General features: G+C 72.9%; 52 protein-coding genes (2 of these 52 only partly in view). 35 read left to right on the top strand and 17 right to left on the bottom strand.

From position 1 onward, the window contains the following. Positions 1-1,959 carry the 3' portion of a penicillin-binding protein 2 gene (mrdA, locus tag SPOPO_RS31590; protein ID WP_019877987.1) on the top strand. It extends 159 nt beyond the left edge of the window, so the window shows 1,959 of its 2,118 coding nt (coding positions 160-2,118); its start codon lies beyond the left edge, outside the window; it ends in the stop codon at positions 1,957-1,959. Further along, complete coding sequence (gene rodA, locus SPOPO_RS0125235) at positions 1,959-3,152, top strand: rod shape-determining protein RodA (protein ID WP_019877986.1); 1,194 nt, start codon at positions 1,959-1,961, stop codon at positions 3,150-3,152. The genes mrdA and rodA overlap by 1 nt, the downstream gene beginning before the upstream one ends. On the opposite strand, the gene SPOPO_RS0125230 is transcribed toward rodA, so the two are convergent. From SPOPO_RS0125230 to SPOPO_RS0125220, 3 genes are all read right to left on the bottom strand, one after another. Continuing rightward, positions 3,137-4,000, bottom strand: coding sequence for a DNA-methyltransferase (locus tag SPOPO_RS0125230; RefSeq protein WP_019877985.1), 864 nt, complete (start codon positions 3,998-4,000; stop codon positions 3,137-3,139). The two genes, rodA and SPOPO_RS0125230, sit on opposite strands and share 16 nt — an antisense overlap. 77 nt (positions 4,001-4,077) lie before the next feature. Then, complete coding sequence (locus SPOPO_RS0125225; RefSeq protein WP_019877984.1) at positions 4,078-5,298, bottom strand: RNA polymerase sigma factor; 1,221 nt, start codon at positions 5,296-5,298, stop codon at positions 4,078-4,080. Beyond that, positions 5,295-5,606: a YciI family protein gene (locus SPOPO_RS0125220; protein WP_425424164.1), complete on the bottom strand. Its 312-nt coding sequence runs from the start codon at positions 5,604-5,606 to the stop codon at positions 5,295-5,297. The genes SPOPO_RS0125225 and SPOPO_RS0125220 overlap by 4 nt, the downstream gene beginning before the upstream one ends. Before the next feature lie 184 nt (positions 5,607-5,790). Between SPOPO_RS0125220 and SPOPO_RS0125215 the strand changes: the two genes are divergently transcribed. From SPOPO_RS0125215 to SPOPO_RS0125175, 9 genes are all read left to right on the top strand, one after another. Beyond that, entirely contained in the window at positions 5,791-7,761 is a 1,971-nt protein-coding gene (locus tag SPOPO_RS0125215; protein ID WP_019877981.1) for a TIGR03960 family B12-binding radical SAM protein, read from the top strand. After that, positions 7,762-8,517: a TIGR03936 family radical SAM-associated protein gene (locus tag SPOPO_RS0125210; protein WP_019877980.1), complete on the top strand. Its 756-nt coding sequence runs from the start codon at positions 7,762-7,764 to the stop codon at positions 8,515-8,517. It begins immediately after the preceding gene. Positions 8,518-8,675: 158 nt separating this feature from the next. Continuing rightward, positions 8,676-11,519, top strand: a complete 2,844-nt coding sequence (locus SPOPO_RS0125205) for an Rne/Rng family ribonuclease (RefSeq protein ID WP_019877979.1) — start codon at positions 8,676-8,678, stop codon at positions 11,517-11,519. 163 nt (positions 11,520-11,682) lie between these two features. After that, a complete protein-coding gene (gene rplU, locus SPOPO_RS0125200; RefSeq protein ID WP_019877978.1) occupies positions 11,683-11,997 on the top strand; it encodes a 50S ribosomal protein L21 in 315 nt (104 codons plus the stop codon). Between the two features lie 11 nt (positions 11,998-12,008). Next, positions 12,009-12,263, top strand: coding sequence for a 50S ribosomal protein L27 (rpmA, locus tag SPOPO_RS0125195; RefSeq protein WP_019877977.1), 255 nt, complete (start codon positions 12,009-12,011; stop codon positions 12,261-12,263). A 75-nt stretch (positions 12,264-12,338) separates the two neighbouring features. Beyond that, complete coding sequence (obgE, locus tag SPOPO_RS0125190) at positions 12,339-13,736, top strand: GTPase ObgE (RefSeq protein WP_019877975.1); 1,398 nt, start codon at positions 12,339-12,341, stop codon at positions 13,734-13,736. Then, positions 13,733-14,878 carry a glutamate 5-kinase gene (gene proB / locus SPOPO_RS0125185; RefSeq protein ID WP_019877973.1) on the top strand — a complete coding sequence of 382 codons (1,146 nt, stop codon included), beginning with the start codon at positions 13,733-13,735 and terminating at the stop codon, positions 14,876-14,878. Before obgE ends, proB begins: the two co-directional genes overlap by 4 nt. Before the next feature lie 23 nt (positions 14,879-14,901). Beyond that, on the top strand, positions 14,902-15,294 hold the full coding sequence (locus tag SPOPO_RS0125180) for a hypothetical protein (protein ID WP_211210961.1): 393 nt from the start codon (positions 14,902-14,904) through the stop codon (positions 15,292-15,294). Positions 15,295-15,408: 114 nt separating this feature from the next. Then, positions 15,409-16,668 carry a glutamate-5-semialdehyde dehydrogenase gene (locus SPOPO_RS0125175; protein WP_019877970.1) on the top strand — a complete coding sequence of 420 codons (1,260 nt, stop codon included), beginning with the start codon at positions 15,409-15,411 and terminating at the stop codon, positions 16,666-16,668. A 79-nt stretch (positions 16,669-16,747) separates the two neighbouring features. Here the strand turns inward: SPOPO_RS0125175 and SPOPO_RS0125170 are convergent, their stop codons facing one another. After that, positions 16,748-17,725, bottom strand: a complete 978-nt coding sequence (locus tag SPOPO_RS0125170; protein ID WP_033387364.1) for an NAD-dependent epimerase/dehydratase family protein — start codon at positions 17,723-17,725, stop codon at positions 16,748-16,750. Between the two features lie 91 nt (positions 17,726-17,816). Between SPOPO_RS0125170 and SPOPO_RS34600 the strand changes: the two genes are divergently transcribed. The 3 genes from SPOPO_RS34600 (at position 17,817) to SPOPO_RS0125155 (ending at position 19,861) form a co-directional block, all read left to right on the top strand. After that, complete coding sequence (locus SPOPO_RS34600) at positions 17,817-17,969, top strand: hypothetical protein (RefSeq protein ID WP_019877968.1); 153 nt, start codon at positions 17,817-17,819, stop codon at positions 17,967-17,969. A 67-nt stretch (positions 17,970-18,036) separates the two neighbouring features. Next, positions 18,037-18,603, top strand: a complete 567-nt coding sequence (gene nadD / locus SPOPO_RS0125160) for a nicotinate-nucleotide adenylyltransferase (protein ID WP_019877967.1) — start codon at positions 18,037-18,039, stop codon at positions 18,601-18,603. 7 nt (positions 18,604-18,610) lie between these two features. Beyond that, entirely contained in the window at positions 18,611-19,861 is a 1,251-nt protein-coding gene (locus tag SPOPO_RS0125155) for an LCP family protein (RefSeq protein ID WP_019877966.1), read from the top strand. 9 nt (positions 19,862-19,870) lie between these two features. On the opposite strand, the gene SPOPO_RS35375 is transcribed toward SPOPO_RS0125155, so the two are convergent. Beyond that, complete coding sequence (locus SPOPO_RS35375) at positions 19,871-20,740, bottom strand: hypothetical protein (protein WP_019877965.1); 870 nt, start codon at positions 20,738-20,740, stop codon at positions 19,871-19,873. Between the two features lie 135 nt (positions 20,741-20,875). Between SPOPO_RS35375 and rsfS the strand changes: the two genes are divergently transcribed. Then, positions 20,876-21,274 carry a ribosome silencing factor gene (gene rsfS / locus SPOPO_RS0125145; protein WP_019877964.1) on the top strand — a complete coding sequence of 133 codons (399 nt, stop codon included), beginning with the start codon at positions 20,876-20,878 and terminating at the stop codon, positions 21,272-21,274. 32 nt (positions 21,275-21,306) lie between these two features. Next, positions 21,307-21,972, top strand: a complete 666-nt coding sequence (locus SPOPO_RS0125140; RefSeq protein WP_019877963.1) for a histidine phosphatase family protein — start codon at positions 21,307-21,309, stop codon at positions 21,970-21,972. A gap of 23 nt (positions 21,973-21,995) precedes the next feature. Here the strand turns inward: SPOPO_RS0125140 and SPOPO_RS0125135 are convergent, their stop codons facing one another. The 3 genes from SPOPO_RS0125135 to SPOPO_RS34590 form a co-directional block, all read right to left on the bottom strand. Beyond that, positions 21,996-23,036: a hemolysin family protein gene (locus SPOPO_RS0125135; RefSeq protein WP_019877962.1), complete on the bottom strand. Its 1,041-nt coding sequence runs from the start codon at positions 23,034-23,036 to the stop codon at positions 21,996-21,998. Beyond that, positions 23,033-24,379, bottom strand: coding sequence for a hemolysin family protein (locus SPOPO_RS0125130; RefSeq protein WP_019877961.1), 1,347 nt, complete (start codon positions 24,377-24,379; stop codon positions 23,033-23,035). The genes SPOPO_RS0125135 and SPOPO_RS0125130 overlap by 4 nt, the downstream gene beginning before the upstream one ends. A gap of 133 nt (positions 24,380-24,512) precedes the next feature. After that, complete coding sequence (locus tag SPOPO_RS34590; protein WP_169577129.1) at positions 24,513-27,458, bottom strand: hypothetical protein; 2,946 nt, start codon at positions 27,456-27,458, stop codon at positions 24,513-24,515. A 234-nt stretch (positions 27,459-27,692) separates the two neighbouring features. Between SPOPO_RS34590 and leuS the strand changes: the two genes are divergently transcribed. The 4 genes from leuS (at position 27,693) to SPOPO_RS0125105 (ending at position 32,069) form a co-directional block, all read left to right on the top strand. Next, a complete protein-coding gene (gene leuS, locus SPOPO_RS0125120) occupies positions 27,693-30,566 on the top strand; it encodes a leucine--tRNA ligase (RefSeq protein WP_019877958.1) in 2,874 nt (957 codons plus the stop codon). 146 nt (positions 30,567-30,712) lie between these two features. Further along, positions 30,713-31,468 carry a ComEA family DNA-binding protein gene (locus tag SPOPO_RS0125115; protein ID WP_019877956.1) on the top strand — a complete coding sequence of 252 codons (756 nt, stop codon included), beginning with the start codon at positions 30,713-30,715 and terminating at the stop codon, positions 31,466-31,468. 42 nt (positions 31,469-31,510) lie between these two features. Next, a complete protein-coding gene (locus SPOPO_RS0125110) occupies positions 31,511-31,783 on the top strand; it encodes a hypothetical protein (RefSeq protein ID WP_156870233.1) in 273 nt (90 codons plus the stop codon). 157 nt (positions 31,784-31,940) lie between these two features. Next, complete coding sequence (locus SPOPO_RS0125105) at positions 31,941-32,069, top strand: ComEA family DNA-binding protein (RefSeq protein WP_019877954.1); 129 nt, start codon at positions 31,941-31,943, stop codon at positions 32,067-32,069. Between the two features lie 131 nt (positions 32,070-32,200). Here SPOPO_RS0125105 and SPOPO_RS0125100 read toward each other — a convergent pair whose 3' ends face one another. Then, positions 32,201-32,401 carry a hypothetical protein gene (locus SPOPO_RS0125100; RefSeq protein ID WP_019877953.1) on the bottom strand — a complete coding sequence of 67 codons (201 nt, stop codon included), beginning with the start codon at positions 32,399-32,401 and terminating at the stop codon, positions 32,201-32,203. Between the two features lie 261 nt (positions 32,402-32,662). Here SPOPO_RS0125100 and SPOPO_RS31585 point away from each other — a divergent pair, with 261 nt between their 5' ends. The 4 genes from SPOPO_RS31585 (at position 32,663) to holA (ending at position 37,925) form a co-directional block, all read left to right on the top strand. Then, a complete protein-coding gene (locus tag SPOPO_RS31585; protein WP_245541755.1) occupies positions 32,663-33,385 on the top strand; it encodes a polysaccharide deacetylase family protein in 723 nt (240 codons plus the stop codon). A gap of 115 nt (positions 33,386-33,500) precedes the next feature. Then, positions 33,501-34,427: a polysaccharide deacetylase family protein gene (locus SPOPO_RS31580; RefSeq protein WP_019877951.1), complete on the top strand. Its 927-nt coding sequence runs from the start codon at positions 33,501-33,503 to the stop codon at positions 34,425-34,427. 78 nt (positions 34,428-34,505) lie between these two features. Beyond that, a complete protein-coding gene (locus SPOPO_RS31575; RefSeq protein ID WP_019877950.1) occupies positions 34,506-36,818 on the top strand; it encodes a ComEC/Rec2 family competence protein in 2,313 nt (770 codons plus the stop codon). 132 nt (positions 36,819-36,950) lie between these two features. Beyond that, positions 36,951-37,925: a DNA polymerase III subunit delta gene (holA, locus tag SPOPO_RS0125080; RefSeq protein WP_019877949.1), complete on the top strand. Its 975-nt coding sequence runs from the start codon at positions 36,951-36,953 to the stop codon at positions 37,923-37,925. Between the two features lie 71 nt (positions 37,926-37,996). Here holA and rpsT read toward each other — a convergent pair whose 3' ends face one another. Beyond that, the gene (gene rpsT / locus SPOPO_RS0125075; RefSeq protein WP_019877948.1) at positions 37,997-38,263 is read right to left on the bottom strand and encodes a 30S ribosomal protein S20; all 267 of its coding nucleotides are present in this window, start codon (positions 38,261-38,263) and stop codon (positions 37,997-37,999) included. Positions 38,264-38,473: 210 nt separating this feature from the next. Between rpsT and SPOPO_RS0125070 the strand changes: the two genes are divergently transcribed. Genes SPOPO_RS0125070 through SPOPO_RS0125060 form a run of 3 tightly spaced genes read left to right on the top strand, consistent with a single transcriptional unit; the run spans position 38,474 to position 41,906 of the window. Then, positions 38,474-40,084: a circularly permuted type 2 ATP-grasp protein gene (locus SPOPO_RS0125070; RefSeq protein WP_019877946.1), complete on the top strand. Its 1,611-nt coding sequence runs from the start codon at positions 38,474-38,476 to the stop codon at positions 40,082-40,084. Next, positions 40,078-41,067, top strand: a complete 990-nt coding sequence (locus SPOPO_RS0125065) for an alpha-E domain-containing protein (RefSeq protein ID WP_019877944.1) — start codon at positions 40,078-40,080, stop codon at positions 41,065-41,067. Before SPOPO_RS0125070 ends, SPOPO_RS0125065 begins: the two co-directional genes overlap by 7 nt. Then, positions 41,064-41,906 carry a transglutaminase family protein gene (locus tag SPOPO_RS0125060; protein ID WP_019877943.1) on the top strand — a complete coding sequence of 281 codons (843 nt, stop codon included), beginning with the start codon at positions 41,064-41,066 and terminating at the stop codon, positions 41,904-41,906. Before SPOPO_RS0125065 ends, SPOPO_RS0125060 begins: the two co-directional genes overlap by 4 nt. On the opposite strand, the gene SPOPO_RS31570 is transcribed toward SPOPO_RS0125060, so the two are convergent. The 4 genes from SPOPO_RS31570 to SPOPO_RS0125040 form a co-directional block, all read right to left on the bottom strand. Further along, the gene (locus tag SPOPO_RS31570; RefSeq protein ID WP_019877942.1) at positions 41,846-42,163 is read right to left on the bottom strand and encodes a hypothetical protein; all 318 of its coding nucleotides are present in this window, start codon (positions 42,161-42,163) and stop codon (positions 41,846-41,848) included. The two genes, SPOPO_RS0125060 and SPOPO_RS31570, sit on opposite strands and share 61 nt — an antisense overlap. A gap of 161 nt (positions 42,164-42,324) precedes the next feature. Next, positions 42,325-42,531, bottom strand: a complete 207-nt coding sequence (locus SPOPO_RS0125050; protein WP_019877941.1) for a hypothetical protein — start codon at positions 42,529-42,531, stop codon at positions 42,325-42,327. Positions 42,532-42,777: 246 nt separating this feature from the next. Beyond that, positions 42,778-43,839, bottom strand: coding sequence for an S-adenosylmethionine:tRNA ribosyltransferase-isomerase (locus SPOPO_RS0125045; RefSeq protein ID WP_019877940.1), 1,062 nt, complete (start codon positions 43,837-43,839; stop codon positions 42,778-42,780). Next, positions 43,836-44,540, bottom strand: a complete 705-nt coding sequence (locus SPOPO_RS0125040; RefSeq protein WP_028985107.1) for an SDR family NAD(P)-dependent oxidoreductase — start codon at positions 44,538-44,540, stop codon at positions 43,836-43,838. The genes SPOPO_RS0125045 and SPOPO_RS0125040 overlap by 4 nt, the downstream gene beginning before the upstream one ends. A 75-nt stretch (positions 44,541-44,615) precedes the next feature. Between SPOPO_RS0125040 and soxR the strand changes: the two genes are divergently transcribed. After that, positions 44,616-45,083: a redox-sensitive transcriptional activator SoxR gene (gene soxR / locus SPOPO_RS0125035; protein ID WP_019877938.1), complete on the top strand. Its 468-nt coding sequence runs from the start codon at positions 44,616-44,618 to the stop codon at positions 45,081-45,083. 63 nt (positions 45,084-45,146) lie between these two features. Here soxR and SPOPO_RS0125030 read toward each other — a convergent pair whose 3' ends face one another. Continuing rightward, positions 45,147-45,860, bottom strand: a complete 714-nt coding sequence (locus tag SPOPO_RS0125030; protein WP_051098715.1) for a uracil-DNA glycosylase — start codon at positions 45,858-45,860, stop codon at positions 45,147-45,149. 92 nt (positions 45,861-45,952) lie between these two features. On the opposite strand from SPOPO_RS0125030, the gene lepA reads away from it, so the two are divergent. The 7 genes from lepA to SPOPO_RS0124995 all read left to right on the top strand — a co-directional run bounded on the left by lepA (position 45,953) and on the right by SPOPO_RS0124995 (position 56,921). Then, a complete protein-coding gene (gene lepA, locus SPOPO_RS0125025; protein WP_019877935.1) occupies positions 45,953-47,803 on the top strand; it encodes a translation elongation factor 4 in 1,851 nt (616 codons plus the stop codon). Positions 47,804-47,953: 150 nt separating this feature from the next. Then, positions 47,954-50,209, top strand: coding sequence for an MFS transporter (locus SPOPO_RS33295; RefSeq protein ID WP_019877934.1), 2,256 nt, complete (start codon positions 47,954-47,956; stop codon positions 50,207-50,209). A gap of 118 nt (positions 50,210-50,327) precedes the next feature. Beyond that, on the top strand, positions 50,328-50,948 hold the full coding sequence (locus tag SPOPO_RS31560; RefSeq protein ID WP_019877933.1) for a TetR/AcrR family transcriptional regulator: 621 nt from the start codon (positions 50,328-50,330) through the stop codon (positions 50,946-50,948). Between the two features lie 21 nt (positions 50,949-50,969). Further along, entirely contained in the window at positions 50,970-53,639 is a 2,670-nt protein-coding gene (locus tag SPOPO_RS33995) for an MFS transporter (RefSeq protein ID WP_019877931.1), read from the top strand. Between the two features lie 66 nt (positions 53,640-53,705). After that, on the top strand, positions 53,706-54,338 hold the full coding sequence (locus tag SPOPO_RS0125005; protein ID WP_033385188.1) for an MOSC domain-containing protein: 633 nt from the start codon (positions 53,706-53,708) through the stop codon (positions 54,336-54,338). Between the two features lie 52 nt (positions 54,339-54,390). Continuing rightward, positions 54,391-55,620 (top strand): radical SAM family heme chaperone HemW, encoded by a 1,230-nt coding sequence (gene hemW / locus SPOPO_RS0125000; RefSeq protein WP_019877929.1) that lies wholly within the window; start codon positions 54,391-54,393, stop codon positions 55,618-55,620. Between the two features lie 32 nt (positions 55,621-55,652). Beyond that, positions 55,653-56,921 carry a PucR family transcriptional regulator gene (locus SPOPO_RS0124995; protein WP_019877928.1) on the top strand — a complete coding sequence of 423 codons (1,269 nt, stop codon included), beginning with the start codon at positions 55,653-55,655 and terminating at the stop codon, positions 56,919-56,921. Positions 56,922-56,924: 3 nt separating this feature from the next. On the opposite strand, the gene SPOPO_RS31550 is transcribed toward SPOPO_RS0124995, so the two are convergent. Continuing rightward, positions 56,925-57,308, bottom strand: coding sequence for a DUF4870 domain-containing protein (locus SPOPO_RS31550; RefSeq protein WP_019877927.1), 384 nt, complete (start codon positions 57,306-57,308; stop codon positions 56,925-56,927). A gap of 3 nt (positions 57,309-57,311) precedes the next feature. Next, positions 57,312-57,671: the final stretch of a DUF3097 domain-containing protein gene (locus tag SPOPO_RS31545; protein ID WP_211210960.1), read on the bottom strand. 504 nt of this gene lie beyond the right edge of the window; 360 of the gene's 864 nt are visible here — the last part of the coding sequence; its start codon lies beyond the right edge, outside the window; its stop codon occupies positions 57,312-57,314.

The following is a 57,671-nucleotide window of genomic DNA, read 5'->3' as shown; positions in this document are numbered from 1 at the left end:
GTGACGCCGGCGCCGCGCGGCTTGATCCTCGACGTCGCCGGCCGTCCGTTGGTCCAGAACCGGACGCAGCTGCAGATCACCGTCGACCGCACGAACCTGTCACGGCAGCCGGACCGGGGGGCCGCCGTCCTCGACCGGCTCGGCCGCGTCCTCGGCGTGAGTGCCGACGACCTGCGCGCGCAGATCCGTCCCTGCGGGGCCGGTGTGACCGCGCCCTGCTGGAACGGCTCGCCGTACCAGCCCGTCCCCGTGGCCGTCGACGTCGACTCCCGGGTCGCGATGCAGGTCCTCGAGTTCCGCGAGCGGTTCCCCGGCGTCGACGCCGTCTCGGTGAGCGTGCGCAACTATCCGCAGGAGGGCAAGGCGAAGCTCGCCCACGTCCTCGGGTACCTGCAGCCGGCCGACGAGAAGGACGTCGCCGCGCAGAAGGAGGCCGGGCTGCGCGACCCGCGGCTCGGCGTCGCGAACCTCGTCGGGCGCGCGGGCCTGGAGAAGCAGTACGACGCCCTGCTGCGCGGCGCCCCGGGCGTGACGCGGGTGACGGTGGATCACCTGGGCCACGTGCTGCAGACCGTCGAGGCGGCCGCGCCCCGGCCCGGCAACAACCTGCTGACCGCGATCGACGCCAAGGTCCAGGCGATCGCCGAGCGTGCGCTGGCCGAGGGCATCGAACGGGCCCGCAACGTGCCGGACTACCGCGGGCGGAGGTACGCGGCGGACTCCGGCGCGATCGTCGTCCTCGACTCGACGAACGGCGCCGTCGTCGCGATGGCGGGCGCGCCGACGTTCAACCTGTCCGACTGGGTCGGCGGCATCGACGCCAAGACCTACGCGAAGCTGGTGTCGGACCAGGCCGGCACCCCGCTGCTCGCGCGGCCCTACGCCGCGGCCGACCCGCCCGGCTCGCTGTTCAAGGTGATCTCGACGGCCGCGGCGGCGAAGGCCGGCTACGACCTCGACGCGACCTATCCGTGCCCGAGCTCGTACACGGTCGGGAACCAGACGTTCAAGAACTACGAGTCGCACGCGTACGGGAACATCACCCTGGCCCGCGCGCTCGAGGTCTCCTGCGACACGGTCTTCTACAAGATCGCGCACGAGATGTGGCAGCGGGACGGCGCCGAGAACCCCGTCGCCGACCCCGCCGACCCGATGCAGCGCATGGCGGAGATCTTCGGCCTCGGCCGCCCGACGGGCATCGACCTGCCGGGCGAGATCGGCGGCCGGATCGCCTCGCGCGAGTTCAAGCAGTCGTACTGGGAGCAGACCCGCGAGGCGACCTGCGGGCGGGCCGAGGCCGCGAACGCCGACCGCGCCGCCGTCTACGGCGACGACGCCGCGCGCGCCACCTTCCTGCACCAGCTCGACCGGGAGAACTGCATCGACGGCGCCAAGTGGCGCGCCGGCGACGCGGTGAACTTCTCGATCGGCCAGGGCGACACGATGACCACGCCGCTGCAGATGGCGCGCGTGTACGCCGCCATCGCGAACGGCGGGACGCTGTGGCGGCCGCGCGTCGCCCAGGCCGAGCTCACGCCGGACGGGGACGTCGTCCGCCGGTTCGCCCCGGTCTCCGACGGCAAGGTCGACGTCTCGCCGAAGGTCCTCAAGTACCTGCTCGCGGCGTTGGAGGGCACGTCGCGCAGCGGCACCGCGGCCGGGGTCTTCGCCGGCTGGCCGCTGGTCGAGATGCCCGTCGGCGCGAAGACCGGCACGGCCGAGCGCTTCGGCGAGGACCCGACCTCCTGGTTCGTCGGGTTCGCCGGGCCCGAGGGCGACCGGTCCCGCTACGTCGCGGTCATGACGGTCTCTCAGGGCGGCACCGGGTCGGGGACCTCCGGGCCGGGCGTCCGGTCCGTCCTGTCCGCGATGCTCGGCGTCGATCGCGCGGCCGTCTGGCCGAACGGGCTCCCGCCCGCCCTTCCGGGCCGGGTCGAGGAGCAGGACGGGGGCGAGTGATGGCGCTGCTGATCCCGCACGCACGCGGAACCCGGCCGCCCGGGCGGCCGGCGCCCGAACGCCGGTCCGGGCACGACCTCGTCCTCGCCGCCGCGGTGCTCGCGCTCTGCGTCGCGGGTTCGGTGCTCGTGTACTCCGCGACCCGTCCGCGTCTGCAGGCCGCCGGTGACGACCCGACGTCCTCGGTCGTGCGGCACCTGGTCTCGATCGTGCTCGGGCTCGGCCTCGCGGCCGCGATCGCCCTCGGCGACTACCGCCGCCTGCGGATGTACGCCCCGCTGGTGTACCTGCTGGCGATCGCCGGCCTCGCGCTGCTGCTCACGCCCTTCGGGGCGACCGTCAACGGCTCGCACTCGTGGCTGAACATCGCCGGCATCTCGATCCAGCCGGTGGAGTTCGCGAAGGTCGCGCTCTGTCTCGGGCTCGCGCTGGTGCTCGCCGAACGCCGCGAGGGCGCCGGCACCGGCTTCACCCACCTCGAGGTCTTCCTCGCCTGCGGCCTTGCCGCGGTGCCGATCGCGCTCGTCGCGCTGCAGCCCGACCTCGGCTCGATCATGGTGCTGGTCGCGATCCTCGCCGGCGTGCTCGTCGTCGCGGCTGTCCCGGCGCGGTGGATCGTCGGTCTCGCGATCACCGCGGTGATCGGCGCCGTCGTCGTCGTGCAGGCGAACCTGCTCAGCGAGTACCAGGTCGCGCGCTTCGCCGCGTTCGCCAATCCGAACCTCGACCCGAGCGGCGTCGGCTACAACGCCAACCAGGCGCGGATCGCGATCGGCTCCGGCGGCCTGACGGGCACCGGGCTGTTCCAGGGCACGCAGACCGGTGGCAAGTTCGTGCCGGAGCAGCACACCGACTTCATCTTCACGGTCGCGGGCGAGGAGACCGGCCTGATCGGCGCCGGCGCCATCGTCCTGCTCTTCGCACTCGTCGTCTGGCGCGGCTGCCTGATCGCCCGCCGCGCCCCCGACCTGTTCGGGACCCTGGTCGCCGCTGCGGTCGTCTGCTGGTTCGGCTTCCAGGCGTTCGAGAACATCGGGATGACGCTCGGCCTGATGCCGATCACCGGCCTGCCGCTGCCGTTCCTGTCCTACGGCGGCACCGCCATGCTCGCGAACCTCGCCGCGGTCGGCCTGCTGCTCAACATCTCCGCCAACTCCTCCGCCACCGCTCGCCTCGCCTACCCCACGGGGTGAGGGAGGGAGACGTAGGTGGGGCCGTCGCCGAGGCGCTTGCGCATCACCTCGACGGCGTCGGCGCTCGCGTCGATGCAGACGAACCGGCGGCCGAGGGCCTGGGCCACGGCGCCGAGGGTGCCGGACCCGGCGAAGAAGTCCGCGACGCGGTCTCCGGGGCGCGAGGAGGCCGCGACGATCCGGCGCAGGATGCCCTCGGGCTTCTGCGTCGGGTAACCGGTCTTCTCCTTGCCGGTGGGGGAGACGATCGTGTGCCACCAGACGTCGGTCGGCAGCTTGCCCCGCGCGGCCTTCTCCGGCGTCACCAGGCCGGGGGCCATGTAGGGCTCGCGGTCCACCTCGGCGGAGTCGAAGTGGTAGCGGTCGGGATCCTTGACGTAGACGAGGATCGTGTCGTGCTTGGCCGGCCACTTCTTCGTGGTGCGGGCCCCGTAGTCGTAGGCCCAGATGATCTCGTTGAGGAAGCACTCCCGGCCGAAGAGCGCGTCGAGCGCGACCTTCGCGTAGTGGACCTCGCGGTAGTCCAGGTGCAGGTACAGCGTCCCGTCGTCGGTGAGCAGACGCCAGGCGTGCTCGAGCCGCGGGAACAGGAACGACCAGTAGTCGGCGAACGTGTCGTCGTAGGCCATCAGCCCGGTGACGATCTGCTCGTACGTGTGGCCGCCGAACCCGATGCGCTTCCCCTCGGCCGACCGCACCGTCCGCAGCCGCTCCCGCCGCTGCGACCGGCCGGTGTTGAACGGCGGGTCGAGGTAGATCGTCGTGAACGCCCCGTCGGGGATTCGCGGCAGCACGTCCAGGTTGTCCGCGTGCACCACGAGATCGCGGCTCGCGTCACCCCAGTCCACGAGCGCAGACGCTATCCCGCTCTCTCCGGACGTCCGAGGATGTGGCTGCTATCGCGACCACATCTTCGGACGCAAGGTCAGGGGAGGGCGGCGCGGCGCCGGGACAGGTGCGCGTGCTCGACGGCGTTGTCGGTGAGGGCGAGGGCGCGGTCGAAGGCGTCGGCGGCCTCGGCCGGCCGCTCGGCGCGGACGAGCAGTTCCGCGCGGGCGACCCAGTAGGGCTGGTAGGTCGTGAGGTCGAGGCGTTCGACCTCGGCGAGAGCGACGACGGGCCCGTCGAGTTCGGCGAGCGCGACCGCCCGGTTCAGGGCGACGACGGGCGTGGGGGCGATCGCCAGCAGCTGGTCGTAGAGCGCGAGGACCTGTCGCCAGTCGGTGGGGGAGCCGTCGACGGAGTCGGCGTGCACGGCGTTGATCGCGGCCTGGATCTGGTACGGCCCGGGGGCGTCGCGGCGCAGGCACGCGCGCACGAGTGACTGACCCTCAGCGATCAGGTCACGACGCCAGCGCGAGCGGTCCTGGTCGGCGAGCAGTACCAGTGATCCGTCGGGCGCGGTGCGGGCCGGACGCCGCGACTCCAGCAGCAGCAACAACGCGAGCAGTCCGACCGCCTCGGGCTCGTCGGGCATCAGCTCGACGACGAGCCGCGCGAGCCGCACGGCCTCGTCGCACAACTCGACGCGGTGCAGCGTCGGTCCGCTCGGGGCGGAGTGGCCGGCGTTGTAGATCAGGTAGATCACCGCGAGCACGCCGGCGAGGCGCTCGGGCAGGTCGGCGTCGCGCGGGACCCGGTACGGGATGTTCGCGTCCGAGATCTTCTTCTTGGCCCGGACGATCCGCTGCGCCAGCGTGGGTTCGGGGACGAGGAACGCACGCGCGACGTCGGGCGTCTCCAACCCGCCGAGCAGACGGAGCGTCAGGGCGACGCGAGCATCGGGCGCGAGCGCCGGGTGGCAGCAGGTGAACAGCATCCGCAGGCGGTCGTCGCGCACCGGTCCCACCTCCTCGGCCGTGCGGAACAGGTCGTCCTCGCCCTGCAGCAGGAGCGCCTCGGCGTGCCGGGCCTCCCGCGTCGACTCGCGGCGCAGCCGGTCGATGGCGCGGCGGCGCGCGGTGGTGGTGATCCACCCGCCCGGGTTGGGCGGGAGGTCGTGCGGGTCCCACTGCGCGACCGCGACGGTGAACGCGTCGGCCACCGCGTCCTCGGCGAGCGAGATGTCGCCGAGGACGCGGGTGAGCGTCGAGACGCAGCGGCCGTACTCGGTGCGGAAGACCTCGGCGATCGGGTCTCGGCTCACGCCTCGGGCTCGGGCTGGAACGGCCGGACCTCGATCGGGTTGCGGCACGCCACCGAGGCCTCCGCCGCGAGCGCCAGCGCAGCGTCGAGGTCGGCCAGCTCGAGGATCCAGAAGCCGCCGAGCATCTCCTTTGTCTCGACGTACGGGCCGTCGGTGGTCGTGACCTTGCCGTCGACGTTGTTCACGACGGTCGCCGTCTCGGGCGGGCACAGGCCGCCGCCGAAGACCCAGTGCCCGGCCTCGGTGACCTTCTTGTTGAAGGCATCGACGTCGGCGAACATCTGCTCCATCACGTCGGGCTCCGGCATCTCGCTCCAGTCGTGGATGACGGAGAACAGGTACTGCGTCATGGCGAGCTCCTCTGGGTGTGCGGGCCGACCTCGTGGCCGGCTCTCACTCTGTCCACGAACGGCCGACGGCGAAATCGACAAGGGGTGTCACCCCCAGGTTGTGACGTGAGTCACAGCGCTCGAGAGCCCCTACCCTGGACCCATGTCCGTCGAGTCGATCTTCCCCCGCCTGGAGGCACTGCTGCCCCGGGTGCAGAAGCCGATCCAGTACATCGGCGGTGAGCTCAACTCCACGGTCAAGGACTGGGACGCCGCGCAGGTCCGCTGGTGCCTGATGTATCCGGACGCCTACGAGGTCGGGCTCCCGAACCAGGGCGTCCAGATCCTCTACGAGGTGCTCAACGAGAAGGAGGGCGTCCTCGCCGAGCGCACCTACGCGGTGTGGCCCGACCTCGAGGCGCTCATGCGCGAGCACGGCGTCCCGCAGTTCACCGTCGACGCCCACCGCCCCGTCGGCGCGTTCGACCTGTTCGGGGTCAGTTTCTCCACCGAGCTCGGGTACACGAACCTGCTCAACGCCCTCGACCTCGCCGGCATCCCGATCTCCGCCCGCGACCGCGACGAGACCCACCCGGTCGTGATCGCCGGCGGGCACGCCGCGTTCAACCCGGAGCCGATCGCGGACTTCCTCGACGCCGCCGTCCTCGGCGACGGCGAGGAGGTCGTCGGGGCCATCACCGAGGTCGTGCGCGAGTGGAAGGGCGAGGGCTCGCCCGGCGGCCGTGAGGAGCTGCTGCTGCGCCTCGCCGTCTCCGGCGGCGTCTACGTCCCGCGGTTCTACGACGTCACCTACGGTCCCGACGGCGCGATCGCCAGCGTCGAGCCGAACCACCCGGACGTCCCGCGCCGGGTCCGCAAGCACACGGTCTCGGACCTGGACTCCTGGCCGTATCCGCGCAAGCTGCTGGTCCCGCTGGCCGAGACCGTGCACGAGCGGTTCAGCGTCGAGATCTTCCGCGGCTGCACGCGCGGCTGCCGGTTCTGCCAGGCGGGCATGATCACGCGCCCGGTCCGGGAGCGGTCGATCACGACGATCGGCGAGATGGTCCAGGCGGGCCTGGAGAATACCGGCTTCGAGGAGGTCGGGCTGCTCTCGCTCTCCAGCGCCGACCACTCCGAGATCGGTGAGGTCGCCAAGGGCCTGGCCGACCGGTACGAGGCGGACAAGATCTCGCTCTCGCTGCCGAGCACCCGCGTCGACGCGTTCAACGTGACGCTGGCCGAGGAGCTGACGCGCAACGGCCGCCGCTCCGGTCTGACGTTCGCCCCCGAGGGCGGGTCCGAGCGCATGCGCAAGGTGATCAACAAGATGGTCACCGAGGAGGATCTGATCCGCACCGTCACCACCGCGTACGCGCACGGCTGGCGGCAGGTGAAGCTCTACTTCATGTGCGGGCTCCCCACGGAGACCGACGAGGACGTCCTGCAGATCGCCGAGCTCGCGAAGAAGGTCATCCAGGCCGGGCGCGACGCCTCCAACTCGCGGGACATCCGCTGCACGGTCTCGATCGGTGGGTTCGTGCCGAAGCCGCACACGCCGTTCCAGTGGGCGGCCCAGCTCGATGCCGAGACCACCGACGCGCGGTTGAAGAAGCTGCGCGACACCGTCCGGGAGGACAAGCGGTACGGCCGGGCGATCGGCTTCCGGTACCACGACGGCAAGCCCGGCATCGTCGAAGGCCTGCTCTCCCGCGGCGACCGCCGCGTCGGCGCGGTCATCGAGGGCGTGTGGCGAGACGGCGGCCGCTTCGACGGCTGGAGCGAGCACTTCTCCTACGACCGCTGGATGCGCTGCGCCGAGACGGCGCTGGCCGGCACTGGCGTCGACGTCGCCTGGTACACGACCCGCGAGCGCGACCTCGACGAGATCCTGCCCTGGGATCACCTGGACTCCGGCCTCGACAAGGACTGGCTCTGGGACGACTGGCAGGAGGCCCTGGCCGCGGCCGCGGACCCGGACTCCGCCGCCGACGTCGAGGACTGCCGGTGGACTCCGTGCTTCGACTGCGGCGTCTGCAACACGCTCGGGACGGCGATCGAGGTCGGGCCCACCGGCCGGACCTTGCTGCCGCTGTCCGTCGTCGGGTCGGGTGCCGTGCAGGCGGGCGCCTGAGTGGCGCGCACGCCCGAGGGGCCGCCGCCCCCGCCCACCGTCCAGCGGCTGCGCATCCGTTACGCCAAACGGGGACGCCTGCGCTTCACCAGCCACCGCGACTTCGCGCGCGCGTTCGAGCGGGCGCTGCGCCGCGCCCGGGTGCCGATGGCGTACTCGGCCGGCTTCACCCCGCACCCCAAGGTCTCCTACGCCAACGCCGCGCCGACCGGGGTCGCCAGCGAGGCCGAGTACCTGGAGATCGGCCTCGCGGAGGTCCGCGACCCGGCGCAGCTGCAGGCCGAACTGAACGCCGCCCTGCCCGACGGCCTGGACATCCTGCAGGTCGTCGCGGCCCCGCCGGGCGCGCTGGCCGACCTGCTCCAGGCCTCCCGGTGGGCCATCGAGCTGCCCGGCGTGACCGAGGTCGAGGCCGAGAAGGCGCTCGCCGCGTTCCTCGCGGCCGACGTCGTCGAGGTGACCCGCACCACCAAGAACGGCCCCCGCACCTTCGACGCCCGGGCGGCGGTCGTGGCCGCGACCGTGCGCGTCGCCGAGCGGCGCGACGGGACGGACGGCGACCCCTGTGCGATACTCGAGGTGGTCGTACGGCAAGTCACACCCGCTGTTCGACCCGATGACGTCCTCGCGGGACTCGCCCGAGTTGCCGACCTGCGGCCGCTGCAGTCACCCAGGGTGACGAGGCTGGCGCAGGGCCTGCTCGGTGCTGATTCCGCCGAGGTGCACGACCCGCTGGCCCCTGCACCACCCGGCTGATCGTCACGCCGTCGGAATCACCAGGTTTTGTTCGACCCGCCCGTCCGGACGCTGCCGCCACACCGGCGCGACGGACCAACCCAGACTTAGGTCGCTGCGCGACGCACCTACGCCGACCAGCGCAGGCGCGCCCGGTGACCGGAAACAGAGACAACCGGATGCTCGAGAACGAGCCGACCGGCACCGTCGACACCGACGCCGCCGCTCAGGACAGCACCACCACCACCGACACCGCTCCCGCGCCCCGGCGCCGTCGAGCCGCCGCCCGCCCCGCCGGGCCGCCGGTGGCGGAGACCGCCCCGGAGGCCCCGGAGAGCGCCGCCGAGCCGGTCGCGGAGGAGAAGCCCAAGACCCGCCGGACCCGCAAGAAGGCCGTCGCCGCCGAGCCGGCCCCGGAGCCGACCGCCGAGGCCCCTGCCGAGGGCGCCGCCGAAACCGACGCTGCGGAGACCGTCGAGCCCGTCGCCGAGGAGAAGCCCAAGACCCGCCGGACCCGCAAGAAGGCCGTCGCCGCCGAGCCCGCTCCCGAGCCCGTCGCCGCGGCCGTCGAGGAGCCTGAGGCTGAGCCTGAGGCTGAGCCTGAGGCTGAGCCTGAGGTCGAGGTCGAGGCTGAGGTCGAGGCTGAGGCAACTGCCGACACCGAGTCCACCGACGAAGACGCCGCCGCGCCGGTCCCGCCGACGATGCTGCTGTTCCAGGCGCCCGACCCCGAGGTCGTGCCGCCGCCGCGGCGGCGGTCCCGCCGCACGGCGAGCGCCGCCGACGAGGCGCTCGACGCGGTCGTCGAGAACGTCGAGGACCTGATCGGCGAGGGTCTTTCGATCGACCCGGACGCCGTCGAGGAGGCGCTCGCCGACGCGGGTGCCGACGACGATGACGACGACACCGGCCCGACCCGCCGCCGGCGCCGCCGGGGTGGCCGGGGGCGCCGCGGTCGTGGGGGCCGCGCGGGTGAGGCGTCCGACGCGAACGGCGAGGACGACGCCGACACCGACTCCACCGACGACGAGCGGGCCGAGGACGAGTCCGCCGCCGGGGACGGCGAGGACAACGGCGACGACACCGCCGAGGGCACCTCGCGACGCCGCCGGCGCCGGCGCCGCCGCGGGGACGGCGAGGGCGGGTCCGACGACTCCGAGCCGACCGTCACCCGAACCCGAACCCGCGAGCGGTCGCGGGGGAGCAGCTCCTCCGGTTCCGCCGACGACGAGGTCACCTCGGTCCGCGGCTCCACGCGCCTCGAGGCCAAGAAGCAGCGCCGCCGCGAGGGTCGCGAGGCCGGCCGCCGCCGCGTGCCGATCGTCACCGAGGCCGAGTTCCTGGCCCGGCGCGAGTCGGTCGAGCGCGTCATGGTCGTCCGGCAGGGCAAGGAGCGCACGCAGATCGCGGTGCTGGAGGACGGCGTCCTCGTCGAGCACTACGTGAACAAGCGCGAATCGTCCTCGCTGATGGGCGACGTGTTCCTGGGCCGGGTGCAGAACGTCCTGCCCTCGATGGAGGCGGCGTTCGTCGACATCGGCAAGGGCCGCAACGCCGTCCTGTACGCGGGCGAGGTCAACTTCGAGGGCCTGGAGGGTCAGCCCAAGCGGATCGAGCACGCGCTCAAGTCCGGCCAGTCGGTGCTCGTGCAGGTCACCAAGGACCCGGTCGGGCACAAGGGCGCGCGCCTGACGAGCCAGATCTCGCTGCCCGGCCGCTACCTGGTCTACGTGCCCGAGGGGTCGATGACCGGCATCAGCCGCAAGCTCCCCGACACCGAGCGGGCGCGGCTGAAGGCCATCCTGAAGAAGGTCGTCCCCGAGGACGCGGGCGTCATCATCCGCACCGCGGCGGAGGGCGCCTCCGAGGCCGAGCTCGCGGCGGACGTCGCGCGGCTGGCCAAGCAGTGGGAGGCCATCCAGAAGAAGGCGAAGTCCGCGTCCGCGCCCGCGCTGCTGCACGGCGAGCCCGACCTGACGATCCGCGTCGTCCGCGACATCTTCAACTCGGACTTCACCTCGCTGGTCGTGGCCGGCGACGCCGCCTGGACCGAGGTCTCGGAGTACGTCGACAGCGCCGCGCCCGACCTGCGCGACCGCGTCTCGCAGTGGACCAACGAGCAGGACGTCTTCGCCGCGCACCGCATCGACGAGCAGATTCTCAAGGCCCTCGACCGGAAGGTCTGGCTGCCCTCGGGCGGCTCGCTGGTCATCGACCGGACCGAGGCCATGACGGTCGTCGACGTCAACACCGGCAAGTTCACCGGTCAGGGCGGCAACCTCGAGGAGACCGTCACCCGCAACAACCTGGAGGCGGCGGAGGAGATCGTCCGCCAGCTCCGGCTGCGGGACATCGGCGGGATCATCGTCGTCGACTTCATCGACATGGTGCTGGAGTCGAACCGCGAGCTCGTCCTGCGCCGCCTCGTCGAGTGCCTCGGCCGGGACCGCACCAAGCACCAGGTCGCCGAGGTCACCTCCCTCGGCCTGGTCCAGATGACCCGCAAGAAGATTGGGCAGGGCCTGCTCGAAGCGTTCTCGCACAGCTGTGAGCACTGCAACGGCCGCGGCATCGTCGTGCGCACCGAGCAGCCCGACCGCGCCGCGGCGGTCCCGAAGCCCGGTCCGCCGGCTCAGCGCGGTCCTGCCGACGCGGACGCCCCGGCGGCCTCGGGCCGCTCCCGCCGCCGCCGTGGCGGCCGGGGTCGCAGCGACGCCGACGCGGCCGCCCCGGGCGAGTCGACCGAGCTTCCCGACGAGGCCCTCGCCCTCGAGGCGGAGTCCGAGGCGGACGCAGCTGTCGAGGACACCCCCGCGCTGACCAGCACGGACGTCGACGAGCAGGCCGCCGCGGAGGGCGCCGAGGGAGCCGCCGAGCAGGCCGAGGAGACCGGCCCGAGCACCGTGACCGCCTCGCCGGACGACCCGGACGCGGCGGCCCCGGAGGAGCCGGAGGCGAAGCCCGCGCGGCGCCGTCGCCGGGCGTCCTCGCCGGTGAAGGCCCCGGAACCGGTGACCGCGTGAACCTCGGCGGAAACCTCGGCGGACGCCTCGGTTTGAGGCGAGGTCTCCGGCTCAGGTAGCCTGACCCGTCGGCGCCGCGCGTCATGGTTTCGCGCGCGCCCAACGAGCAGTTCCACAGCAGTTCGCAGTTGTCGTGTATCGATCCACAGAGAGTGAGCCCGCGGTGTACGCGATCGTCCGCGCCGGCGGCCGTCAGGAGAAGGTCGCCACCGGCGACGTCGTCGAGCTCGACCGCGTCAGCGGTGAGCCCGGTTCCACGCTGGAGCTTCCGGCCGTGCTGGTGGTGGACGGTTCGACCGTCACCAGCGACGCCGCCGCTCTGGCGAAGGTGAAGGTCACCGCCGAGGTGGTCGCCCACACCAAGGGCCCGAAGATCGAGATCCTGCACTACAAGAACAAGTCGGGGCACCGCGTCCGCCAGGGTCACCGCTCGAAGCTGACCCAGGTGAAGGTCACCGGCATCACCACCGGGAAGTAGGGGCACGCGTCATGGCACACAAGAAGGGCGCGTCGTCCACGCGCAACGGTCGCGACTCCAACGCGCAACGCCTCGGCGTGAAGCGGTTCGGTGGTCAGGTCGTCAACGCCGGCGAGATTCTCGTCCGCCAGCGCGGCACCCACTTCCACCCGGGGCTGAACGTCGGCCGTGGCGGTGACGACACCCTGTTCGCGCTCGCCGCGGGCGCCGTGCAGTTCGGCACGCGGCGCGGGCGCAAGGTCGTCAACATCGTTCCGGCGGAGTAACCGCCACCGCATTCTTCGTTCCGAGGGTGGCCCGCGCGCTGCGGTCCACCCTCGTCGCGTGTCTGGAGAGAGTTCGTGACCACCTTCGTCGACCGCGTGGTGCTGCACGTGGCTGCCGGCGACGGCGGGGACGGCTGCGCCTCCATCCATCGTGAGAAGTTCAAACCGCTCGGCGGCCCCGACGGCGGCAACGGCGGGCGCGGCGGCGACGTCGTGCTGGTCGTCGACCCGGGCGTGACGACGCTGCTCGACTACCACCACTCGCCGCACCGCAACGCCGGCTCCGGCAAGGCCGGGCAGGGGAGCAACCGCAGCGGCGCGGACGGCGCCGACATCGAGCTGCGCGTCCCCGACGGCACCGCCGTGACCACCACCGACGGGCAGTTCGTCACCGACCTGCTCGGCCCCGGCACCCGCTTCGTGCTCGCCCGGGGCGGCCGCGGCGGCCTCGGGAACGCCGCGCTCGCCTCGACCCGCCGCAAGGCGCCCGGCTTCGCGCTGCTCGGCGAGCCGGGGGAGTCGCTCTCGGTCGTGCTGGAGCTGAAGTCGGTCGCCGACGTCGCGCTCGTCGGGTACCCGAGCGCGGGCAAGTCGTCGCTGATCGCCGCGATGTCGGCGGCGCGGCCGAAGATCGCCGACTACCCGTTCACCACGCTCGTGCCGAACCTCGGCGTCGTGCAGGCCGGCGACGTGCGGTTCACGATCGCGGACGTGCCCGGCCTGATCCCCGGGGCGTCGCAGGGCAAGGGCCTCGGCCTGGAGTTCCTGCGCCACGTCGAGCGGTGCTCGGTGCTCGTCCACGTGCTCGACTGCGCGACGCTGGAGCCCGGCCGCGACCCGATCTCCGACCTCGACGTCATCGAGTCCGAGCTGGCCTCCTACGGCGGCCTGGAGGACCGGCCGCGGATCGTCGCGCTGAACAAGGTCGACATCCCCGAGGGCCGTGACCTCGCCGAGCTCGTGCGCCCCGACCTGGAGGCCCGCGGCCTGCGGGTGCTGGAGGTCTCCGCGGTCAGCCACGACGGCCTGCGGGCGCTCGGCTTCGCGCTCGCGGAACTCGTCACCGCCGCCCGGGCCGCCGCGCCCGCCCCCGAGCCGGAGCGGATCGTCCTGCGCCCCGCCGCGGTCGGGGAGAGCGGTTTCACGGTCACCAAGGAGCAGACCGACGAGGGCGTGGCCTACGTCGTCCGGGGCGAGAAGCCCCGGCGCTGGGTGCGGCAGACGGACTTCTCCAACCCCGAGGCCGTCGGTTACCTCGCCGACCGGCTCGCCCGCCTCGGCATCGAGGAGCAGCTGTTCAAGCTCGGCGCGCAGGAGGGCGACACGGTCATCATCGCCGGCCGCATCTCGCCCGCGGCGCCGGACGGACTCGGCGACGACGCCGTCGTCTTCGACTGGGAACCGACGATCGCCGCGGGAGCCGAGCTGCTCCACGGGCGTCGGGGGACGGACCTGCGCCTGGAGGGGCGGTGACGCCGGCCCGCGCCGGAGGCCGGCGCGGGGACGTCCTCGCCGCCCGCCGGGTCGTCGTCAAGGTCGGGTCGTCCTCGTTGACGACCGCCCGGGGCGGGATCGACTACGAACGCGTCGACGCCCTCGTGGACGTGATCGCCGCGCGGCGCAAGGTCGGGGTAGACGTCGTGCTCGTCTCGTCCGGCGCCATCGCCGCGGGGCTCGCGCCGCTGTCGCTGAGGACGCGTCCGAAGGACCTCGCCACCCAGCAGGCCGCGGCCAGCGTCGGGCAGGGACTGCTCGTCGCCCGGTACGCACAATCCTTTGCCCGCTACGATCTGACGGTCGGTCAGGTGCTGCTGACCGCCGAGGACATGATCCGGCGCGCGCACCACCGCAACGCCCAGCGGACCCTGTACCGACTGCTGGAGATGCGGGCCGTCCCAATCGTCAACGAGAACGACACGGTCGCGACGCACGAGATCCGCTTCGGCGACAACGACCGGCTCGCGGCGCTCGTGGCGCACCTGGTCCACGCGGACCTGCTCGTGCTGCTCTCCGACGTCGACGGGCTCTACGACGGCGACCCCCGCAAGCCGGGCGCGACGCTGATCTCCGAGGTGCGGGGCCCGCACGACCTCGACGGCGTCGTCCTCGGCCGGGCCGGGTCCGCCGGCGTCGGAACCGGGGGGATGGGAACCAAGGTCGACGCGGCGCGCATCGCGACCACGGCCGGCATCCCGGTCGTCCTCGCCGGCGCTGCGTACGCCGACGCGGCGCTGTCGGGGGAGTCGGTCGGGACCCACTTCACGAGGACGGGGCGTCGGGCCGCCACGCGGCTGCTCTGGCTCGCCCACGCGACCACCCCGCGCGGGTCGCTCACGCTGGACGCCGGAGCGGTGAAAGCCGTGGTCGGAGGCCGGAAGTCGCTCCTGCCGGCGGGCGTGACGGGGGTCGCCGGGACGTTCGTCGCCGGAGATCCCGTGGACCTTCTGGACGAAAACGGTCACGCGGTGGCCCGCGGGCTGGTCAACTTTGATGCGGCAGAGATTCCGGGACTGCTCGGGCGTTCCACCCGGGACCTCGCCGCGGAACTGGGACCGGCGTACGAACGCGAGATCGTCCATCGGGACGACCTGGTGCTCTTACGCCACTCTCCGTAACTGACCGGAATCGAAAGGCCACCGTGGACGATCCCTCAGGTGTATTCCGCGGACGGTTGCGCGCCGTCGACGGCAACGGTGGTGACGGTGAGCGACTGTGGCACGTCACCGTCACGGTTGCCGGGCCCGCGGTCTGCCCGGACGAGGTCCGCGCCGGGCTGGAGCGGCTCGGGCTCGACCACCCGTTCCTGATGTCGGGGCGCTACGCCGCCGACCGGGCCGAGGTCCGGTACTGGGAGGAGGCCCCCGACGTCCACGACGCCCTGGCCATGGCGCTGCGCCTGTGGGGGGAGCACCGCATCACCGCGGGCCTCCCGGCCTGGTCGATCGTCGGTCTCGAGGTCGTCGACCGGGAGACCTACCGCCGCCGCGGCCACACCGCGCCCCTGGTCAGCCCCGGCGTCCGCCCCTTCTGACCGCCCCCGGCCCCCCGCCCCGTCAAGAAAGGGTGACACCCTTTTTTGACAGGGCGGCTGACCTGCGGAAATCGCGGTGCGAGGCGCGGGTGGACGCGAACTAGACTCGCAGCCATGAGCGACGAGACCGCTGTCCTCGACACCGCCCGCCGGGCCCGCGTGGCCGCGACCGACCTCGCGGTGGCCTCCCGGGCCACCAAGGACGCCGCGCTGCACGCGATGGCCGACGCTCTGCTCGCCGCGGCGCCGCAGATCCTGGAGGCCAACGCCGCCGACTGCGCGCGCGCCGAGGCCGGGGGCACCCCGCCGGCGATCATCGACCGGCTGCGGCTCGACGACGGGCGCGTCCAGGGGATGGCCCAGGGTCTGCGTGACGTCGCCGGGCTGCCCGACCCGGTCGGCGAGGTCGTCCGTGGCTCGACACTGCCGAACGGTCTGGAGCTGCGGCAGGTCCGCGTCCCGTTCGGGGTCGTCGGGATCATCTACGAGGCCCGCCCGAACGTGACCGCCGACGGAGCCGGCCTGGCGCTGAAGTCCGGCAACGCGGTGCTGCTGCGGGGCTCGTCCTCCGCGAAGGCGTCCAACACCGCGATCGTGGCCGCGCTGCGCGACGGGATCGTGTCCGTGGGCCTGCCCGCCGACGCCGTTCAGCTCGTCCCCGGCGACACCCACGACGCCGTCAAGCACCTGATGCGGGCGCGCGGCCTGGTCGACGTGCTGATCCCGCGCGGCGGGGCGGCGCTGATCAAGTCGGTCGTCGAGGAGTCGACGGTGCCGGTGATCGAGACCGGCGTCGGCAACTGCCACGTCTACGTCGACGCGGACGCCGACCTCGACGTCGCCGAGAAGATCCTCGTCAACGCCAAGGCGCACCGCCCGAGCGTCTGCAACGCCGCCGAGACGGTGCTCGTCCACGCCGACGTCGCCGAGGCCTTCGTGCCCCGCGCCGTGGCGGCGCTGGGCAAGGTCGGCGTCACGGTCCACGGCGACGCCGATGTCGCGCGCCTCGCCCGCGCGGAGGTGGTTCCCGCGACCGCCGAGGACTGGGACACCGAATACCTCAGCCTCGACATCGCGGCCGCCGTCGTGCCCTCGCTCGAGGACGCGATCACCCACATCCGCGAACACGGCTCCGGCCACACCGAGGCGATCGTGACCCGCAGCCAGGGCGCCGCCCGCCGCTTCGTCGCGGCCGTCGACGCCGCCGCCGTCGTCGTCAACGCCTCGACCCGGTTCACCGACGGCGGGGAGTTCGGCTTCGGCGCCGAGATCGGCATCTCCACCCAGAAGCTCCACGCCCGCGGCCCCATGGGCCTCCCCGAGCTGACCAGCACCAAGTACGTCGTCACCGGCGACGGCCACATCCGCGGCTGACCGGACCCCTGCGGGATGACGTCCCGCAGCGGTGGGGTGTCGGCCCTTGTGTGGGCCGACACGGGAGGTCTGCGGGACGTCATCCCGCGAGGAGCTGGGCCTCGATCTCGGCCGGGAGGCCGTGGACGGGACGGTCGGGGCGCTGGGACGGCCGGCCGTCGGACCGGAGCCAGGCCCAGGTGTCGGCGACGGTGTCCCGGACCGGGCGGCAGACCAGGCCGGTCGCGGCGGCCAGGAAGGTGTCGGACTCCAGGAACCCGGCGAACTCGCCGGTCTCCGGGACCCAGCAGGGCAGATGGGTCCACGGTTGCGCGCCGGCGGCGGCGAGGCGGTCTTCGTCGACCCAGACCAGCCGGGCGGCGGAACCGGTCACGTCCACGCAGGCCTGCAGCAGGTCGGCGGTCGTCGCGTGCCCGGAGCGGCTGACGACGTCCACGGGGCCCGCGAGATCGCCCGCGACGCCGTCCAGCAGCCAACGGGCCAGATCACGGGCGTCGACGTACTGCAGGGGTCGGTCGGGCCGTCCCGGGGCCACCACGGGGCCGCCGCGGGCGATCCGGTCCAGCCACCAGGGCAGGCGGCCGATGTCCTCGTGCGGGCCCAGGATCAGCCCCGCACGGGCCAGGACGGCGTCCGGGAAGGACTCCAGCAGGGCGAGCTCGGCCCCGCGCTTGATCGCGGCGTAGTCGCCGTCGGCGGCGGTCGGGTCGCCCTCGACCACCGGCGAGGACTCGTTTGCGTGCGTGCCCCACACGTACACCGACAGCGACGAGACGTACCCGAGCCGCCCCACGCGGCCCCGGAGCAGGCGCGCGGACAGCCGGGCCACGGCCGGCGCCCCCGCCCAGGTGTCGACGACGGCGTCCCAGGTCTGTCCGCCCAGGGCTTCCGCGAGGGCAGCCGCATCGGTCCGGTCCGCAATCCGGACACGGACCCCGGCGGGCAGGGCACCGGTCAGCCCCCGGTGCACCGCGGTGACGTCCCAGCCCCGCGTCAGCGCGTCGTCCACGAGCGCGCGCCCGACGAACCGCGTCCCGCCGAGCACCAGGAGTCGCATGCCGCCCACTCTGCCAAGAACGGGACGTGAAATGCTGCGTCCTGACGCCTGACCGCAGTAGTGAGCCGCACAATCCAGGAGAGCCGACGCCGTGATCGTGCAGACCGTGACCAACATCGTGGTTGCCGCCGAGGCCGAGCACGCCGAGCGCACCCAGCACGAGCCCTACCTGGTCGGGGTCTCGGTGTTCGTCGTGCTCATCCTGATGCTGCTCGGCACGCTGTCCTTCAACCGCCACAAGTGACACCCGCCCGGCGGTGACCCCTGGTGCGGACGCTGCCGTGAGCGCGCCGGGACCTCGCCTCGGGGTGATGGGCGGCACCTTCGACCCGATCCACCACGGGCACCTCGTGGCCGCCGCGGCGGTGGCGGACTCCTTCGGCCTCGACGAGGTCGTCTTCGTGCCCACCGGGCAGCCGTGGCAGAAGGAGGGGCGCGAGGTCGCGCCCGCCGAGGACCGCTATCTGATGACCGTGATCGCGACCGCCTCGAACCCGCGTTTCTCGGTCAGCCGCGTCGACATCGACCGGCCGGGCCGGACGTACACGATCGACACGCTGCGCCACCTGCGCAACGCCTACGGCCCGGGCACCGAGCTGTACTTCATCACCGGCGCGGACGCGCTCTCGGAGATCCTCACCTGGCGCGACCCCGCGACGCTGTTCGAGCTCGCTCACTTCGTCGGCTGCACGCGGCCGGGGCACACACTCGCCGACCCGGGCCTGCCCGGCGCGCGGGTGAGCCTGGTCGAGATCCCCGCACTCGCGATCTCCTCGACGGACTGCCGCGCCCGCGTCGCCACAAACCGGTCCATCCAGTACCTCGTCCCCGACGGCGTCATGCAGTACATCGCCAAGCGCCGCCTCTACCGGTCGTGAGTCGATCGTGAGCGACGACCGGGAGGAGACGCCGCCGGAGCAGACCGGCGAGCAGACGGGCGAGCAGACGGGCGAGCAGGCGCGGGAGAAGGCCTACAGCACCGAGCAGTTCGCGTTCGTCGAGACCGACTCCGAGGCCGACGAGGAGGTCTCGAGCTGGCTGAGCTTCATGAACTCGCGGGCGGGCCGCAAGGTCGACCGGCGGGAGCAGCGGCGGGAGCGCCGGGTCCTGCTCGGGGCGACGCTCGGCCTGGTCGCGCTGATCGCCGGGGTCGTGTTCTGGAAGCCGTGGAGCACGTCGGGGAAGTCGGTCGACACCGGCCACCACGTCATGGGCGCCGACCGCGTCGCGGTGCTGTTCCAGGTGCAGGCCACGAACTCGGAGGCTGCCACGTCGGCGATCCTGCTCCACGACCGGCGCGGCGGGGGCAAGGGCGCGCTCGTGACCGTGCCCGCCGACCTCGTCCTGCCCGTCGAGGGGGAGGGCCGCCTGACGGTCCGTAGTGCGCTCGCCGAGGCGGGTCCGACGCTGACCCGCGAGGCCCTCGCGGAACTGCTCGGCGTCCCGCTCGTCGGGAGCTGGGTCCTCGACCAGACCGAGTTCACCCTGCTGGTGGACCGCCTCGGCGGAATCCGTGTCGGCGGCCAGACGCTGACGGGGGCTCAGGCCCTCGCGCGGGTTCGCAACGCCGACGCTGCGAAGGACGTCCTGACCGCGTTCACCGGCGCCTTCCCGGGCGCGTTCGGCGCCGGCCGCGACCTGCTCCTCGACTTCGGCATCCTCGCCGCGCCGGGGCTGCCGGTCGACCTGCTCGGCGCGGTCGTCACCGGCCTGTCCCGGGACGGCGCCGCGGGCAAGCTCGGCGTCGGCGTCCTGCCGCTGGACGACTCGGGCCACGGGTTGAACGTGGCCGCGGCGCTGCCGGTCGTCCGCGACCTGCTCGGCGGCGAACCGGGCGAGGGCCGCGGGGACGCGACGCCGCGCATCCAGGTCCAGCTCGCCCCGAACGCCGGCATCCGGGAGCCGGACGTCCGCGCCGACGTCCTCAACGCCGGCTACGAGTACCTCGACGGCGGTGCCGCGCCCGCCGGGGCGGCGAGCGTCGTCCTCGTCCGGCCCTCGCTGCCGGACGCGCAGGCGCTCGGGGAGACGATCGCGATGACGCTCGGTCTGCCGACCTCGGCGGTGAAGCTCTCCGACGACGTGCCCTTCACCGCCGACGTTCTCGTCGTGCTCGGCCCGCGCGCGAAGGGCTGACCCGCCCTCCTACGGCATCACTGCGACGTCCCGTTCGCGCAGCAGCAGGGTCACGCTGGCCGCGAGCGTCCACAGCAGGAACAGCACGTGCGGGACGACGAACAGGAACGGTCCGGTCAGCGCGACGACCCCGACGACGAGGGCCGCGATCCGCAGCCACTCCGGCACCAGGTGCGCGCCGCGGAGCGCGAAGAACAGCGGGATCAGGAAGCCGGCGAGCGCGTAGGGCAGCGGCAGGAAGATCGTCCCGAAGTAGAGCCCGTCGATCGTCCGGAGCAGGTCGGCGTCGTCGGGGATCGGGGTGTCGCCGAGCTCGTACCCGAACGGGATCAGCCCGGCTCCGAGCCCGGCGACCATCATCAGGCACCCGGCCGCGACGCCGGCCGCGTAGAACGCGTCGGTGCCGACCGCGCCGGAGAGCCGGCGCCGCAGCGCCGCCACCAGCCACAGGAACGCCACCCCGGCGAGCAGCATCGCGATCGAGGCCGTCATCCCCTGGCCCCGGTTGCCGCTGTCCTCCCAGTAGGAGGTCCACTCCCGGTTCGAGGCGTCCCCCTCGGGGGTGTTCATCACCGTGAAGGAGATCAGGAACAGCGCGACGAAGAAGATCCCGGACAGCGGCCCCACCGCGTGCACCGCCGGCGCGGACCGGGGCGCGACGGGGGCCGGGGCCGCAGCGACGGGGGCCGCCGGTGCCGCAGCGACGGGGGCCGGGGCCGCCGGTGGCGCCGCAGGTGGTGTGGCGTCCGGCACGTCGTCGGGGGTGCCGACCACCTCGGACGCGGAGGTCGGGGCGGCGACCGGGTCCTCGAACTCGACGCCCGGCGGCAGGTCGGGGTCGGGGGACGCGGGTGGGGTGGGAGCGGTCGGAGTGGCCATCGGGGCACCTCCCTGGGGCTCGTCGTGGAGCGAATCTGGCACTGCCCGACCCGGGAGGCAAGGTCGGCGGTCCCCGGGACGTGGCATGCTGAGTGGGCCCGGGCGCACTGGCGCCCCGATCGGAACTCGAGGACGTTGACCGCATCACCCCGCGCAGTCGAACTGGCGATCGCCGCGGCCGAGGCCGCCTCCGACAAGCTCGCCGCCGACATCCTCGCCTTCGACGTCAGCGATCAGCTGTTCATCACGGACATCTTCGTGCTCTGTTCCGGCTCGAACGACCGGCAGGTCAAGTCGATCGTCGACGAGATCGAGCACCGGCTCAAGCAGCTCGGGGAGCGCCCCGTCCGCCGCGAGGGGGAGCGGGAGGGCCGGTGGGTCCTGCTCGACTACGCCGAGATCGTCGTGCACGTCCAGCACACCGAGGACCGGATGTACTACGCGCTCGAGCGGCTCTGGAAGGACTGCCCGAGCATCGAGCTGCCCGAGGCCGTGCGGATGAGCCGGCTGCGCGCGGCGGGCGACTCCGCCTGACGTGGTCCGCCTGACGTGGAACTGAGCCGAACGTGAACCACGACGGGAGCGCGCGCCGGCGCGTCGTCGTCTGGCGGCACGGCCAGACGACGTGGAACTTCGACGGCCGCTTCCAGGGCCAGTCCGACGTCGAACTCGACGCGACCGGGATCGAGCAGGCCGCGCGGGCGGCGCAGATCCTCGCGGCGTTGGCGCCGACCACGATCGTGTCCTCCGACCTGAGCCGCGCGCGGGCGACCGCGGAGGCGCTGGCGAAAGTGACGGAGCTTCCGGTCGCCCTCGACGAGCGGCTGCGTGAGACTTTCCTCGGGACCTGGCAGGGCCGCACCCGCGCCGAGGTCGAGGAGCTCTTCCCGGGCGAGGCCGCGGCCTGGCTCGCGGGCGGGCTCGAACGCCGTGGCGGCGGCGAGCACATGACGGAGGTCGCGGACCGCGCCGTCGCCGCCGTCCTCGACGCCCTCGCCCCGCTCCCGCCCCGGGCGACGCTGGTCGCGGTGACCCACGGCGGCGCGGGCCGGGTCCTGATCGCGCAGATGATCGGCCTCCCGCCCGAGCAGTGGAAGGTCCTCGGCGGGCTCGCGAACTGCTGCTGGTCCGTGCTGTCCGAGCGTCCCGGCGGCGACGCCGGCCCGCGCTGGGTCCTCACCGAGCACAACGCCGGTACCCTCCCGCAGCCGGTCCTGTCCGACGACCGCTGACGGTTCGTCAGTCAGACCCGGCGTCAGGCCCCCGGCACCCGCCGACTGGAGTCGCGGACCTCGCCGACGAGTTCCTCGAGAACGTCCTCGAGCATGAGGACGCCGCGGATGCGTCCGGTCGCGTCGGTCGCGGCCGCGAGGTGGCTCCCGGCGGCCTGCAGAACCCGGAGCGCCTCGGAGAGCGGCGCGTCGGCGGACACGCGGACGAGCGGACGGATCGCGTCGGGCGGCATGGGCTCGTCCGGACCGGCGTCGCGGAGGACGTCCTTGACGTGGACGTAACCCACGAGCGACTCGTCGTCACGGACGCCGAACCGGGAGAACCCGGTGGCGGCGCAGCGGGCCTCGACGTCGCCGCACGTGGCGGCCCGCGAGACCGTGCTGAACGCGTACTCCGGGATGACGAGGCGTTCGACCGAGCGGTCCTCGAACTCCAGCGCGCCGTGGAGCAGCTCGTACTCCTCGGCGTCGAGCAGGCCCTCGCGGTGCGACTCCTCGACGAGCTCGGCGACCTCGTCCCGCGTGTAGGTGGACCGCACCTCGTCGGCGGGCGGAATGCGCAGCAGGCGCAGCACACCGTTGGCGATCGCGTTCAGCGAGACCACGAACGGCTTGAGCACCGCGACGACGGCCACCAGCGCCGGCCCGAGGACGAGCGCAGCGCGTTCGGGGCCGGCGATCGCGATGTTCTTCGGCACCATCTCGCCGAGCACGACGTGCAGGGCGACGACGAGGGTGAGCGCGACCGCGAACGCGATCGGGTGCAGTGCATCCTCGGGCAGGCCCGCACGCTCCAGCCACGGTTCGAGCAGGTGCGCCACCGCGGGCTCGCCGATGGCGCCGAGGCCGAGCGAGCAGATCGTGATGCCGAGCTGGGCGCCCGCCATCATCTGCGAGACGTTGCCCATCGCGCCGAGGGTGATCTCGGCCGCACGGGAGCCGGCGGCCGCGCGCGGTTCGATCTGGGTGCGGCGGGCGGAGATCAGCGCGAACTCCGCGCCGACGAAGAACGCGTTGAACGCGAGCAGCAGGACGGCGACGCCGAGTGCGGTGGAGTCGCTCACGAGGCGTCCACCGTCAGTTCGACGCGGTCCACCCGGCGCCGGTCCATCGACAGCACCGCGAGCCGGGCCGGTGCGGTCGCCGCCTCCCGGGCGTCCGCAGGCGTGCTCTCGGTCCGGACCTCGACGGCGACGGTGTCGCCGACCTCCGGCAGGCGGCCGAGTTCGTGCAGCACCAGGCCCGCGACCGTCTCGTAGACGTCGGAGTCCGGCAGCGCGACGCCGGTACGGTCACGCACCTCGTCGACGCGCAGCAGGCCCGACAACGACCACACTCCGGCGCGCAGCGGACGGACCGGCTGGTCGCCGGGGTCGTGCTCGTCCGCGATCTCGCCGACGAGCTCCTCGACGAGGTCCTCCAGCGTCACGACGCCGGAGACCCCGCCGTACTCGTCGACGACGACCGCCATCTGCAGCCCGTGCTCGCGCAGGCGGGCGCTGAGCGAATCGAGGTCGAGAGTGTCCGGAACGAGCACCGGCGGGGAGGCGATCGCGGCGACCGACACCTCCCCGCGGCGCTCGGCCGGGACGGCCACCGCCTGCTTCACGTGCACGAGGCCGCGGACGTCGTCGGCGCTGTCGCCGAGGACGGGGAACCGGGACAGCCCGGTCTCGCGCGCGAGCGCGATGACCGCGGACGCCGGGTCGTCGGCGTGCACCGACCGCACTCGGACGCGCGGCGTGCGGATGTCGCCGGCGGTGCGGTCACCGAAGGCGAGGGAACGCTCGAGCAGGGTCGCGGTCGGGGAACCGAGCACGCCCTCCAGGGCGGAGCGGTGCACCAGCGACGCGAGCTCCTCGGCGGAGCGGGCGGACCGCAGTTCCTCCTGCGGCTCGATGCCGAAGCGGCGCAGGATCGCGTTGGCCGCGCCGTTGAGCACGCGGATCGGCCCGCGGTTCAGCCTCGTGAAGCCGCGTTGGAAGCCCTGCGTGGCGCCGGCCACCGCCAGCGGCCGCGCGATCGCGAGGTTCTTCGGCACGAGCTCGCCGAAGATCATCGTGACCGCGGTCGCCAGCGACAAGCTGATCGTCAGAGCGACGGGATGCACCCAGCCCTCGGCGACACCGGCGTCGCGGAGTGGTCCGTCGACGAGCCGCGCGATCGCGGGCTCTGCGAGGAACCCGATCGCGAGGTTCGTCACGGTGATCCCGACCTGCGCCCCGGAGAGCTGCGTCGACAGCGTCTGCAGGGCGCGCTGGGTCCCGCGCGCGGCACGGTCGCCGTCCGCGGCGGCGCGGTCGACCGCGGCCCGGTCGACGGTGACGAACGAGAACTCCGCCGCCACGAACAGGCCGCACGCGGCCACGAGGGCGAGGGCGATCAGGAGGAAGGCGGCCTCGGTCACGAGGTGCGCCCGTGGAGTGCGCGCGGGGCGAGGCGGCCGGATACCGCCCCGCCCGGTCTATGGGCCGGGATGGACACATTTGAAGGAACGACGGCGTGGGGCCGCGAGTTCCGCCCTTCGGCGAGTCGCAGCCCTACTTGGAGACCTTCACGGTCGCGGAGGCCGACGTCGCGGGGCCGAGGTCCGCGCTAGCTGCTTTCCGGATGCGGTACACGACCTTGCCCGCCTTCACCGGACGGACCGAGAAGGAGTATCTGCCCTGGGCGTTCGTCTTCGACGCCTTCACCGGCTTCCACGCCTTGCCGACCTTCTGCTCCAGCACGATCGGCAGACCCGGATCCGCCGGATTCATCGCACCCTTGATCGCGATGCTCTTCCCGATCCTGACTTTGGCCGGGGCAGAGATGCTCACCGTCGGAATCACGAAGGTCCGGGCGATCGCGCTGGTGGCGCCGGCGGCGCGATTGGTGGCCGGGTGAACCCAGCGGTACTCGGTGTTGCGGAGCGGAACGTGGCGCCAGAACAGAGATCCGTCCGCCGCGGAAGTGACGGCGGCCGTCGGTGTCCACGCGGTGGTTCCGGCGCGGCGGCTCTCCAGTCGAACTGGTTCGCCTGCGATGCCGGTGCCGCCGGACACCTGAGTCAGCCGACCTGTGACGGTGGCGGGGCGTCCGGTCGTCACGCCCGGCGTGGCCGCGCCGGTGACCGCCGCCGGCACCGGTGTGGACACCGGCGTGGGCGTGGGCGTGGGGGTCGGCGTGGGCGTCGGTGTGGGCGTGGGGGTCGGTGTGGGCGTGGAGGTGGGCGTGGGGGTCGGCCGGTCGGGGATCGTCACCGGAACGATCACGCTGGGCGGCGCGACGGAGCCGTTTTCGGCCCAGGCGAACATCCCGATGTGCAGCGTCTGTCCCGGCTGCAGCAGTGGACCTCCGAGTGAGCCCGCGCTGGCCCCCTCGACCGGCCCGAAGCGAGTGAAGTACACGCCGCGTGAGGTGTCCGCTGCCGCTGTCCAGGATCCGAGCTGGGAGCCGGAGTTCGCCGAGAGTCCGGACGGGGACATCCAGGCGCGCACATTGATGTTCCACGGACCGCGGGACGGCGCATGAACGATCGCGGTGACGCGGTGCAAACCGTTGACAAGACCGGCGCTGACTTCGAGCACCGGTGCCGGTCCGTCATAGGACGCTCCACCGGGCCGCAGACTCAAGAGCGACGCCGTCCCCGACGTGTTGTCGGTGAGCAAGACCTGGCCGTCCCGGCCGGACGAGATCACCGCGCCGCTCGGTCGGTGGAGCACCGTGTTTCCGAGCCAGGGGCCCATGACGACGACCTGGGCCCCGTCCGGCCGGTCGTGCCATACCGTGGTTCCGCCGGTTACGGAAAAGGTGGACCCGTCAGGAGTCACAGCGAACGAGTCGCCCCGCATACCGCTGCGGACGCGGAGCACGCCGTTGTCGTCAATCTGATGGATGCCGCCGTAGTGGGCGATGACCAGCCGACCCGTCGCTGGATCGACGCCGAGCCATCTGACGGTTCGGAGGGCGGCACCGATCGCCGTCTGGTCGTCGGCGAGCGCAGCGACCTCACCAGAGGCGCCCGGTCGCCCGGCCGCGACCTGGAGCGAGCCTCCCGTCGCCGGAATGCTGAGCACCGTGGCCTCGTGGGAGATGTACAGCGTTGCGCCGTCGGGGCTCAGAGCCAGACGCGGCGTGCGCAGCGCGGCCTCCGTGCCTGGTACTCCCGGTCCCGGCAGAACGGTTCCACCGCCCACGAGCGCGCTCAGCGTGCCGTCCGGAGTCAGTGAGTACACCGCGTGCAGCGGATCTTCGGCGAAAGGGGTGGCGCTGGGGATGCGGCTGCCGTAGTACAGCGTGCCGTCCGGCCCAACGGTGATCGAAGGGGCCGCGGAGCCGTACGTGGCGGCGAGTTGTTCCGGGCTCAGGAGCGCTTGCAACGTCGCCGAGTCACCCTCGCCCCGGAACGTGTAGACACCGAACTGCGTCGCCACTACAGGTGAACCGTCGGCGTATGCCGCAACGGCGGACACGGAGCTGAGGTAGGCGCGAGACAGCGGCGTTCCGCTCGGGGAATCGATGCGGCGATGACCAGGGTTGAGGCCCGCAACGACCGTGCCGGAGCGTGGGGCCTGGGAGCCGTCGTAGGCGAAAGCGCGGACATTGCCGCACGACACCAACGAGGCCTCGGCCTCGGCGACGACGGCGGCCACGTCGAAATCCGGGCAGGCTCCGACGTCGGGCGTCTTACCCTCGGTCGCATCAGCGCCTGCGATGGTCCGCAGCGTGCCTCCGACACGGAAGGTGCGGACCACACCGCCTTCCGCGTACACGATGCGCTCGCCGTCCGGGCTGACGGCGATGGCCGTTGGTTGCACCCGCAGGGTCTCCGGCGTCATGCCGTCGAGGGGACCGACTGGGTCGGGCCAGGAACCGGGCCCGGCAACGACCTCCAGTTCGCCGACGGGTCGTATCCGCTCGATGCGTGTCTCGGCCGACAGCACGATCGTGCCGTCGGCTCCGGCGGAGGCAAGCCTGCTCGTGTGCTCGGCGAGTCGGCTCACGTCGCCGCCCGGGCCGATGAGCTCGGTAACGCCCGCACTGTTGTTCGGCTCCGTCTGTCGGCTGACCACGATCGCGCCGTCGCGGCGGGCCGTCAGCACGATGCTGAACAGTGACGTTCGATCACCCTTGAACACTTCGGAGATGCCGTCAGGCGCGACCTGCAACGCCCAGACCGTGTCCCACGTCGTGAGCGCGTAGATTGCGCCGGTCTCGGTGGGCCAGGCCCCGGCGATGCTGCGCACCCCGAGGACGTCCGCAGGCAAGAGGGGAACGTCGCTCGCGGCGTCGATCTTCCCGGTTGCCGCATCCACTCGCCGCCACGACTGGTCGTCCCAGATCAAGAGATTTCCGGACGGCTCCCGGAACATTTGGTCAGCGCCCACGAACGCCTCGTCCGCGGGTCCGCCGTTCCCGCTGCCTCCCTCGAACAGGACGTCGAGCCCGGTGGTGGGTGTGCTGGTGGCGGTGGCCGACGGCACCGTCAGGGCGAGTGGCGTCACGATCGTGGCGGCGGCGAGGAGCGCTCCCGTGACCCACGCGGCTTGGCGGCGGAGCACGTCGGTCCCCTTCGGCAGCGTTCGAGCAACCCGATGGGGCGCTCCGTCCTCATCGTCGGCTCTGAGCGCGTTGCGGTTGATCGTCGGTTCAGTCCGAATCGGGATGGCCCTTTCGGCCCATCGCCCCGCCGGTAATGGGCGCGAGGGTTGCGCGGCCCCCTCACTAGACTCGGTCCAATGAGCGAGCGCGCAGATGAGGTTTCCGGCGGGGACGCCCCGAAGTTCCGCTACACCGCGGCGCTCGCCAACGAGCTGGAACGCCGTTGGCAGGACCGGTGGGAGGCGGAGGGCACGTTCGAGGCGCCCAACCCCGCCGGGCCGATGGCCGAGCCGGAGAAGGTGGCCGGCCGGGAGAAGCTCTTCGTGATGGACATGTTCCCGTACCCCTCCGGGTCGGGACTGCACGTCGGGCACCCGCTGGGCTACATCGCGACCGACGTCTACGGCCGGTACAAGCGGATGACGGGCTACAACGTCCTGCACTGCCTGGGGTACGACGCGTTCGGCCTGCCGGCCGAGCAGTACGCGGTGCAGACCGGTCAGCACCCGCGGGTCACGACCGAGGCGAACATCGCCAACATGCGCCGTCAGCTGCGCGCGCTGGGCCTGGGGCACGACCCCCGCCGGTCGATCTCCACGACGGACACCGACTACTACCGGTGGACGCAGTGGATCTTCCTGCAGATCTTCAACTCCTGGTACGACACCGAGGTCGACAAGGCCCGGCCGATCGCCGACCTGATCGCGCAGTACGCCGACGGCTCGCGGCCGACGCCGGACGGCCGCGCGTGGGACGAGCTGAGCGAGCGCGAGCGCCGCGACATCATCGACTCGCACCGCCTGGCGTATCTCTCGCACGCTCCGGTGAACTGGTGCCCCGGCCTGGGCACCGTGCTGGCGAACGAGGAGATCACCGCCGACGGCCGCAGCGAGCGCGGCAACTTCCCGGTCTTCAAGCGCAACCTGCGCCAGTGGATGATGCGCATCACCGCCTACGCCGACCGGCTGATCGCCGACCTCGACGGACTGGACTGGTCCGACGCCATCAAGCTGATGCAGCGCAACTGGATCGGCCGGTCGCAGGGTGCGCGCGTCGACTTCGCGGTGACGACCGCGGCCGGTGCCGCCGAGAACATCACCGTCTTCACGACGCGTCCCGACACGCTGTTCGGCGCGACGTACATGGTGCTCGCGCCCGAGCACCCGATGGTCGACGACCTGCTGCCGGCGCAGTGGCCGGGTGAGCTGCCCGAGTCGTGGACCGGCGGGCACCCGACGCCGGCGGCGGCGGTCGCGGCGTACCGGACCGCGGCGATGTCGAAGTCCGACGTCGAGCGCCAGGTCGACGCGAAGGAGAAGACCGGCGTCTTCACCGGCGTCTACGCGACGAACCCGGTGAACGGCGAGGCGATCCCGGTCTTCGTCGCCGACTACGTCCTGATGGGCTACGGCACCGGTGCGATCATGGCGGTGCCGGCCGAGGACGACCGCGACTGGGCCTTCGCCGAGGCGTTCGGCCTGCCGATCCGGCGCACGGTCTCCCCGCCCGACGACTGGGCCGGCGGCCCGTGGACCGGCGAGGGCGTTTCCATCAACTCGGCGAACGACGAGATCTCGCTGAACGGCCTGACCATGGCGGCCGCGAAGGAGCGGATCACCGAGTGGCTGGTGGCCAAGGGGCTGGGCGAGGCCACCGTGCAGTACAAGCTGCGCGACTGGCTGTTCAGTCGGCAGCGGTACTGGGGCGAGCCGTTCCCCGTCGTGTACGACGAGCACGGTGTGGTGGGCCTGCCGGACCACATGCTGCCGGTCGAGCTGCCCGAGGTGGAGGACTACTCGCCGCGGACGTTCGACCCGAATGACGCGGACTCAGATCCGGAGTCTCCGCTCGCCCGAGCGACCGAGTGGACGACCGTCACGCTCGATCTGGGCGACGGGCCCAAGGAGTACCGGCGCGAGACCAACACGATGCCGCAGTGGGCGGGCTCGTGCTGGTACGAGCTGCGGTACCTGGATCCGACCAACTCCGAGCGGTTCGTCGACCCCGAGAACGAGCAGTACTGGATGGGCCCGCGGAACGCGGACGACCCCGGCGGCGTCGACCTCTACGTTGGCGGGGTCGAGCACGCGGTGCTGCACCTGCTGTACGCGCGGTTCTGGCACAAGGTGCTCTACGACCTGGGCCACGTCTCGTCGTCCGAGCCGTTCCGTCGCCTGTTCAACCAGGGCTACATCCAGGCCTACGCCTACCGCGACGCGCGCGGCGTGCTCGTGCCGGCCGAGGACGTCGTCGAGGGTGCGGACGGCGTCTGGACCTACAACGGCGAAGAGGTCACCCGCGAGTACGGGAAGATGGGCAAGTCCCTGCGCAACTCCGTCACGCCGGACGACATGTTCGACGCCTATGGCGCCGACACCCTGCGCCTGTACGAGATGGCGATGGGCCCGCTGGACGTCTCCCGGCCGTGGGACACCCGCGCGGTCGTGGGCTCGTTCCGGCTGCTGCAGCGGATCTGGCGCAACGTCGTCGACGAGAACACCGGCGAGCCGACGGTGCAGGACCGGCCCGTCGACGTCGAGACCGCGCGCGTGCTGGCGCGGACCATCGACGGCGTCGGCCGCGACATGGACAACCTGCGGTTCAACACCGCGATCGCGAAGCTGACCGAGTGCAACAACCATCTGACCCGCGTCGTGAGCGCGGAGGGTGGGCTGCAGCGCGAGGTCGCCGACGCGCTGGTGCTGATGATCGCGCCGCTGACCCCGCACATCGCGGAGGAGCTGTGGGCCAAGCTCGGCCACACCGGCTCGCTCGCCTACGAGCCGTTCCCGGCCGCCGACCCGGCCCTGCTGGTCGAGGACACCGTCACCTGCGTCGTCCAGGTCAAGGGCAAGGTCCGCGACCGCCTCGAGGTTCCGGCCGACATCACCGAGGAGGCGCTGGTCTCACTCGCCCTCGCCTCCGAGGCGGTCCAGCGCGCCCTCGACGGGGCGGGCGTCCGCACCGTCGTCGCCCGCCCCCCGAAGCTGGTCAACGTCGTCCCCGCCTGACCGCCGCTGTCGAAAAAGGGTGACACCCCTTACTCCGCAGTAAGGGGTGTCACCCTTTCTTTTCCACAGGCGCCGCACGGTCGACGTTGTCCACAGGTCCGCGCCTGTGTGGCCCGCGAGGCGGCGAAGCCGTCTACCGTCCGGGCGTGGGTCTGCGTGCGGGGTCGGGTCGCGTCGCCGAGGCCCGGGCACGCGCGGAGCTCCGGCTGCGGGACCTCTTCGCGGTCGGCCCGGGGCCGGTGGCTGTCGACGCCGCGGACCCGGACTCCGCCGACTCGGATCCCGCCGACGACGGATCCGCAATCGGCCGGGTCCGGATCGGCCTCGACCGGCGGGCGGTCGGGGCGCTGCTCGTGATCGCGCTCGGGGGAGTGGTGATCGCCGGGGCCGTCGTCCTGCGCTCGCGGCCGCACGTCGAGGACGTCGGGCCCGCGGCGCTGGTCGCTCCCGGCTCGCCGGTGCCGGGGGTCTCGGCCGCTCCCGGCCTCGCGCCGCCGAGCATCGTCGTCGACGTCCAGGGCAAGGTGCGCCGGCCCGGGGTCGTGCAGTTGCCCGCCGGGTCGCGGGTGCTCGACGCGCTCACCGCCGCCGGCGGCCCCCGCCCCGGCGTCGGGACGACCTCGCTCAACCTCGCCCAACTCCTGACCGACGGCGAGCAGATCGTCCTCGATCCCGGGGGAGCCGGGGGAGCCGCGGGCATCGGCTCCGACGGCCTGGTGAACCTCAACACCGCGACCCTCGCCGACCTCGACAGCCTCCCCGGCGTCGGCCCCGTCCTCGCCCAGCGGATCCTCGACTGGCGCTCCGAGCACGGCCGCTTCTCCTCGGTCGAGGAACTGCAAGAGGTGCCGGGCATCGGCCCGAGCACCTTCGCCGACCTCAAGGACCGCGTCCGGGTATGAGCGTCTGTCGGCCGTCGCAGCAGGACGTGGGACGCTGACGTCGTGGCTATCAGTCGAGCCGACAGGCGCGCCTTACGTAGTGAACGAGCGCGTGCTGAGTTCGGCCGAGACGCTGACGTCGCGCTCGACGTGTTGGAGCTGACCGAGTTCGCCTGGCACGACTGCTACAACGAGATCACACCGCCCGATGAGGTGGTGGATGACATCTTCGTGGTGGCGCAAGGGAACCTCGCGACATTCGTCCGCATGGCCCGGCTGGCGGTAGAGGACTTTCGCGACCTGCGCCTGGCTGCCGATGCCGTTCGCGGGCGCTGAAGCTGCAATTCGTTACGCGGGTGCCGCGTGGGGCATTCACGTCCCACACCAGTAACGAATTGCGGCTCCAGCGTCCGCTTGTGGCCGCGCGCCCGCATCGTCGGCAGGCTCGCGCGCAGCGACTAATCACCGGTCAACCCGTCACAACTGAGTCCGTGTGCTCGCCCAGCGGATCCTCGACTGGCGCTCCGAGCACGGCCGCTTCTCCTCGGTCGAGGAACTGCAAGAGGTGCCGGGCATCGGCCCGAGCACCTTCGCCGACCTCAAGGACCGCGTTCGGGTGTGACTGGCCGCCGATGCCGTCCGTGGACGCTGAAGCTGCAATTCGTTACACGGGAAGTGTCGTGAGGCGCCCCGATTGCCACTGCTGTAACGATCTGCAGCCTCAGTGTCGGCCGCCGAGATCTCTTTGGCTGGTCAGCCGGCGCGCTGCTCGCGTCGGTAATCGTCCAGGGCGTCGGGGTGGATGTGCGCGATGCCGTCCACCATCACCGCCGCAATGCGCTTCTCGATGACAGCCTTGGCGAGCTCTGGGCCGGGGATTCCGCTCGCACGCGCAGCCTCGGCGAGCGTGAGCGCCCCCAAGCGATGGGCCTTCTCGGCGATCGACTCGGACACCTCAGCCTCCTGCGGTGAACAGCGTAGGGCGAATCGGTCAGACCTGAACCTGACGCAGCGTCACGAGAATCACCCGATCGGCGTTGGGCCGTTCGCGTGACGGGCGGGGCGGGGCAATGGAACGGGGAGCCATGCTCGGACCAGCACCGGTAGATGCCGGACCGGTGGGGGCGTTCGGGGGACGTTGTGGTCGGTCCAGGGGGCCGGCGGGGGCGGGGAATCGCTCTCGTCGTCGCGCCGGTACTGGTGGCGGGGTTGTCGGTGGCGGTCGCGCTGGGGGCGCGGCACGCCAGTGCACCGGCGGAGACGATGACGCCCGTCGCCGCGGAGACCGAGCGGACCCGTCCGCTGCTGCCGCACACCCGCACGGACTGTGCGGTGCAGAAGTGCGTCGCGCTGACCTTCGACGACGGGCCCGGGGCGCAGACCCGGACGCTGCTGCGGATGCTGCGGCGCGCGAATGCGGTCGCGACGTGGTTCCCGATCGGGGAGGTTGCCGCCGCGCATCCCGAACGGCTGCGGGCGATCGCGCGCGCCGGTCACGAGATCGGCAACCACTCCTGGTCCCACCCGGTGCTGCCGCGGCGGGGCAACCTCGCGGTGGCGGGGGAGATCACCCGCACCGCCGACGTGGTCGAGCGTGCGACGGGCGTGCGTCCTCGACTCGTGCGTCCGCCCTACGGCGCGATCTCGCCGCGGGTGCGGGTCGCGCTCGGGCACCTCGGTGCCCCGATCGTGCTCTGGGACGTCGACCCGCTCGACTGGAAGTACCGCGACGCCGACCTCGTCCATCGCAACGTCGTCGACGTCGTGCGGCCGGGGTCGATCGTGCTGCTGCACGACATCCACGCGAGCACGGTCGCGGCGGTGCCGCTGATTCTCGCCACGCTCGCCGGGCAGGGCTACACGTTCGTCGGGGTCTCCGACCTGTTCGACGCCCCGCTGCGGGCGGGCCGGGTGCACACCGACCGCGCCGTGTCCTGATCCAGGGTCTTGACCAGGGCTTTTCTGAACCGTCTTCAGTTTCACAGCGCTGTCCGATTTACCCGGTATGCCCCGATTCCGTACGATCCTCGCGTTCGGACGGAAGAAGGCAGGCATGACCGAGGCAGGTACGGCCCGGCGGCGGATCGCCGCGGTGGCCGGCATCGTCGCGCTCGGACTCTGCCTGTCGGCGACGGTCGTAGTCGTCGCACGCACGGCCGGGTCGGACGAGGCGGCGGCCAAGCCGGTCGCGTCCGCCTCGAACCTCGCCGCCGAGGACTCCGACGTCCTCAGCGAGGAGCAGGCCCGCGCCCGCGACCGTGCGCAGCTCGCCGCCGAGCGCGCGCGGCTGCTCGGGCTGCAGCCCCCGGCTCCGGCGGACGAGGTGGCCCCGGCGCCCGCGGTGACGGGGGACGTCGACTGCGCCGTGATCAAGTGCGTCGCGCTGACCTTCGACGACGGCCCCGGCGCGCAGACGAGCCAGGTGCTCGCCGCGCTCGCGGAGTACAACGCGGTCGCGACGTGGTTCCCGCTCGGCGAGATGGTCATCGACAACCCGGACGCCCTGCGCGCGATCGCGGCGGCCGGCCACGAGATCGGCAACCACTCCTGGTCGCACCCGCAGCTGACGGCGCTGCGCGAGAAGGACGTCGACCGGCAGATCACCCGCACCGCCGACCTCATCGCCGAGGTCATCGGGGTCCGCCCGACGCTGGTCCGCCCGCCGTACGGGTCGGTCTCGCGCCGGGTCAACGGCGAGCTCGCCCGGCTGCAGGCGCCGATCATCCTCTGGGACGTCGACCCGCTCGACTGGCGCTACCAGAACACCGACCGCGTCCACCGCAGCGTCGTGCGCCAGACCAAGCCCGGCTCGATCGTGCTGCTGCACGACATCCACCGGACGACGGTCGCAGCGGTACCGCGCATTCTGCGCTCGCTCGCCCACCGCGGCTACACGTTCGTGACGGTGTCTGCGCTGTACGGCAACAGCCTGCAGGCCGGCCGCGCCTACACCGACCGCCGCGCCGACCTCGGTCGCTGAGTTTTCCCCAGGGCGCACACCTCCGAAGTTGTCCACAGCGCCGGCCGGCGGGGTCAACGGCCGTCGTAGCGTCCGCCGGTGGACCGGATCGATCTGCGCCTCCTCCCGGCGGCCGCCGCGGCCTGGCTGGCCGCGTGGGTCACGCCGACGGTGCACCGGACGACGGTTGCCGTCGCCGTGCTCGGCGCGGGCGTCGCGGCGGTGCTCCTGGTCCGGTCCCGCACCGCAGGCGCGACCGTGCTCGCCGCCGCCCTCGGCGTCGGTGCGGCCGCCGGGCTCGGGGCCGCGGCGCGGGGAACGGCGATCGCCGCCGGACCGGTCGACGACCTCGCCGTCGAGCGGGCGACGGTCCGTGTCGACCTGCGCGTCACGGGCGACCCGGCGGTACGGCCGACCGCGTCGCGCTTCGGTCGCGGGGAGGTCGTCACCGTGCCGGCGCTGGTCGAGCGCATCCTCGCCCGCGGGACCACGACCGACGTTCGTACCCGGGTCCTCGTTCTCGCGACCGACCACGACTGGACGAATCTGATCCCGGGTCAGGAGCTGCGCGTGGCCGGGCGACTCTCGCCGCCCCGCTCGCACGGCCCGCTGGCCGCGGTCCTCCAGGTGCGTGGGCCACCGCCGGAAGCGACGGCTGCGCCGTGGCGCGACCGCGCCGCCGCCGACGTCCGAGCCGGGCTGCGGTCCTCCGTCGCCGGACTCGGCCCCGCGGAACGCGGCCTCGTGCCGGGCCTGGTCCTCGGCGACACCTCGGGCATCGACCCGGAACTCACCGGCGACTTCCAGGTCGCGGGGCTCTCGCACGTCCTCGCGGTGTCCGGATCGAACCTCGCGCTTCTGCTCGGCGCGGTGCTCGGGCTGGCGCGGCTGGCCGGGGTCCGGCTGCGCGCGCTGCCCGTCGTCGGGCTCGTCACCGTCGTGGTCTTCGTGTTCGTCGCCCGACCGGAGCCGAGTCTGCTGCGGGCGTCGGTGATGGGTGTCGTCGGCGTCCTCGGACTGGCGGTGGGACGCCGCGGCCGGGCGGCGCCCGCGCTGTGCGCGGCGGTGATCGTGCTGCTGCTCGTCGACCCCTGGCTCGCCCGCTCGTACGGGTTCGCGCTCAGCGTCTCGGCGACGGCCGGGCTGATCTTTCTCGCCCCGCGCTGGTGCGACCGCCTCGCGCGCCGGATGCCGCGCTGGCTCGCGACGGCGATCGCGGTCCCCGCCGCGGCCCAGGCGGCGTGCGGCCCCGTCATCGTGCTGCTGACCGACGAGGTCGGTCTGGTCGCGGTCCCGGCGAACCTGCTCGCGGTGCCGGCGGTGCCGCCGGCGATGCTGCTCGGCGTCCTCGCCGCGGTGACGTGGCCGCTCTGCCCGCCGCTGTCGCGGGTGTTCGGGCAGCTCGCGGGTCTGCCGGCATGGTGGATCGTCACCGTCGCGCGGTGCGCCGCCGACGTGCCGGGCGCGACGGTGCCATGGCTGGCGGGTGCCCGCGGTGCGCTCGTCCTCGCACTGCTGACGCTCGCCGTCGTGACGGTTCGTCAGCTTCCGCCGGTGGCGGTGGGGTCGGTCGTGCTGGCGGTGGTGCTCGCGCTCCGGCCGCCGGTTCCGCTCCCGACGGTGCTCCCGGGGCCCTGGCCGCCCCGGGACTGGGTCGTGGTCGCGTGCGACGTCGGGCAGGGCGACGCGCTCGCGATCCGCGCCGGGCCGCGATCGGCCGTCGTCGTCGACGCCGGGCCCGACCCGGCCGCGGTCGACCGCTGCCTGCGCCGCCTCGGCGTCCGCGAGATCCCGTACCTGCTGCTGACCCACTTTCACGCCGACCACGTCGAGGGCCTGCCGGGCGTGCTCCGCGGCCGCCGGGTCGCCGAGATCGGCGTCAGCCCGCTCCCGGACCCGCCGGGGGAGGTGGAGCGGGTACAGCGCTGGGCCGGCCGCGTGCCGCTCACGCATCCGGCGCCGGGGGAGCAGCGCCGGGCCGGGGAGGCGTCCTGGCGGGTGGTCTGGCCGCTCCGCCTGATCGACGAGGGCGCGCCCGCGAACAACGCGTCGGTGGTGCTGCTGGTCCAGGTGCGCGGTGTCCGGATTCTGCTCACCGGCGACATCGAGCCCCCGGCCCAGGCCGCCCTCCACCGTGCCGAGCCCGGCCTGCGCGCGGACGTCCTCAAGGTCCCGCACCACGGCTCGGCCCACCAGCACCCGCCGTTCCTCGCCTCGGTCGGGGCCCGGGTCGCCCTCGCCTCCGTCGGCGCCGACAACGACTACGGCCACCCCGCCCCCGCGGTCCTGCGCCTGCTCACCGCCGCCCGCGCCGCGATCGGCCGCACCGACCGCCACGGCGACGTCGCCGTCGTCCTCCGCGCCGGCCGGCTGGCCGTCGTCCGGGACCGCCCCACTGAGCGACAGGGTTGAAACAGGTGAGGTGCCGAAGCGGCCCGCGGGAGTCACTCCCGTTGCAACCCTGTCGCTCACTGGGGCGGCCGGGGCACCAGGGCCCGACCGAGTGTCGGGCGGCCGTGGCATGCTCCCTCCCCGTGAGCGGAGATGAGTAACGCGCCCGCCCCGCTGCCGGCGCTGACGTTGGTGCTGGGGCCGGAGGAGCTGCTCGCGGAGCGGGCGGTCGCGGCGGCGCGGCGGGCGGTGCGGGCCGTGGACCCGGACGCAGACGTCCACGACCTCGCCCCGGGGACGTTGCAGTCGGGGATGCTCGACGAGCTCACGAGCCCGTCGCTGTTCGCCGAGCGGCGGCTGCTGATCGTGCGGGCCGCGCAGGACCTCTCGCAGCCCGTCCTCGGCGAGGTCGAGGCGCTGGTGAAGAACGTCCCGGAGGACGTCTGTGTCCTGCTCGTGCACCCCGGCGGGGCGAAGGGGAAGGCCCTCGCCGACACGGCGAAGAAGGCCGGCGCGGTCGTCGTCGACTGCGCGGAGGTCAAGAAGGCCGGCGACAAGCTGACGTTCATCGCCGGGGAGTTCCGCGCAGCCGGGCGCCGGGTCGGGCAGGACACGGCCCGGGCGCTGCTCGACGCCGTCGGCGGCGACCTGCGCGAGCTCGCCGCCGCCTGCAGTCAGCTCTGCGCCGACACCACCGGCGCGATCGACGCCGACGAGGTCCGCCGCTACTACGCGGGCCGGGCCGACGTCACCAGCTTCCACGTCGCCGACCTCGCCCTGGAGGGCCGGACGCCGGAGGCGCTGGAGCGGCTCCGCTGGGCACTGGCCTGCGGGGCGGAACCCGTGATGGTCGTCGGCGCCCTCGCCAACAGCCTCCGCGGCCTGGCCAAGCTCGGCTCGGCGCCGCGTGGGCTCTCGCAGGGGGATCTCGCCCGGCAGCTCGGCATGCCGCCCTGGAAGGTCGACAGCCTCCGCCGTCAGCTCCGCGGCTGGACCCCGGACGGGATGGCGAAGGCCCTGACCGCCGTCGCCGCCGCCGACGCCGCGGTCAAGGGCGGGGCGGTCTCCACCGCGTACGCGCTGGAGCGGGCCCTGGTCGACATCGGCGCCGCCCGCCGCGACGGCTGACACGCTTCACAACGTCAGCGGGACCGAGCGCTATAGCGCTCGGTCCCGCTGACGTTACGACTCGGTGGCGGCTAGCTGCCGGCCTTCGTGAGCGCCTGGGCCATGGCCGACTTCTTGTTGGCGGCGGCGTTGGCGTGGATGACGCCCTTGCTGGCGGCCTTGTCGAGCTGGCGGGCGGCCTGGCGCATGAGCTGGGTCGCGCCCTCGGTGTCGCCGGCCGCGGTGGCCTCACGGAACTTGCGGATGGACGTCTTCAGCGAGGACCGCACGGCCTTGTTGCGCAGCCGGGCCTTCTCGTTGGTCTTGTTGCGCTTGATCTGCGACTTGATGTTCGCCACGGAAGAGCTCGCCTCGGTCTGTCTCGGAGTCCATCGGAACGCGGGCGTGCGCGAGTGCGCACGCCGAGCGCGACCGCCGAGGTTACCAGCGGTCTGTGGATGCCACCAAACCGGCGTCCGAACGGCCCCCGACGCGGGTGGTGGACACGCTGGGCGGCGAACGGGTGGCGGTGAAAACTCTCCGAAACAGCGCGGGCATACGCTGAGCCAATGGCCGACCTGTTCCAGGACTATCCGCTCGGTTCGGCCTGGGACGAGATGTTCTCCGAGGGCGGGAAGCCGCGGGCGGCGTGCGAGGCCGTCTACGACACCGTCCGCACGCTCCCGAGCGACGAACTGCGCGCGCGGGCGGACGCCCTGGCGCTGTCCTTCCTGGACCGCGGCGTCACGTTCGCGCTCGGCGGCGAGGAGCGGCCGTTCCCGCTCGACATCGTCCCCCGGATCATCACCGCCCAGGAGTGGGAGGTCCTCTCCGAGGGCGTCGCCCAGCGGGTCCGGGCGCTGGAGGCCTTCCTGGCCGACGTCTACGACTCGGGGCAGATCTTCGCCGACGGCGTCATGCCCCGGCGCCTGATCGCCACCTCGGCGCACTTCCACCGGGCCGCGGCCGACGTCGTCCCCGCGAACGGGGTGCGGGTCCTGGTCTCGGGCATCGACGTCATCCGCGACGAGGCCGGTCAGTTCCGCGTGCTGGAGGACAACATCCGCACGCCCTCCGGCGTGAGCTACGTCATCGAGAACCGGCGCGCGATGACGCACGGCCTGCCCGAGGCGTTCTCCTCCCACCGGATCATGCCGGTCTCGGACTACCCGCAGCGCCTGCTCGCCGCCGCCCGCGCCGCGGCTCCGGACGGCAACCCCGACGCCGAGGTCGTCGTCCTCACCCCGGGCATCTACAACTCGGCCTACTTCGAGCACGCGCTGCTCGCCCGGCTCATGGGCGTCGAGCTCGTCGAAGGCCGTGACCTGGTCTGTCGCGGCAATCGCGTCTACATGCGGACCACGTCGGGGGAGAAGCGCGTCGACGTCATCTACCGGCGCATCGACGACGACTTCCTCGACCCGCTGCACTTCCACCCCGATTCGGTCATCGGCTGCCCGGGCCTGCTCAACGCCGCTCGGGACGGCGGGGTGACGATCTGCAACGCGGTCGGCAACGGCATCGCGGACGACAAGCTCGTCTACAGCTACGTGCCCGACATGGTCCGCTACTACCTGAGCGAGGACCCGATCCTCGCCAACGTCGACACCTACCGGCTCGACGACCCGGAGACGCTCAAGTGGGTCCTGGCCCACCTGGACGAGCTCGTGCTCAAGCCCGTCGACGCCTCCGGCGGCAAGGGGATTGTGATCGGGCCCCGGGCGGAGAAGGACGTGCTGACCGAGCTCGCGGTCCGCGTCGCCGCCGACCCGCGCGGCTGGATCGCCCAGCAGGTCGTCTCGCTGTCCACCGTCCCGACGCTGATCGAGGATCAGCTGAGGCCCCGTCACGTCGATCTGCGTCCGTTCGCCCTGAACGACGGCAACGAGATCTACGTCCTGCCCGGCGGTCTGACCCGCGTCGCGCTGCCCGAGGGTCAGCTGGTCGTGAACTCCTCGCAGGGCGGCGGTTCGAAGGACACCTGGGTCCTCGCCGGCCCGAACGACCCCGACGTCCCGAAGACACCGACCGTCGCCGAGGAGCCGGTGCAGGCCAGTCAGCGCGCGCCGCGCGGGACCGCGTCCGACCCCGGCCCCCGCACCCTCGGCGCCGTCCCCGCCCTGCACCGGCAGGCGGCGCAGCAACAGCAACAGCAGCAGCAGGGGAGCTCGCGATGCTGAGTCGGATCGCGGAGTCGACGTTCTGGATCGGCCGCTACCTGGAGCGCGCGGACTCGACCGCGCGCATCCTCGACGTGCACGTCCAGATGCTCGTCGAGGACCCGTGGATCGACGAGGCGCGGGTCTGCACCTCGCTGATGGAGGTCATGGGCGTCGACGGGGGAGCGGAGGCGACGTCGGCCGCGCAGGTCCTCGCCCAGCTGGCCTACGACCAGAACAACCCGAGCTCGATCGCCGGGTCGCTGTCGGCCGCGCGCGAGAACGCCCGTGGTGCGCGCGAGACCATCTCCGCCGAGATCTTCGAGGCGCTGAACTCGACCTGGATCGACCTGCCCGAGCAGCGGCGCCGCGCCGACCGCTTCGGCCCGCACGGCTTCTTCAGCTGGGTGCGCGAGTCGACGGCGATCATGTCGGGTCTCGTCGACACCACGATGAGCCGGGACGAGAGCTGGACGTTCCTGACGCTCGGCCGCTGCCTCGAACGAGCGGACATGACGGCCCGTCTGCTGATGCTCCGTACGCTCCCCGGCGGTCGCGCGCCGACGTGGGGGACGCTGCTGCGCAGCTGCGGCGCCTACGAGAGCTACCTGCGCACCTACCGCGGCCCCGTGCGCGAGGACCGCGCCGCGGAGTTCCTGATGATCGACCGGCTCTCGCCGCGGTCGGTGTTCTCCGCGCTGTCCGGCGCGGAGCGGTGCCTGACGATGCTCGACCCCGACGCGGGCCGCAGTGGCGTCGCCGACGAGGCGCGGCGGTTGCTGGGCCGCGCCCGCGCGGACCTCGAGTTCCGCAGCCCGGGCGACCTGCTCGCGGACTTCTCCGCCGACCTCGAGGGCCTGCAGGCCACGTGCTCGATGGTCAACGACGCCATCGCGGCGCGGTACTTCCCGCGCATCGCGCAGATGACCTGGTCGACCGAGAGCGGCGACACCGTCACCGGCCTCGCGCCGGCGGGCGAGGCGTCGGTGGGAGTGGCGTCGTGACCTGGCGGTTGAAGATCGAGCACCGCACCCGGATCGACTACGAGGGCGAGGTGCTGGCCTCCTACAACGAGGTCCGCATGACCCCGCTCAACGACGCCGCGCAGTCGACGCTCGACGCGCGCATCCAGGTCAGCCCGTCCGCGACCGGCTCGCGCTACTGGGACTACTGGGGTGCGTACGTGACCGCGTTCGACGTCCACGTCCCGCACCGGACGCTGGCGCTGACCGCGACGAGCGTCGTCGAGACCTCCGACACTCCGCCCGGCGGCGGGGCCGTCGGCTGGGAGACGCTGCGCGACGACCGGGTGCGTGACACCCACGTCGAGTACCTGAGCCCGACGGCGCACACCGAGGTCGGCCCGGCGCTCGTGGCCCAGGTGCGCGAGATCGTGGGCGACGCCGCCCCCGCGGAGGCGGCCCGCGCCTGCGCCGAGTGGCTGCGCGGTGAGGTCCGGTACGTGCCGGGCTCGACCGGCGTCCACACCGTCGCGAACGAGGCGTGGGACGCCCGCGCCGGCGTGTGCCAGGACCTCGCACATCTGACGGTGGGTCTGCTGCGCGGGCTCGGGATCCCGGCCCGCTACGTCTCCGGCTACCTGCACCCGGCGCCGGAGGCCGGCATCGGCGAGACCGTCACCGGCCAGAGCCACGCCTGGGTCGAGTGGTGGGACGGCGCGTGGACGCCCTACGACCCGACCAACGGCAAGCCCGTCGGCGTCGAGCACGTCGTCGTCGCCCGCGGCCGGGACTACTGGGACGTCCCGCCGCACAAGGGCGTCTACGCCGGCCCGGGTGGCACCTCGCTCAGCGTCGAGGTCGACGTCACGCGCGTGGCCTGACCGCTCCGGCGGGCGTCGGTGTAGCGAGCCTGGAGCGCGTCGAGGTTCGCGCGGAGCTCGGCGGCCTCCTGCCGGGCGATCTCGGCTTCGGCGGCGCTGCGTTGCGCGGCGAGCTCGGCCGAGGCCTGGGCGAGCCGGGCGACCTTGGCGTCGGCCCTGGCGAAGCGGCGCGCGGAGCGCTTCGCCTCCTCCTCCGGGGTCCGGAAGGCGACCTTGCCGAACGTGCTGACGGACGCGATCTTGCGGAGAGCTCCCATTGCTGCGAATTCAGCCCCTCACGGGTCGGGCGGGCGGGCTTGCGGGCGTCCGTCCTCGTACCCCGTCGAGCAATCCGTGAAAACAACTCATATCTGGCACACAGGTTGGCCGGGGATCCCCCCGGAATCCCCGGCCAACCGGCGCGGGTCAGCGGCGCGGGTCAGCTCGCGAGCTGCTCCGCGGCGAGACGCCGCTCCAGCGCGGCGTAGCGGACCGACAGCGCGTCGAGCTCGGCGCGGAGGCGGTTGACCTCGCTGCGGGCGAGGTCGGTCTCGGCCTGGCTGCGGCGCAGGGCGAGCGCGGCGGATTCCTCGGTCAGGGCGGCGACCCTGGCCTCGGCCTTGGCAAGTTTCCGGAGCATGCGCACGGCGGACTCAGCTCCCTCGGGATGCGGTGGGTGGTCGTACCCTCCAGGCAACACCGCCGGCCCGCGCCGCGCCGATACCTCAATGCCTGTCCAGCAACCCCTCAGGTCGCTCCCAGGATCGCGGGGCGCCGGTTGCCCCACTGAGCGACAACGTTGAAACCCGTGAGGTGTCGGGACGGCGGAATCTCGTCCCATCCGTTGCAACCCTGTCGCTCAGTGGGGCCGGCGGGGCCGGTCGACGGGCATTCAGGACATCTCGGGCAGGAACAGCGTCGAGTCGCCGAACTCGTGCCAGAGGTAGTCCCGGCCGAGGGCGGCGCGGTAGGCGGTGGCGACGAGGTCGGGGCCGACGACGGCCTCCAGCAGGAGCAGGTGGCTCGCCTCCGGGGCGTGGAGGCCAGAGATCAGGCCGCCGACGACCCGGGCGGGGCGGTCCGGGCCGAGGACGAGGTCGGTCCAGCCCGCGGCGGGCTCGACGAACCCGTCGTCGTCGGTCGCCGACTCCAGCGCGCGGACGACCGTCGTCCCGACCGCGACGACCCGGCGGCCGGCGCAGCGGGCGCTGTTCACCAGCCGCGCGGTGGCGGGCGGGACCGCGAACCGCTCGGGCAGCGGCGGTTCGCCCGCCTCCTGGCTGGACACCCCCGCGTGGAGCACGACCGGGGCGACCGTGACGCCGCGCGCCATCAGCCGGACCAGCAGCTCGGCGGTGAACGGCCGCCCGGCGCTGGCCATCTCGGCGCTGCCGGGCCGATCCGCGTAGACCGTCTGGTGCTCGTCGAGCCGGAACCGGCCCGAGTGATGCGCGTACCGGATCGGGCGCCCGTGCCGGGCGAGGTGGTCGAGCAGCGCCACCGGGGTCTCCGGGACCGCCCGCCACAGCCGGCTCGGCGCGGCCGGTTCCGGGTAGGGCGCGACGAGGCGCAGTCGCAGCCGGCCCTTGACCTCGACGCGCTCCCCGGCCGCGCCGTCCCACTGCGGACCGGTGTGGTCCGGACGGCGGAGCTCGACGACCCAGCTCCCGTCGGGCAGCTCCGCCGAGACGTGCACGACGGTCGGACGGTGGTCACCGCGCCGACCCTCGAGCGCGGCGGGCACCGTCGCCGAGGTGTTCACGACGAGCAGGTCGCCGGGGGACAGGTGCGCCGGGAGCTCGCAGAAGCGGCGGTGCGCGACGGTCTCCGGCGTCGCGACCAGCAGGCGGACCCCGTCGCGGGTCAGGCCGCGGCGCTCCGGCGGCATCGCCGCCTCCCGCTCCGGGCCGAGCTCGAAGGCGATCGCGGGCGCGGGCAACGTCCGGGCGCTCATCGGGTCGCCCCGACCGGACGCAGGGAGTCCGCGGTGTACCGCCCGCTGGGGAGGTCGGCCTCGACGAGCCGGAGCACGGCGGGCACGACGGTCTCGGGCGCCGGTCGGCCGGCCGGGTCCTCGCCCGCGGCGGCCGCGAGTTCGGTCCCCATGTCGCCCGGGTCGAGGGCGTAGAACCGCAGCCCGGGGCGCTCGACGGCGAGGACGGCGTTGAGCAGGTCCAGGGCTGCCTTTGACGCCCCGTACCCGCCCCAGCCGGGGTAGGCCTCGACGGCGGCGTCGGAGGAGACGTTGACGACCCGGCCGCCCGCGCGCTCGAGGGCGGGGAGCAGCAACTGCACAAGCCGGAGCGGCGCGACGGTGTTGACCGCGAACGCCTGCTCGAGGTCCTCCAGCGGGTACTCGGCCAGCGGCGGCAACGGCACCGCGCCGAGGACGCTCGCGTTGTTGACCAGCAGGTCGACGCGCGGCCCGGCGGCTTCGACCAGTGCGGCGCGGTGGAGCGGATCCGCCACGTCGCCGACGACGGCCGTCACCCGGGTCGGGTCCGGGAGTCCGGCCACCGCGGCGGCGAGAACGTCGGGGTTCCGGCCGTCGACGACCACGTCCCAGCCGCGGGAGACGAGCTCGCGGGTCAGGGCCAGGCCGAGCCCGCGCGAGCCGCCGGTGACCACGGCCCGGGGTGTCTGCAGTGCGCTCATCGTGTGCTCCTTCTGCCTCATCGGGGTACGTTGAGCAGACTGCAAGTTGAAGTGAACTTGAGGTCAAGGAGCGCGATGAAACCCGCGGAGGAACTGCTCACGATCGGGGAGGTCGCCGAGCGCGCCGGCTTCGCGACGTCGGCGATCCGCTTCTACGACAAGGAAGGTCTCGTCGTCGCGGTGCGCACGTCGGGCAACCAGCGGCGTTACCCGCGCAGTGCGTTGCGCCGCCTCGCGTTCATCCGCGCCGCGCAGAACGTCGGCGTCCCGCTCGCGGAGATCCGCGAGGCCCTCGCCGAACTGCCCGACACCCGGACCCCGACGAAGGCCGACTGGGCCCGTCTGTCCCGCCACTGGCGCGCCCGTCTCGACGCGCAGATCGAGGGCCTCACCGCGCTGCGCGACAACCTCGACTCCTGCATCGGCTGCGGCTGCCTCTCGCTCCAGCGGTGCGCGCTCTACAACCCCGGCGACGTCGCCGCCACCCGCGGTCCCGGCGCGCAGCGGCTCCCGAGGTCGATCCGCGAGCCTCACCACTCCTGACCCGGCGGCCTCCCCCGTCCCGCCGGTTTCACCAGGGGTGTCACCCCCAGTGGTACGAGGGAGTCAGGGGAGGCGCCAGTCCACCGGTGGGGCGCCCAGGTCGGCGAGGAGGGCGTTGGCGCGGCTGAAGGGGCGGGAGCCGAAGAACCCGCGGTCGGCGGACATCGGGCTCGGGTGGGCGGAGGTGATCGTCGGCGTGTCGCCGAGCATCGGACGCAGGGTCTGGGCGTCGCGGCCCCAGAGGATCGCGACGAGGGGCCGCTCGCGCGCGACGAGGGCGCGGATCGCCTGCTCGGTCACCTGCTCCCAGCCCTGACCCCGGTGGGAGGCGGGGGCGCCAGGGGCGACGGTGAGGACGCGGTTCAGCAGCAGGACGCCCCGGTCGCTCCACGGGCTCAGGTCGCCGGTGGTCGGCGGCGGGAGCCCGAGGTCGGAGCAGTACTCGCGGTAGATGTTTGCCAGCGAGCGGGGGAGCGGGCGGGTCTCGGGCGAGACGGAGAACGAGAGCCCGACCGCGTGGCCCGGGGTCGGGTACGGGTCCTGCCCGACGATCAGCACCCGGACCTCGTCGAACGGCCGCGTGAACGCGCGCAGCACGTTCGTCCCGGCGGGTAGGTACTGCCGGCCGGCGGCGATCTCGGCGCGGAGGAACTCGCCCATCCCGGCGAGAACATCCGTCACCGGTTCCAGCGCTCGGGCCCAGCCGGCCTCGACGATCTCGCTCAGCGGGCGGGCAGTGCGTGCCGCGCGTGCCGTGGGTGCCGTGGGTGCCGTCACCTGCCTGAGGTTAGTGGGATGATTGACCCAGTTGACCGCGCGCTCGCCGACGAGCGACACCCTCTCCTCGCAGAACTGGAACGGACTTCAGCGTGCCCCCGACCTCCCCCCGGCCGGACCGGACCGACCCGGCGCTGATCCGCAACTTCTGCATCATCGCTCATATCGACCACGGCAAGTCGACGCTCGCGGACCGGATGCTGCAGCTCACCGGCGTCGTCGACGACCGGACGATGCGCGCCCAGTACCTCGACCGGATGGACATCGAGCGCGAGCGCGGGATCACGATCAAGAGCCAGGCGGTCCGGCTCCCGTGGACGGGGTTGGACGGTCGCGTCCACGTGCTGAACCTGATCGACACCCCGGGCCACGTCGACTTCACCTACGAGGTCTCCCGCAGCCTCGCCGCCTGTGAGGGTGCGGTGCTGCTCGTCGACGCCGCGCAGGGCATCGAGGCACAGACGCTGGCGAACCTGTACCTGGCGCTGGAGAACGACCTCCAGATCATCCCGGTCCTGAACAAGATCGACCTGCCGGCGGCGCAGCCCGAGAAGTACGCCGCCGAGCTCGCGCACATCATCGGCTGCGAGCCCGACGACGTCCTCAAGGTCAGCGGCAAGACCGGCGAGGGCGTGACGGACCTGCTGCACGAGATCGTGGCCCAGGTTCCGCCGCCCGTCGGTGACCCGGACGCCCCGGCGCGAGCGCTGATCTTCGACTCGGTCTACGACACCTACCGCGGCGTCGTGACCTACGTCCGCGTCGTGGACGGTCACCTGACCAAGCGCGAGAAGATCCTCATGCTCTCGACGAAGGCCACGCACGAGCTGCTCGAGATCGGTGTCATCTCGCCCGAGCCGACGCCGGCGGACGGCCTCGGCGTGGGCGAGGTCGGCTACCTGATCACCGGCGTGAAGGACGTCCGCCAGTCGAAGGTCGGCGACACCGTCACCGACGCGGTCAAGCCGACGACGCAGGCCCTCGGCGGGTACCGCGACCCGAAGCCGATGGTCTTCTCCGGGTTGTACCCGATCGACGGTTCGGACTTCCCGGAGCTGCGCGAGGCGTTGGACAAACTCCGGCTCAACGACGCCTCGCTGGTCTACGAGCCCGAGTCGTCCGCCGCGCTGGGATTCGGCTTCCGTTGCGGCTTCCTCGGCCTGCTGCACCTCGAGATCATCCGGGAACGCCTCGAGCGCGAGGCCGGCCTGGACCTGATCTCCACCGCCCCCAACGTCGTCTACCGGGTGGTGAAGGAGGACGGCAAGGAGTTCGTCGTCACCAACCCCAGCGAGTTCCCCGACGGCAAGATCCGGGAGATCTACGAGCCGATCGTCCGCGCCACGGTACTCGCCCCCAGCGAGTTCGTCGGCGCGATCATGGAGCTGTGCCAGCAGCGCCGCGGGACGCTCGGCGGGATGGACTACCTCTCCGAGGACCGCGTCGAGCTGCGCTACACGCTCCCGCTGGCCGAGATCGTCTTCGACTTCTTCGACGCGCTGAAGTCCCGCACCCGCGGCTACGCGAGCCTGGACTACGAGATCAACGGCGAGCAGACGGCCGACCTGGTGAAGGTCGACATCCTGCTCCAGGGCGAGCCCGTCGACGCCTTCTCCGCGATCGTGCACCGGGACAAGGCACCGGACTACGCGACCCGGATGACCAAGAAACTGCGGGAACTGATCCCGCGTCAGCAGTTCGAGGTCCCCATCCAGGCCTCGATCGGCTCCCGCATCATCGCGCGCGAGAACATCCGCGCGATCCGCAAGGACGTCCTCGCGAAGTGCTACGGCGGTGACATCTCCCGTAAGCGCAAGCTGCTCGAGAAGCAGAAGGAGGGCAAGAAGCGGATGAAGATGGTGGGCCGGGTCGAGGTCCCCCAGGAGGCCTTCATCGCCGCCCTCTCCACCGACGAGGCCGGCGACAAGCGGGAGAAGAAGTAGCCCGGAGAAATCCAGGCGACGACACGCCGGACCTGCGGAAATAATCCCCGGCCGGGGGAGTTCCTACCGGAACTTGGGCCGTCCGAGTACGGAGCCGTACCGTTCGGCTCCTAGGGTGGCCCCTGCCGAACGAACAGTCAGGGAGCACGCATGGCGGTTGTCGCCTCCACGCCGGCCGACGCCGGCGCGCCGCAGCCTTCGGAGACGGAGGAGTCCGCCGCCGGCGACCCACAACGGGCGGCTGCGGCCGCCCGCCGCCGCTGGCTCGGCCTGCTGGTCATCACCGGCTGCCAGCTGCTCATCGTCCTCGACGGCACGGTCGTCAACGTCGCGCTGCCCGCGATGAGCGACGACCTCAAGCTGTCCGAGGCCGACCGCCAGTGGATCATCACGTCGTACGCGCTGGCCTTCGGCGGCCTGCTCATGCTCGGCGGCCGGATCGCCGACTACCTCGGGCTCCGGCGGACGTTCCTCATCGGCATCATCGGCTTCGGCGTCGCCTCGGCCCTCGCGGGCTTCGCGCCCAACTTCGAGCTGATGCTCACCGCACGCGCCCTGCAGGGCGTGTTCGGCGCGCTGATGGCCCCGGCCGGGCTCGCGCTGCTCGCGAACACCTTCACCGACCCCATGGAACGCATTCGGGCGTTCTCCCTCTTCGGCACCGTGGCCGGTGCCGGCTCCGCGGTCGGTCTGGTCGTCGGCGGTGTGCTCACCGACGCGATCAGCTGGCGCGCGACCATGCTCATCAACGTCCCCGTCGTGATCGTCCTGATGTGGGGGACGGTCAAGTTCCTCGACGAGTTCAAGTCCGACTTCGCCGGACGGCTGGACTGGATCGGCGCCGTCCTCGCGACCGGTGGCCTGGTCAGCCTCGTCTACGGGTTCTCCGAGGCCGAGCGCTCCGGCTGGACCGAGCCGTTCACCCTGTGGCTGTTCGGCATCGGCGGCTCGCTGCTGATCCTGTTCATCGTCAGCCAGCGGATCGTCCCGCACCCGCTGCTGCCACTGCGCGTGCTCGCCGACCGCAACCGGGCCGGCGCGAACCTCGCCGTGATGCTCACGGTCATCGGCCTGTTCGGCGTGTTCTTCTTCATGAGCTTCTACTTCCAGGAGGTCCTGGGGTACTCGGCGCTGAAGACCGGTCTGGCCTTCCTCCCGGTGACGCTGTGCATCGTCGCGTCCTCGGAGTTCCTGACCCGTTACTCACACCGCTACCCGCCGCGCGCCCTGATGGCCGGCGGTCTGATCGGCACGGCGATCTCCCTGGGGCTGTTCACCCGGCTCGACGCCGAGAGCAGCTACCTGCTCGACCTGATCCCCGGCATGGTGATCATGGGTCTGTCGATCACCTGCGTGTTCGTCCCGGCCTTCAACGTCGGGACCTGGGGCGTCCAGCCACAGGACGCCGGTGTCGCCAGCGCGCTGATCAACACCGCCCAGCAGGTCGGTGGGTCGCTGGGCCTCGCGCTGCTGTCCTCGGTCGCGGCGAGCCGCAAGGCCGACTTCCTCGTCGGCAAGGAGGAGACCGCGGCGAACCTGCTCGACGGCGACGTCGAGGGCTACGCCCGCGCGACCCTGTGGGCGATGATCATCATGCTGATCGCCGCAGCCCTTACCTTGGTACTCGTGAACGCGAAGAAGGCAAGCCACGGACACGGCGAGCCCGCCCCCGGGGGCGAGGCCGTCAACGGTTTCGAGCCCACGCCCGAGGAGCACCCGCAGGCCGACCTGGCGCACGTCGACGCCACCGGCCGCACCGGCGACGCCTTCGCGGTCGCCGAGGCGGAGCAGGCGATCGGCGTGCACCCGGTGAACGGTGTGCCGATGCCGGTCGCGCTCGGGACCGGTCGCATCGCGACCCGCGTCGTCGACGCGATCGGTCGCCCGCTCCTGGGCGTCGCCGTCAGCCTGCTGGATGCGACGGGTCGTCAGATCGCGGTGGCCGACACCAACGTTCTCGGGCGGTGCGAGCTCAACGACCTGCCCGGCGGTGAGGCGCTGCTGGTCGCGATCCACCCGTCGTACGCGCCGTTCGCGCAGCCGGTCGTGGTGCCCGCGAGCGGCACGGCGCAGGCGGACGTCCAGCTCAACACCGACCCGATCCGCGCGACGCTGATCACCGGCGAGGCGCTGACCCCGCAGGGCTGGCTGATCGCGGACGCCCGCGTCAGTCTGATCGACGTCAACGGCGTCGAGTGCGCCGTGACCCGGACCGACTCCCAGGGCCGGTACGCCTTCACGGGGGTGCCGGAGGGCGACTACACGCTGCTCGCGACCGGGTACGGGCCCTCGACGGCGACCGTTCGGGTGGGCCCGCGGCCGGGCGGCGCCCCGGTCGAGGTCGACGCGATCACGCTCGCGCACCCCGAGGACGTCACGGTCTCGGACCCGCTCAGCACCTCCTGAGCTCCGCCCCGGCCGGTCGCTGAGCTCGGCTCAGCGGCCGACCGAGCGAAGGTAAGCCTTTGCTGCGCGCTGGACTCTTCGGTACGGAGGCGTTCACAACGACGCTTACAGTGGTTCGGTGACTTCGACGATCGCCGCGACCACCACCCAGGTCGCCGCCGGCTGTCTCGACGACGCGGTGACGCCCCGCGAGCGGGAGATCCTCGCGGTCTGCGCGGAGCTGCTCACCGAGATCGGTTACGAGCGCCTCACGATCGACGCCGTCGCCGCCCGCGCCCGCGCCAGCAAGGCGACGATCTACCGCCGCTGGCCCGGGAAGCCCGCGCTGGTCACCGCGGCCGTCCGGCACCTCAACGAGGAGCCGTTCTCCGTCACCTACACCGGGGACCTGCGCACGGACCTGCTGACGCTCCTGCGCGACCTGCGGGACGGGCTCACGGAGCGGGGCGCGCTCCTCGCCGGGATGGTCTCCGCGATGCAGCACGACCCGGAGCTGGCCGCGCTGATGCGCGCAGACATCAAGCAGTGCCAGTCGCTCACCGCGGCCCTGCTCAACCGGTACGCGGAGAGCGGAGCGATCCGCAACCCGGACGCCGATCTGATCCGCCAGCTCGCGACCGCGACCGTCCTGACGCGCCTGCTGTTCACCGGCGAGACGGTCGACGACGACGTGCTGGCGCGGTTGGTCGACAACGTCCTCATCCCCCTGCTGACCTTCACGCTGCCTCCGGGCGCCTGACCCGCGCCGCGGACCACCACCATGGCGTCGCGCTCGCACGAGGAGCGCCCCACGGGCGACTGGGGCCTCCCGCCGGTCCCACCGCGCCGCGTGCCGGTCGGCCTCGACGCCGAGCCCGTGCCCGGGGCGGTGTCGGCGAACGGTGCCTCGACGACCTCGCCGGCGGCGGAGGCCGTGCGCCTGGAGCAGAAGGCGCACCGGCGGCGTTGGCTGGGCCTGCTCGTCCTCGCGTCCTCGCAGCTGCTGATCGTCGTCGACGGCACGATCGTCAACGTCGCGCTGCCGGCCCTCTCCGCCGACCTCGAGCTCGCCTCGGCCGACCGGCAGTGGGTGATCACCGCCTACTCGCTGGCGTTCGGCGGCCTGCTCCTGCTCTGCGGCCGGATCGCCGGCTACCTCGGCCTGCGCCGGACGCTGGTGATCGGGCTCGCCGGCTTCGCCGTGGCCTCCGGCCTCGGCGGGGCCGCGCAGAACCTGGAGACCCTGCTGATCGCGCGCGCGGCCCAGGGCGTGTTCGGCGCGCTGCTCGCCCCGGCGGCCCTCGCGCTGGTCTCCACGACGTTCGTCGACATCCGGGAGCGGGCGAAGGCCTTCGCGGTGTTCGGCGTCGTCGCCGGCGGCGGATCCGCGGTCGGGCTGATCGCGGGCGGCATCCTCACCGAGTACGCCGACTGGCGCTGGACGATGTACGTCAACGTCCCGCTGGCTGCGGTGTCGATTCTCGGCGCTTACCTGTTCCTCGACGAGTTCAGCGGCGAGCACCCGGGCCGGCTCGACCTGATCGGCACCGTGCTCGCCACCGGCGGTCTGGTCACCGTCGTCTACAGCTTCTCCGAGGCCGAGCGGAACGGCTGGACCGAGACCCGCACGCTCTGGCTGCTGTTCATCGGGCTGAGCCTGCTGATCCTGTTCGTCCTCAGTCAGCAGCTCGTCACCAACCCGCTGCTGCCGCTGCGTGTCCTCGGCGACCGGACGCGCGGCGGGTCGAACCTCGCGATCACTCTCGCCGCGCTGAGCATGATCGGCGCCTTCTTCTTCCTGACCTTCTACCTGCAAGGCGTGCTGGAGTTCTCGCCGGTGCGGACCGGCGTCGCGTTCCTGCCGGTCACCGGGGGCGTCATCGTCGCCTCGGCGGTGATCAGCAGCCTGATGCCGAAGGTCGCGCCGCGTCTGCTGATGGGCCTCGGTCTCGTCGGCGCGGCCCTGGCGCTGATCTGGATGTCGCAGATCAGCGCCGACTCCAGCTACGTCGCCGACCTGCTCGCGCCCCTGATGCTTATGGGCGTCGCGATGGGCGCGGTGTTCGTGCCCGCGTTCAACGCCGCGACGCACGGCGTCCCGCCGCGGGACGCCGGGGTCGCCGGCGCCGTCGTCAACGCGACCCAGCAGATCGGCGCGTCCCTCGGCGTCGCGCTGCTCTCGACGGTCGCCGCCAACCGGACCGCGGACCACCTGTCGGGCCGGTCGATCGACCCGCAGACCCTCATCGACGCCCAGGTCGAGGGCTACGCCCGCGCGAGCCTGGTCGCCGGACTGATCCTCGCCGCGGCCGCGCTCGCGGTCGTGCTGCTGGTCAACGTGCACCGGCTCGCCGCCCAGCCCGGGCTGGGCGAGGTCCCGGTGCCGGCGTCCACCGTTCGCCACGAATTCCCCGCCCAGCCGTCCGGCCGGGCTACCATCCCCGCCGTGTTCCTGGAGGCGAGCGACGTGACCGACCCTTCCTACGGTGCGAACGGCAACGGCAACGGCCACCGCCCGGCGCCGCCTGCGACACCGCCGCTGGTGCCCCCGGCGCCCGCTCCGGTCGTCACGAGCGCGACGCACTCCGTGCCGGCGCCGGCCTACGCGCCCCCGGCTCCCACGCCGCAGCCGACGCCGACCTACGCCGTGGCCACGACACCCGCCCCGGGTCCCGGACCGGCCCTGCGGGTGCGGGTGCGACGGGCCGGGGGGACCGGGGCGCCGGCCGACGGCGTGGCCAACGCCGGGGTGACGCTGCTCGACCCGGGCGGCCGTCAGGTGGCCCGGGGCGAGACCGACGCGTCCGGCGTCGCCGACTTCCCGTCGCTCGCCGCCGGCGAGGTGCTGCTCGTCGTCCGGCACGAGGGCTACCTGCCGCAGGCCCGCACCGTGCTGCTGCCCGGCCCGGGCGCGCCGAGCGTCGAGGTCGAGGTCGAGGTCGCCGGGGCGTCCCGGCTCTCCGGCGTCGTGACCAACGCGGCCGGCCGCGGCGTCGAGGGCGCGCTGGTGACGCTGACCAGCCTCGACGGCGCGGTCGCGGCCAGCACCCGCACCGACGCGACCGGCGCGTACGAACTCGTCGATCTCACGATCGTCGACGGGACGCTCGCGGTGTTCGCCGCCGCCTCCCGGCCGGTGGCCGTGCCGGTGACGATCCCGCCCGGCGGTCGGGTCCAGCGCGACGTCGAGGTCCGGGGCAGCGGCGTGATCTCCGGCATCGCCCAGACCCCCGAGGGCTGGCTGATCGCCGACGCGCGGGTCAGCCTGCTCTCCGGCGGCGTCGAGGTCGCGGTCACGCGCACCGACGCCGACGGGGCCTACCGGTTTCCCGACCTGGAGGCCGGCACCTACACGGTGCGCGCCGTCGGTTACCCGCCCGCGGAGGCCGAGGTCGTCGCCGGCGCCGGTGAGACGCCGGTGAGTCCGATCACGCTCGCGCACGAGGACTGAGCGCGGGCGTCCCGACGGGCGTCACCGCCGGCGTCACCGCGCGCGCGGATCGACCACAATGACCGCATGAGCGCATCGGTGGTGTCCGTCAACGTCGGTCGTGTGGTGGACACTCCCGGGAGCCTGCTGGGTCGCACGAGCATCGACCGGCGCGCGGTGCCCGGGCGCATCCGGGCGACGGAGCTGGGTCTGGTCGGCGACGAGGTCGCGGACACCAGGCACCACGGCGGCCGCGACCAGGCCGTCTACGCCTACGAGCGCGAGGATCTCGACCGCTGGGCCGCCGAGCTCGACCGTGAGCTGCACGACGGCAACTTCGGCGAGAACCTGACGACGCGGGGGATCGACCTCGCGGCCGCGGTCATCGGCGAGCGCTGGCGGATCGGCGACGCGGAGTTCGAGGTCTCGTCCCCGCGCACGCCCTGCGGCACCTTCAAGAACCACCTGGGCAATCTGCGCGGCTGGGTGAAGCGATTCACCGCCGACGGCCGCCCGGGTGCATACCTGCGTGTCCTGGTCGAGGGTGAGGTCGGCGCCGGCGACGAGATCGTCGTGCTGCACCGGCCGGAACACGGCGTCACCATCGCCGAGGTGTTCCGCGCGATCACCACCGAGAAGCAGCACCTTCCGGGGTTGCTCGAGGTCCCCGAGCTGCCCGCCAAGGTGCATCGGTGGGCCCGTCAGGCGAGCGCGTCCTGAGACGCGCCGGACCACTGCGCGACCGAACGGTGCGACTGATGGCGCGTCACTGATGGCCGGGCTGCCCCCGGCGGGCGAGCCGGTCCCCGCCGACGGTGCGCTGCCGCCGGCGGCGGTGGCCGGGGTGGGCACGCGGCCGTTCGCGATCTACCTGCACGTCCCGTTCTGTGCGAGCCGCTGCGGCTACTGCGACTTCAACACCTACACCGCGACCGAGCTCGGCCCCGGCGCCTCGCGCGAGGAGTACCCCGAGCACGCCGCGGCGGAGATCCGCTTCGCGGCGGGCGTTCTCGCCGCGCAGGGCGTGGCGCCGCCGCCGGTCTCCACGGTCTTCGTCGGCGGCGGCACTCCCACTCTCCTGACGCCCCGTCAGTTGGGCGGCCTGCTGCAGGTCGTCCGCGACGAGTTCGGCCTCGCCCTGGACGCGGAGGTGACGGTGGAGTCCAACCCGGACAGCGTCGACGCGAAGGCGCTGGAGGGTCTGGTCGACGCCGGGTTCACCCGGATCTCGTTCGGGATGCAGAGCTCCTCGACCCGGGTGCTGCAGATCCTCGACCGCACGCACACCCCGGGTCGGGCGGCCGAGTGCGCCCGCTGGGCCCGCGAGGCCGGGTTCGCCGGCGTCAACCTCGACCTGATCTACGGCACCCCGGGGGAGACCGACGCCGACTGGGAGAACTCGATCGCGGCGGCGCTCGCGGCCGCGCCCGACCACGTGAGCGCCTACGCGCTGATCGTCGAGGACGGCACGCGGCTCGCGGCGCGCGTCCGCCGCGGCGAGCTGCCCGCCCCCGACGACGACGTGCTCGCCGCCCGCTACGAGATCGCCGACGCCGCGTTCGGCGCCGCGGGACTGTCCTGGTACGAGGTCTCGAACTGGGCCACCTCGCCGGCGGCGCGGTGCCGCCACAACGTCCTGTACTGGACCGGCGCGGACTGGTGGGGGATCGGGCCGGGCGCGCACAGCCACGTCGGCGGGGTGCGCTGGTGGAACGTGCGCCACCCGCGGGAGTACGCGGCACGGATCGGCACCGGGGCGAGCCCGGGAGCGGGCCGCGAGGTGCTGTCGGCGGACGAGCGGCACCTGGAGCACGTCCTGCTCGGGATCCGCCTCGTCGAGGGCCTCGCGCTCGCCGACCTGGATCCGGCCGGCCGCCGCGTCGCCGAGCGCGCCGCCGCCGACGGGCTCCTCGACGCCACCGCGCTCGCGGTCGGGCGCGCGGTGCTGACGCTGCGTGGCCGGTTGCTCGCCGACGCGGTCGTCCGTTCGCTGACCGCCTGACGGATCCCGTCCGCGGGGTTATGGTCCCGAGGGTGCCTGCCCCTGCCCCCGACCGGGAACTCGGCGCCGCGCTGATCGCCGCGGCGGCCCGCCGGTTGGACGCGCGCCGGAGCGAGTTCATCGCCGGGATGGTCGACCGGTTCGCCGTGGTGATCCCCCCGCTGCAGCACGACGACGAGATGCAGGCGATGCTGGCCGCGAGCACCGAGGCAAACGTCGCCGTCGCGCTGCACCTGCTGGAGCAGGGGATCGACCCGCACGTCGTCGAGCCGGCCCCGGCGGCCGCGCAGTACGCCCGGCGCCTGGCGCAGCAGGGGATCCCGCTCTCTGCGCTGCTGCGTGCCTACCGGCTCGGGCACGCCGACTTCGTGGAGGCGATGCTTCACGAGATCAGCACCGACCCGGCCGGCAACCCCAGGACGGTCGCGGCCGCGAGCGCCGTCGTGGTGCGCGAGTCCGCGGCGTTCGTGGACTCCGTCTCCGAGCTCGTCGTGCTCGCCTACGAGACCGAGCGGGAGGCGTGGGCCCGCAACGACTCGACGCTGCGCGCCTCGCGGATCCGCGTCCTGCTCGAGGGTGAGGACGTCGAGGTCCGCGCGGCCGAGCGCGCGCTCGGCTACCCGCTCGCGCAGGTGCACGTCGCGGTCGCGGTCTGGTTCGACGAGGGCGGCCCGCTGCGCGGGGACGAGCTGATCCGCCTGGAGCGCTCGTGCGCCGCGGCCGCGACCCTGGTCGGTGGGCAGTACCTGTTCAGCGCGCGGGACGAGGGGAGCGCCACCGTCTGGTTCTCCCGCCCGGGCGACGGGCCCGACGTCGGCAAACTGGCCGACGCCCTCGCCGACGCCGACGGGCCGGCGCCGCGGATCGCCCTCGGCCGGCCCGGTGCCGGCCTCGCCGGGTTCCGGGTCACACACCGGCAGGCGGAGCAGGCCAAGCGCGTCGCGGTCGTCGCGGGTGCGGCGGGCGGGCCGGTCACCGACTTCGCCGACGTCGGCGCGGTCGCGCTGCTCTGCCACGACCTCCCCGCCGCGCGCGCGTTCGTCGCCGACACCCTCGGACCGCTGGCGGCGGACGACGAGAACGCCGAACGGCTGCGCGAGACCCTGCGCGTCTTCCTCGCGACCAACGGCAGCTACACCGCCGCCGCCGAACTGCTGAACCTGCACAAGAACTCGGTCCAGTACCGGATCACCAAGGCCGAGCAGCTCTGCGGCCGGCCACTGCGGGCCGAGCGCTTCGACGTCGAGTTCGCCCTGCGGGCCTGCCACCTCCTCGGTCCGGCCGTGCTGCGGGCGGACTGACCGTCACACCCGCAGGAACGGCGCCGCGACCGGGTAGCGGTACGCCTCGCCGTACCGGGCCGCCATCGCGGCGCGGACCGTGAGCAGGAACCAGCCGACCGTCAGCAGCACGACCAGGACGACCGTCGCACCCGCGGCCCAGTCCGGCCCGCCGTCGTCGCCGACCCGGGACAGCGACGCGGCCCCGATCAGCCCGGCCAGCCCGACCAGCCCGACGGTGAGATTGAAGTTCACCGCCGCGACGGCGTGCGTGCGCACGAACGTCGAGCCGCGGGTCAGCACGCGCAGCGCGATCAGCGGCCCGACGAACCCGAGGCCGATCGCCATGCCGGGGATCGAGGCGACGTGCGCGATCGCCGCCCGGCGTCGTTCGGACTGCGTGGGCACGGTTCAGTCCTCGGCCGCGCCCTCGGCAGCGTCGCCCGTGGTGACGAAGTCGATCAGCTCCTCGACGCGGCCGAGCAGGGCCGGCTCCAGGTCCGTCCAGGTGCGGACGGAGGCGAGGATCCGCTTCCACGCGACGTGGCTCTCGCAGTTCCAGCCGAGGGCGTCGATCACGCCTTCCTTCCACGGGCGGCCGCGGGGTACGTCCGGCCAGGCGTCGATCCGCAGCACCTGGGGGCGGACCGCCTGCCAGATGTCGATGTACGGGTGGCCGACGACGAGCACGTGCGGGTTCCGCACGGCGGCCGCGATCCGGCTCTCCTTGCTGCCCTCGACGAGGTGGTCGACCAGCACGCCGAGCCGGCG

This window comes from Sporichthya polymorpha DSM 43042 (assembly GCF_000384115.1).
Classification (GTDB): Bacteria; Actinomycetota; Actinomycetes; order Sporichthyales; family Sporichthyaceae; genus Sporichthya; species Sporichthya polymorpha.
This window is presented reverse-complemented; position numbering and strand designations above follow the sequence as displayed.

Coding starts and splice junctions, on each gene's coding strand:
- rodA (WP_019877986.1), top strand. CDS start 1,959: ATGGCGCTGCTGATCCCGCACGCACGCGGAACCCGGCCGCCCGGGCGG.
- SPOPO_RS0125220 (WP_425424164.1), bottom strand. CDS start 5,606: ATGCCGGAGCCCGACGTGATGGAGCAGATGTTCGCCGACGTCGATGCC.
- SPOPO_RS0125215 (WP_019877981.1), top strand. CDS start 5,791: ATGTCCGTCGAGTCGATCTTCCCCCGCCTGGAGGCACTGCTGCCCCGG.
- SPOPO_RS0125205 (WP_019877979.1), top strand. CDS start 8,676: ATGCTCGAGAACGAGCCGACCGGCACCGTCGACACCGACGCCGCCGCT.
- rpmA (WP_019877977.1), top strand. CDS start 12,009: ATGGCACACAAGAAGGGCGCGTCGTCCACGCGCAACGGTCGCGACTCC.
- SPOPO_RS0125175 (WP_019877970.1), top strand. CDS start 15,409: ATGAGCGACGAGACCGCTGTCCTCGACACCGCCCGCCGGGCCCGCGTG.
- SPOPO_RS0125170 (WP_033387364.1), bottom strand. CDS start 17,725: ATGCGACTCCTGGTGCTCGGCGGGACGCGGTTCGTCGGGCGCGCGCTC.
- nadD (WP_019877967.1), top strand. CDS start 18,037: ATGGGCGGCACCTTCGACCCGATCCACCACGGGCACCTCGTGGCCGCC.
- SPOPO_RS35375 (WP_019877965.1), bottom strand. CDS start 20,740: ATGGCCACTCCGACCGCTCCCACCCCACCCGCGTCCCCCGACCCCGAC.
- leuS (WP_019877958.1), top strand. CDS start 27,693: ATGAGCGAGCGCGCAGATGAGGTTTCCGGCGGGGACGCCCCGAAGTTC.
- SPOPO_RS31580 (WP_019877951.1), top strand. CDS start 33,501: ATGACCGAGGCAGGTACGGCCCGGCGGCGGATCGCCGCGGTGGCCGGC.
- holA (WP_019877949.1), top strand. CDS start 36,951: ATGAGTAACGCGCCCGCCCCGCTGCCGGCGCTGACGTTGGTGCTGGGG.
- SPOPO_RS0125070 (WP_019877946.1), top strand. CDS start 38,474: ATGGCCGACCTGTTCCAGGACTATCCGCTCGGTTCGGCCTGGGACGAG.
- SPOPO_RS0125065 (WP_019877944.1), top strand. CDS start 40,078: ATGCTGAGTCGGATCGCGGAGTCGACGTTCTGGATCGGCCGCTACCTG.
- SPOPO_RS31570 (WP_019877942.1), bottom strand. CDS start 42,163: ATGGGAGCTCTCCGCAAGATCGCGTCCGTCAGCACGTTCGGCAAGGTC.
- SPOPO_RS0125045 (WP_019877940.1), bottom strand. CDS start 43,839: ATGAGCGCCCGGACGTTGCCCGCGCCCGCGATCGCCTTCGAGCTCGGC.
- SPOPO_RS0125040 (WP_028985107.1), bottom strand. CDS start 44,540: ATGAGCGCACTGCAGACACCCCGGGCCGTGGTCACCGGCGGCTCGCGC.
- soxR (WP_019877938.1), top strand. CDS start 44,616: ATGAAACCCGCGGAGGAACTGCTCACGATCGGGGAGGTCGCCGAGCGC.
- SPOPO_RS33295 (WP_019877934.1), top strand. CDS start 47,954: ATGGCGGTTGTCGCCTCCACGCCGGCCGACGCCGGCGCGCCGCAGCCT.
- SPOPO_RS33995 (WP_019877931.1), top strand. CDS start 50,970: ATGGCGTCGCGCTCGCACGAGGAGCGCCCCACGGGCGACTGGGGCCTC.
- SPOPO_RS0125005 (WP_033385188.1), top strand. CDS start 53,706: ATGAGCGCATCGGTGGTGTCCGTCAACGTCGGTCGTGTGGTGGACACT.
- hemW (WP_019877929.1), top strand. CDS start 54,391: ATGGCCGGGCTGCCCCCGGCGGGCGAGCCGGTCCCCGCCGACGGTGCG.